Origin of the sequence: Candidatus Skiveiella danica, from assembly GCF_022705245.1 — a bacterium.
GTDB lineage: Bacteria > Pseudomonadota > Gammaproteobacteria > Burkholderiales > Burkholderiaceae_C > Skiveiella > Skiveiella danica.
Genome location: NZ_JAKJEW010000012.1, coordinates 1 through 57,671, shown reverse-complemented (window position 1 = coordinate 57,671; position 57,671 = coordinate 1). Strand labels below are relative to the sequence as shown.

Here is a 57,671-nt window from a genome sequence, read left to right as displayed (position 1 = left end):
CGTCCTGAATCACCGCGACCGGATGGGCCAGCGGCTCCACGCCGGTCGTGTCGACGGCACGCATGGCCTCCACGATGCCGAAAAAACCATTGATCTGAGTGAGCATGCGCTCACTTTCATCCGGATGCAGTTCAAGTCGGGCCAGATTGGCGATCCGGGCGATGTCATCGGGGGTCAGGGACATGGAAGAAACTTTGGAAACGGGGTGTAAAGGTCAGACCGCGGGCTCAGCCATACGGGTTATTCAGAGGCAATGCGGTATTATCCCGCCTTTGGTGCAACACCCGCGAAACCGACGGCTTTTGCGCGGAAAATCCACTTTCTTGAATCGATTAACAGGGCGATGCCTGGCCGACGCGCCATTCATGCCCGAGAGGACTTGTCATGTTAGGTTCCTTCCGTCGGTACTTCTCGTCCGACCTGGCCATTGACCTTGGCACAGCCAACACGCTGATTGTCGTTCGCGACAAGGGCATCGTGCTCGACGAACCTTCGGTCGTTGCCATCCGCCACGAAGGCGGCCCCCAAGGCAAGAAGACCATCCAGGCGGTTGGGAAGGAAGCCAAGGCCATGCTGGGCAAGGTGCCCGGCAATATTGAGGCGATCCGCCCGATGAAGGATGGCGTGATTGCCGACTTCACCGTCACCGAGCAGATGCTCAAGCAGTTCATCAAGATGGTGCTGCCGCGTGGCGTGTTCCGGCCCAGCCCGCGCATCATCATTTGCGTGCCTTGCGGCTCGACCCAGGTGGAACGCCGTGCGATCCGTGAATCGGCGCTGGGTGCTGGCGCCTCCGAGGTCTATCTGATCGAGGAACCGATGGCGGCCGCGATCGGCGCCGGCCTTCCGGTCAGCGAAGCCAGCGGCTCCATGGTGGTGGACATCGGTGGCGGCACCACCGAAGTCGGCGTCATCTCGCTGGGCGGCATGGTCTACAAGGGCAGCGTGCGCGTCGGTGGCGACCGCTTTGACGACGCCATCATCAACTACATCCGCCGCAACTACGGCATGCTGATCGGCGAGCCCACCGCCGAGGCGATCAAGAAGAGCATCGGCTCCGCGTTCCCGGGCTCCGAAGTCAAGGAAATGGAAGTCAAGGGGCGCAACCTGTCGGAGGGCGTTCCGCGCAGCTTCACGATTTCCAGCAACGAGATCCTGGAAGCCCTGACCGACCCACTGAACCAGATCGTCTCAGCCGTCAAGACGGCCCTGGAGCACACTCCCCCCGAACTGGGCGCCGACATCGCCGATCGCGGCATGATGCTGACCGGCGGTGGCGCCCTGCTGCGCGACCTCGACCGCCTGCTGGCCGAAGAAACCGGCCTGCCCGTGCTGGTGGCAGAAGAGCCGCTGACCTGCGTCGTGCGCGGCTGCGGCATGGCGCTGGAGCGCATGGACCGCCTGGGCAGCATCTTTACCAGCGAGTAGGCACCGGGCGACCGCGCAACCCGCCGACGGCCACCCGTGGGCGGGCCGGGATGCCCTGTAGCAGCCGCCCCCGGCAAACCTGCCCCGCGCTGCGGTCGAAACTGGGACAATCCGCCAGCACCATGCCTTTGGGAACCCTCGATCGAACCCCGCCCCCCTTTTTCAAACAGGGGCCGTCGGCGTTGTCCAAGCTGGTCTTCTTCAGTGCGCTGGCGCTGTTCCTGATGGTGGCCGATGCGAGGCTGAAGCTGTCCCAACCCCTGCGCGCGGTCGCTGCCACCGCCCTCTATCCCCTGCAGTGGCTTGTGATGCAGCCGGTCTATCTGGCACAGAACGCCAGCGCCTACGTCGGCACGGTCAAGTCGGCCCAGCAGACCGAGAGCCAGGCCCGCCAGAAGCTCGCCATGCAGGCCCTGCGATCCAATCAGGTGGAGCACCTCAGTCTGGAGAACAACCGGTTGCGCAAACTGCTCGCCCTGCGCGAGCAACTGACGGTCCGATCACAGCCCGCGGAAGTCCTGTATGACGCGGCCGATCCTTACACCCGGAAAATCATCGTCGACCAGGGACTTGCGCAGGGCGTAGAAGCCGGCTCGCCGGTGGTAGACGAATCGGGCGTGGTGGGCCAGGTCACCCGCGTCTACCCGCTGGTCAGTGAGGTGACCCTCGTGATCGACCGCGATCAGGCCATTCCTGTCCTGAACACGCGCACGGGCGCCCGAAGCGTCGCCTTTGGCGACCCTGCCACGCCGGGAGGGTCACTCGAATTGCGCTTCATGCCCGCCAACGCCGACGTGCTGGAGGGCGACGTTCTGACAACGAGTGGAGTGGACGGGGTCTATCCGCCCGGCCTGCCGGTGGCACGGGTGGCCAAGGTCGAGCGCCGCGCCGAATCTGCCTTCGCACGCATCCACTGTACGCCGATGGCGCTCGCTGCCGGCACGCGACACGTGATGATTCTCAAGCCGATGAGCGGTTTGATCCCTGCACCGCCCCCCGAAGAAAAGGCGACGCCAGTTGCCCGACGAAAGGGACGCTCATGATCATGCGGCCCGGCCAGCAATTGCTGCTTCCAGCCAGTCCGGTTTTCATCTGGTGCAGCCTGCTGGTTGCGCTGCTGCTGAACATCGCACCGAACATGGCCGGCATGGGCCGCGTCGCCTGGCTTCCCGATTTCCTGGCGCTGACGCTGGTCTTCTGGGGTGTGCACCAGCCACGCCGCGTGGGCGTGGGAGCGGCTTTCGTCTTCGGTCTTCTGATGGACGTCCACCAGTCGGCCCTGCTCGGCCAGCATGCGCTGGCCTACACCACGCTCTCATACTTTGCCATCACCGTCCACCGGCGGCTGCTGTGGTTTCCGGTGCCCTCCCAGGCCCTGCAGGTGATGCCGCTGTTCGTGGCGGCCCATGCGATAGAGATCTCGATCCGCATGATCGCCGGCGGCATCTTTCCAGGATGGTCGGTGCTGCTGGCGCCGCTGCTCGAGTCGGCCTTGTGGCCGGTGGCCAGCGTGCTGCTGCTGATGCCCCAGCGGCGTGCGCCGAACCCCGACGAAAACCGCCCCCTGTAGCAACGCCGGGACCCCATGACGGAACTGCGCAACATCCAGGCCGACCTCTCGCGTTTCCGGTTGCGGGTGTTGATCATCGCGATCGTGGTAGTGGTCGCCTTCGGGTTGGTCGCCGCGCGGCTGGTGTACCTTCAGGTGTTCCGGCATGAAGACCTGGCCGAACAAGCCGAAAGCAACCGCACAGCCATTGTCCCGATCGTGCCAAACCGCGGCCTGATCCTGGACCGAAACGGCGTCGTACTGGCGACCAACTACTCCGCCTACACGCTGGAAATCACGCCTTCGCGCGTCGCCGATCTGGAGCAGACCATCGATGCGCTGTCCAAGGTGGTGGAAATCCACCCCAGAGACCGACGGCGCTTCAAGAAGCTGCAGGAGGAATCCAAGAGCTTCGAGTCCCTGCCGATCCGCACTCGCCTGACCGACGAGGAAGTGGCCCGTTTCGCAGCGCAGCGATTCCATTTCCCCGGCGTCGAAATCAAGGCCCGGCTGTTTCGCAACTATCCCTTTGGCGAACTGGCCAGTCACGTCATCGGCTACATCGGCCGCATCAACCAGAGCGAGAAGGAGCGGATCCAGGAGTCCGAAGACGCGGCCAATTACCGCGGCACCGACTACATCGGCAAGCTGGGCGTGGAGCAGAGTTACGAGACCCAGCTGCATGGCATTACCGGCGTCGAGGAGATCGAAACCTCTGCCGGCGGCCGCGCGGTGCGCCGCCTGGCCAGCACGCCGGCCACCCCCGGCAACACCGTCGTGCTGTCCATCGACATCAAGCTGCAGAAACTGGTCGAGGATCTCTTTGGCGAGCGGCGCGGCGCCCTGGTCGCGCTCGACCCCAAGACCGGCGAGGTGCTGGCCTTTGTCAGCAAGCCCACTTTCGATCCCAACCTGTTCGTGGACGGCATCGACCAGGAGAACTGGCAGGAACTCAACGAGTCGCTCGACAAGCCTTTGCTGAACCGTGCCTTGCGGGGCACCTACCCGCCCGGATCAACCTACAAGCCGTTCATGGCGCTCGCGGCGCTGGAGACCGGCAAGCGCACGCCGCAACAGACCATTCAGGACCCCGGCTACTTCATGTTCGGCAACCACCGGTTCCGCGACGACAAGGAGGGCGGCCATGGGACGGTGGACATGTACAAGTCCATCGTGCAGTCCTGCGACACCTACTATTACGTGCTGGCCAACGACATGGGCGTGGACCTGATGCATGACGAGCTGCAGAAGTTCGGTTTCGGCGCCTTCACCGGCATCGACATCCAGGGCGAGGTGCGCGGTCTTCTGCCGTCCACCGAGTGGAAGCGCAAGGCCTACAAGCGCCCCGAGCAGCAGAAGTGGTACGCCGGCGAAACCATTTCGCTGGGCATCGGCCAGGGCTACAACAACTTCACCATGTTGCAGCTGGCGCTGGCCACCGGCGTGATTGCCAATGACGGCATCAAGATGAAACCGCACCTGGTCAAGGAGGTGGTCGACGTCGTCACCCGAACGTCCCGCGAGACCCTGCGCGAAATCAAGGCCGAGGCCATCGCCGACCCGAAGAACATCGCCGTGATCAGGAACGCGCTGGTCGGCGTGAACACCGAGGGCACCGGCGCCACCGCTTTCCGGGGCGCAGGCTATGTGGCCGCCGGCAAGACTGGCACCGCGCAGGTGGTGGCCATCAAGCAGAACGAGAAATACAACGCAGCGCGCATGGCCGAACGCCTGCGTGACCACGCCCTGTACATGGCGTTTGCGCCGGCAGACAAGCCGAAGATCGCGCTGGCCATGGTGGTGGAAAACGCCGGTTTCGGTGGCGCGATGGCCGCACCCATTGCCCGCCGCGTCTTCGACTACTGGCTGCTGGGGCAGTCTCCGACACCAGAAGACATGGCCGCGGTGCAGAAGGGCCAGGCCGGACCACCGCCCGGCGCGCCGCGCCCGCCAGCCTCGGCCGCATCAGCGCCCGCGAGCGCTTCCACGGCAACGCCTCCCATGGCAGCCGCCGCCTCGGCAGTCAAGACCCAGCCAACCCCGTGATATCCGGTGCCCGAAGGCGCCTGAGCCCCCCCATGCGCTGCGGTAGCGAAGCGTCTGCCCGCAGGGGTATGATTTCCGCTCCTTTCATCCCGGAGGCAACGACCATGGCCCTGATGGACTTCATCAAGAAACAGTTCATAGACATCATCCAGTGGACCGAGACCGGCGACGGCACGCTGGCCTGGCGGTTCCCGATGGCGGACATGGAAATCCAGAACGGGGGCTCGCTCACCGTGCGCGAGTCGCAGATGGCGGTGTTCGTCAACGAGGGCAAGGTGGCCGACGTGTTCGGCCCCGGCACCTACAAGCTCACCACCCAGACCTTGCCCGTCCTCACCTACCTCAAGAACTGGGACAAGCTGTTCGAGTCCCCGTTCAAGAGCGACGTCTATTTCTTCAGCACGCGCCAGCAGATCGACCAGAAGTGGGGCACGCCGCAGCCGATCACCGTGCGCGATGCCGACTTCGGCGCCGTGCGCCTGCGCGCCTTCGGCAACTTCGCCTTTCGCATCGCCGACCCGAAACTGTTCCACACCGAGATCTCGGGCACCCGCGACACCTACACGGTGCAGGACCTCGACGGCCAGCTGCGCGGCCTGGTGCTGCAGAACATCAGCAATGCCATCGCCGCCAGCGGCATCCCGTTCCTGGACCTGGCGGCCAACCAGCTCAAGTTCGCCGAGGCGCTGTCCACGCAACTGGCCCCGGAGTTCGGCAAGATCGGGCTGAAGCTCGAAGGCATGACGGTGCAGAACGTCTCGCTGCCCGAAGAGCTGCAAAAGATCCTCGACCAGAAGATCGGCATGGGCATGGTCGGCAACGACATGGGCAAGTTCATGCAGTACCAGACCGCACAGGCGATTCCGAAGTTTGCCGAAGGCGGCGGTGGTGGTGGCAGCGGCATTGCCGGCGACGCCATGGGACTGGGCGCCGGCGTGGCGCTGGGCCAGGTGCTGGCGCAGAACCTGGCCGCCGGACTGCAGGGCAACACCGCGGGCGCGGCTGCGGCGACCGCTGCTGCGGCCCAGGAGGCCGGCGTCAAACCTGAAGATGTGATGGCCACGCTGGAAAAACTCGGTGAACTCAAGGCCAAGGGCATCCTTACGCAGGACGAATTCGACGCCAAGAAGGCCGAGCTGCTCAAGAAGCTGGTCTGAGACGCCAGACTTCATTCCTGATTCAATAGCAAAAAATGACCTTTTGACGCTGGGAAACGGCCGATTTCTTTTGAAACCGGTCTGTCTTCCGCCGCACAGGCGCCGCCTTTCCCCTCATGGCTGAATCCGCCGGCCCAACCCAGCGCCACTACCGCGCGCCCTGCCCCGGGTGCGGCGCGCCGGTGGAGTTCAGAAGCGCGCAATCGACCACCGCGGTCTGCGGCTACTGCCAGAGCACGGTCGTGCGCCAGGGCGAGGTGCTGTCGCGCATCGGCAAGATGGCCGAACTGTTCGACGACCACAGCCTGCTGCAGCTCATGGCCAGCGGCACCGTCGACGGCCAGGGCTTCACCCTCGTCGGGCGCCTCCAATACAAGTACCGCGAAGGCACCTGGACCGAGTGGCAGGCCCTGCTGAACGACGGCAGCACCGGCGCCTTGAGCGAGGACAACGGCGCCTACGTGTTCTCGCGCGCGGTGGCGACCGGGCGTGACATCCCGGCTGCGGACCAGTTCCGCGTGGGCGCCACCACCGCCATCAACGGGCAGAAGTACAGCGTCGCAAGCAACGAGCAGGTCGCGCTGATAGCTGCCCAGGGCGAACTGCCCCGCCTGCCACCGCTGGGCCAGTCCTTCGCCATGGTGGAGCTGCGCGGCCAGGGCGCAGCACAGGTGCTCAGCATCGACTATGGTCCGACGCTGGCCGGCGAATCGCCGGCCCTGTCGCTGGGCCGCCCGGTCACGTTGGACGAACTGCAGATGACCGGCCTGAAGGACGGGTCAGCCAAGGACGAGAAAGGCCGGCAGTTCAACTGCCCGAACTGCGGCGCCACCGTCGAGGTGGCCCTGGCTCAAAGCAAGAGCATCACCTGCAAGTCCTGCAACAGCCTGATCGACCTGAGTGCGGGCATCGGCGGTGAATTGCGCCACGCGGAGCAGGACGAGCCGGTCCGCCCGCTGATCCCGCTGGGCACCGTGGGCCAGCTCGAAGGCCTGGCCTGGCAGGTGGTGGGCTTCCAGCACCGCATGGGCCAGGAGCCCGGCGACGACGAGCAGTTCGGCTGGGAGGAGTACCTGCTCTACAACGCCAGGCGCGGCTTCAGTTTCCTGGTGGACGCCACCGATGGCTGGAGCCTGGTCAAGCCGGTGACCGGCGCGCCGGCGCTGGCCAGCAACGGGCAAAGCGCAAGTTATCAGGGCACCACCTTCAAACAGCAGTACGCCTACAAGGCCGAGACCACCTATGTCGCCGGCGAGTTCTACTGGCAGGTGCAGCGCGGCCAGAAGACCGACAACCGCGATTTCGCCTCCGGCAAGCAGCTGCTCTCGATGGAGCAGTCACGCAACGAGATCACCTGGTCCGCCGGCGCGAAGATCGACAGCGACACGGTGGCCAAGGCCTTCAGGCTCGAAGACCAAAAGGACCTGCTCAAGCGCAGCGACGCCGCGCCCTTCACGGCGGCGCGCAGCATCGGCATCATCCCCATCATCGTGATTCTGATCGTGATCCTGATCGTGCTGTCGCTGCTCAGCCGCTGCAGCCGCTGCGACCCGCGCGTGGAGAACTGCTCCTCCACCACGGCACGAAGTTCCGGCGGATCCTGGGGTGGCAGCTCCAGCGGCGGGGGACACAAATGAACGTTTTTACTGGAGGTCATCATGGGAATTGAGTGGCTGAAACCGGCGGCCTTCATCGGCTCCATCGTGTACGCGCTGATTGGCGTGATCATCTTCTGGTTGTGCTTTGTCGTCATCGACAAGATCACGCCCTACAACCTGTGGGAAGAGATCGTCGTCAAGCAGAACCGGGCGCTGGCGCTCGTCGTGGCGGCGATGTGCCTGGGCATCTCGCTCATCGTTGCGGCCGCGATCCACGGGTGAGACGCGCGAACCACAAGGCTTCCTCGCTTTATGGGCCGGTGCCGGACGGGACCTTGGCGGAACCCTGTGGTGCCACGCCGACCTGAACAGCCCCACCCGCCCGGGCGCGCTCGCCGCCGCCGCCCGACAGCCTTGCCGACCGCCGACCCTGTTCGAGACGGTCCCAGGCCCCGGATCGCTCGTCGGCCAGAGCGCCATGGCAGCGCCACTGCCCCGAAAACGGGCGCGGCGGACAGAATTCGTTTGATGCGCCTGCAAACCACTTGAATGTTTACGCAAGCCATTTTTTCTCACGTTTTATGAAATAGTTTCTCTATAAATTTTTATAAGACTATGATTGCGGACGTCTTATACAAATACAAATCGCCATGACAGGATCACCTCAGCGCGCAGGCCGCTACGTTCAGCAAACCACCGGGTACAAGGCTTTCATTCCTGAAGCCCTGCCACCCCAGCCGGACATTGAATTCGATGGCGAATTGCGCACACTGCTGTCGCAAGCTGACCGGGACATCGCCCGGCTGGACGCCATTGCAGCCCTTCTGCCCAATCCTGATCTCTTCGTAGCCATTTACGTGCGCCACGAGGCCGTGCTGTCATCCCAGATAGAAGGCACGCAAAGCACGCTGGAAGACGTGCTGGCCTTCGAGGCGCAGGGCACCAGCAATGACACTCCGAAAGACGTGGAAGAGGTCATCAACTACGTTCGCGCCATGAACCACGGGCTGCGTCGCCTGAATGAGCTGCCCTTGAGCCTGCGACTGGTGCGCGAAATTCATGGCGAGCTGATGCACAACGTGCGGGGTGGGGAAAAAACACCTGGCGAATTCCGCACCTCCCAGAACTGGATTGGCCCGGCAGGCAGCACACTGACCAACGCGTCTTTCGTGCCGCCACCGCCCCACGAATTGATGAACGCCCTGGGCGCGCTCGAAAAATTCCTGCACGAAGGAAAAACCAACACGCCACTGCTGGTTCGATGCGGTCTGGCCCATGCCCAGTTCGAAACCATCCACCCGTTTCTCGATGGCAATGGCCGCGTCGGGCGCCTGCTGATCACGCTGATCCTGTGCGAGGAACAGGCCTTGTCGCGCCCGCTGCTGTACCTGTCGGTGTTCCTCAAGGCCCACCGGATCGAGTACTACGACCGCCTTACCGCCATCCGCAACTACGGTCATTGGGAGCAATGGCTCAAGTTCTTTTTGCGCGGCGTGAGCCAGACCGCCCGCGCCGCGACCCGCACCGCCACCGACATCGTGAACCTGCGCGAAGCGCATCGCAGCGCCGTGATGAAAAGCCCCAAGGCCCTCAAGCTGCTCGACAGCCTGTTCCAGCAACCGCTGGTGTCGCCCAACCGCATCGCTGAAATTGTGGGTTGCACCCACCCCACCGCCGTCAAACTGGCACGCGACCTGGAAGGCAGAGGCTGGCTGCAGGAAATCACCGGCTTCGAGCGCAACCGCCTGTATCGCTACCAGCCCTACATGGCGCTTTTCCACCGTGAAACCGTGGAAGCCACCTTTGCCGCCCAGACGCCCTGACAGACACGCCCAACTCCATGCCCACCCTCGACTGGCTCAACCGCGCCGACGCCTTCACCATCGCGGCCCGCGTGCCCTACCGCCTGCTGGAGCCCGTCTCCAGCCACGGCACCGGCGCGGACAACCTGCTGATCCAGGGCGACAACCTCGAAGCGCTGAAAGCCTTGCTGCCGTTCTACCGGGGCCAGGTGAAATGCATCTTCATCGACCCGCCGTACAACACGAAAAGCGCCTTCGAGCACTACGACGACAACCTGGAACACAGCCAGTGGCTCAGCATGATGCTGCCGCGCCTGCAGTTATTGCGCGAGCTGCTGCGCGAGGACGGCTCGATCTGGGTGACGATTGACGACAACGAGGGGCACTACCTCAAGGTGTTGATGGACGAGGTGTTCGGGCGGGGGAACTTTGTGACGAATGTGGTTTGGCAAAAGGCATACACCTCAAATCAAACCGCCAAACACATCTCGGATACCCACGATCACCTGTTTTTGTACGCGCGGAACGAAACGGCCTTGTCCATTGGCAAGCTGCAACGCACCGAAGACCAGATCGCTACTTTTAAAAATCCTGACGCTGACCCCAGAGGACCATGGAAAGCAGAGAACCTTTCGGCGGGTAAGTTTTACTCCGCCGGCCAGTTCCCAATCGTTGGCCCAACCGGGGCGACCTTTTTGCCGCCAACCAATCGCTATTGGCGATGCAACCAAGCCCAATACGAGGCATGGCTAGCAGATGGGCGAATCACTTTTGGATTGAGCGGAACGGGGCGGCCGATGCTCAAAAAGTTTCTCGAAGAAATGACGGGTGGCCTAACTCCGAATACTTGGTGGGAGCACATGGAGTCCGGCAGCAACAAAGAGGCCAGCATTGGCCTCAAGTCGTTGCTGGAAGGCACGCCTGATCTCTTTCAAACGCCCAAGCCTGAGAAGCTGATTCAGCGCGTGCTTCAACTCGCGACCCAACCCGACGACCTCGTCCTCGACAGCTTCCTCGGCTCCGGCACCACGGCCGCTGTCGCGCACAAGATGGGCCGGCGCTGGATCGGCATCGAGATGGGCGAACACGCCGCCACGCACTGCCTGCCCCGGCTGGAGAAGGTGATCGCCGGCGAGCCGGGCGGCATCAGCGCGGCGGTGAACTGGCAAGGCGGCGGCGGTTTTCGCTTCCTGCGCCTGGGCGCGCCGATCTTCGGCGCCGACGGCGCCATCCACCCCGAGGTGCGCTTCGCCACGCTGGCCGCCTTCATCTGGCAGCAGGAAACCGGCACCGCCCGCACCCCCGGCCAGGGCGCTGCCGGCACCCCATGGCTCGGAACCCACTACGACATTGATAGCGCCCCGTGGCCATCCGACGCTGGGAAGGAGCCGATTTCACCTGAAAATTCACCCCCGGACCTGTTTTCCGCCCCGCCAGAGCCCGCGCCGGACGCCACCCTGGTCGCGGGGGCAACTCCCCAGGCTCCGCGCCCCGTCAAGGCGGTCTACCTGCTGTTCAACGGCATCCTGGGCGACCGCCGCCCCGCTGGCGGCAACGTGCTGACCGTCGCCGTGCTCGACGCGCTACTGGCCCAGCACGCCACCACACCGGCGCCCGAGGCGCCGCTGGTCGTCTACGGCGAAGCCTGCCGCCTGGGCCCGGCCCGGCTGGCACTGGCCCACGTGACGTTCCGGCATATTCCGTATGACGTGAAGGCGAGGTGAGGCCATGACAACGCCCAACACAAATGCGCTGCCGCCGTCAGGGCTCAGCCCCACGAACACCGCGTTTTACTTTGTCGATGAATCCGGCGATGGCGTGCTGTTCAACGCCAAGGGGCAGGTCATGGTGGGTCAGCCCGGTGGCGCGATGGGCCACTTCATCATGGGTTTGCTGCAAGTGGAAGATCCGACGACGCTGGCGGTGGAACTGGAGCAACTGCGCGCAGAGCTCGCCGCGGACCCATATTTCAGGGATGTGCCCTCGTTCCAGCCGGGGCGCGGCAAGACGGCGGTGGCGTTTCACGCCAAGGACGATTTGCCCGAGGTCCGCCGGGAGGTGTTCAAGCTGTTGCTGCGCCACCCGGTGAAGTTCTACGCGGTGGTGCGCGACATGCAGGCGGTGCTGGCCTACGTGCGCGAACGCAATGCGCGCGGCGGAAACTACCGCTACCACCCCAACGAGTTGTACGACAACACCGTCGCGCGGCTGTTCAAGAATCGCCTGCACCAATATGAAAGCTGCCACGTCTGCTATGCCGTTCGGGGCAGTTCGGATCGGACCAGGGCTTTCGCCTCGGCGCTGGAACTGGCCCGCGAGCGGTTCGCCCGGCAATGGGACAAACAGGTCGCCACCGCCATCCAGGTCACGCCGGCTCGGTCGGCGCAGCAGGCCTGTCTGCAAGCGGTGGACTACCTTCTGTGGGCCTTGCAGCGGCATTACACCCGTCAGGAGAGCCGCTTTCTGGACATGATGTGGGGCAAGGTCAGTCTCATCCACGCGGTGGACGAAACCGACAAGGCGCCTTACGGGGTGTATTACTCAAAAACAAAGCCGCTCACGGGAGCGGCTTTGAAAAACGAGGTGGGAATATAGGATCGCCTGACTGGGTTGCCCCGTGGTTCCAGCTCTCACACGGCATGGAGCCGAATTTTGTTCCCACGGGGCGATTGTAAATTGTGTTTACCGATCTGGCATCCCCGCCCAACCCGCATCACGTCAAGGCGCAATGAAGAAAAAATGAGGAAAGAATGGCAACACTGAAATTGAAGACACCGCCAACCCAAGCTGGCGAGCGATACGGACGCTGGCCGCGCCAATGAGCGCTGAAGAAGCAGGATGAATCCGCCAATCAGGAAGAAAAACTTAATTTAAATCAACAGTTTGCATTGGCGTAGTCGTTTCAACTCAACCAATGCTTGCGCCAATTAGCCCCGCTCCCCATGCCCCAGATCACCCTCAAGTCCTACCAGCAGGCCGCACTGAATGCGCTGGGGGCGTTTGCCCGCGCGGCGCAGATGAAGGGGCCGGCGCTGGCGTTTGGCGAGCAGGCGGGGCGGCCCTACAACCCGGACCCGTTTGGCGCGGTGCCCTGCGTGTGCCTGCGCATCCCCACGGGCGGGGGCAAGACGGTGTTGGCGGCGCACGCGGTGCCGCTGCTGGCGCGCGCATGGCGGGCCACGGACGCGCCGGTGGCGGTGTGGCTGGTGCCCAGCGACACCATCCGCAGCCAGACGCTCAAGGCGCTGCAGACGGCGGGCCACCCGTACCGCGCAGCGCTGGAAGCCCATTACGGCCCTGGCGTGAAGGTCTGCGCGCTGGAAGACGTGGCGCAGATCGCGCCGCCGGACTGGGGGCGCCAGGCGGTGGTCGTGGTGGCGACGATCCAGAGTTTCCGCATCGAGGAAACCGGGCAGCGCAACGTCTACAGCTTCTCGGAGGCGTTCGAGCCGCACTTCCGGGGCACGGACGCACAACGCCTGGCGGTGCTGCAGCCCCTGCCCGACGCGGTGGTGGCGGCTGAAGAGGCGGCGCAGGACGGTAAAGGCGTGCTCAAGGGTTTTGTCGGCCAGCCGCGCTGGAGTCTGGCGAACTGGCTGGCGCTGCACGAGCCGATCATGATCGTGGACGAGGCGCACAACACCAAGACCGACAAGAGCTTCACCGCGCTGAAGAGGCTGAACCCGTCGTTCATTCTGGAGCTGACGGCCACCCCGATTCCCGCCAGGACCAACGTGCTGTACCACGTCAGCGCGCAGGAGCTGGCTGCGGAAAGCATGATCAAGCTGCCAATTGCCCTGGCCGAGCATCCGCAAGGCTGGCCGCAGGCCGTCTTTGCAGCGGTGCAAACCCAACGCGCACTGGAAGCCGAGGCGCTGAAGGACGAGGCCGAGGGAGGCTATGGCGACAAGGGCTACGTGCGCCCCATCGTGCTGTTCCAGGCGCAAAACGCGGATGACGAGATGCCGCCCGAGGCGCTGCGCCGCCATCTGATCGACGAACTGCACATTGCGCCAGAACAGATCGTGGTGGCCACGGGTGAAGTGCGCGGTCTGGACGGGCTCGACCTGAGCCGCCGCGATAGCCCGGTGCGCTTCGTCATCACCGTGCAGGCGCTGCGCGAGGGCTGGGACTGCCCGTTTGCCTACGTGCTGTGTTCGCTGCAAAAGCTCTCCAGCGCCACGGCAGTGGAGCAGCTGCTGGGCCGCGTGCTGCGCATGCCCTACGCCACGCGGCGCGGACGCGAAGCGCTCAATCGCGCATATGCCCATGTCTGCGAGGCGCAGTTTTCCAGCGCGGCGCGCGCGCTGGCCGACCGGCTGATCAACCACATGGGCTTCGAGGCGCTGGATGTGGCTTCGATGATCGCGCCAGCCGGCAATCTGCCACTTTTTGAAGAAAATCTGCCACATCCCAGCGTGGAATGGTCAGAGATAGCTACCACTTTCATAGCAATCTCGCCGACACCCGAGCTGCAGGGCGCTGCGGGTGTGAGCGTGGTGGAAGTGGGTGGCGCCCCGCAGGTGGTGGTGACCGGGCACATCAGCGCGGAACTTGAGGGCCTGATGCTGGTCCAGGTGCGCGGTGCCAAAAAGCTGGAGCAGGTGCGTGAAAAAGTAGCGGAACACAACGCGCTGGTGGCCGCGCAGCAAGCCCCCGCCTCGCGTGGCGAGCCCTTCGCGCCGGTGCCGACGCTGGGCTACCGCACGCAGGCGCAGGCGCCGCTGTGGCCGCTGGAGCGTGAGGCTGTGCTGGAGACCGTGGAGCTGGACCTGATGACACCGCAGGCCATTCAGTTGCCGGGCTTCCAGGTGGTCGCGCAGTCCAACACTTTCGAGATTTACCTGAAGGACGCGCATGTCAGGCTGCGCCCGGCCGATGCAAGCCAGATCGCCATGGACTATGGCGCCAGCACCATCACACCCGACGACCTGGTGCGCTGGCTGGACCAGTCGCTCTTCCAGAAACTGCCCGACCTGACGCAGACCGAGCGGCGGGCCTATCTGACGGCCGTGGTGAATTACTTGCTGCACGAGCGCGGCGTGCCGCTGGTGGTGCTGGCCCAGGCGCGGTTCAAGCTGGCGCAGGATATCGAAAACCGGGTGGCCGAGCTGCGCGATCAGGCCGCGCGGCAAAGCTTTCACCAGCTCGTGCTGCAGGCGGACAACGCCCAGGGCTGGCTGGTCGAGCCCGACTGGCAGCATCCGCACTTGTTTGAGGCCGGTCGCTATCCGGCGCCCGTGGCTTCGCGCTACAGCGGGCGCTACCAGTTCCCCAAGCACTACTTCCCGGTGCTGGCCGACCTGAAGGAAGACGGGCAGGAGTTCGCCTGCGCCCAATTGATCGACCGCCACCCCAAAGTGCGGCACTGGGTGCGCAATCTGGACACGGCACCATGTGGCTTTGCGCTACCTACGTCAAAGGGCCGCTTCTTCCCGGACTTCGTCGCCGAGTTGATGGATGGCCGGGTGGCCGTGCTGGAATTCAAGGGCGCGCACTTACTGAACGACCCCTACGAAATCGAAAAACGCCTGGTCGGCGAGCGGTGGGGCCAGACCAGCAACGGACGTGCCGTTTTTGCCTGGCTGACGCAAACCCGCGATGGCCTGACCACCGCCGCGCAACTGGACAGGGCGCTGGCATGAGCGCTGCGCCCGTATCAGCCGCCTTGCCCAATTCCCCGCCACGCCCGGTCGAGATCGCGCTGCTGGCCAGCGTGTTCATCATTGCCGCCTGCGGCTTGCTGTACGAGCTGGCCGCGGGCGCGATCGCCAGCTACGTGCTGGGCGATTCGGTGCTGCAGTTCTCCACCATCATCGGGGCCTACCTGTTCGCCATGGGCGTGGGCTCCTGGCTGTCGCGCTTTTTCGAGCGGCAACTGCCGGCGCATTTCCTGCGCATCGAGTTGCTGGTGGCGCTGGCCGGGGGGGCGCTGCCGGCTATGCTGTTTCTGGCCAACGCCTACACGCCGGGCGCGTTCCGTTTCCTGCTGTACGCGCTGGTGTTCCTGGTCGGGATGCTGGTGGGGCTGGAGATTCCGCTGGTCATGCGCATCCTCAAACGCAACGTGGCACTGAAGGACCTGGTGTCGCAGGTGCTGACCTTCGACTACCTGGGCGCGCTGGCCGTATCGGTGGCGTTCCCGCTGGTGCTGGTACCCCATCTCGGGATGATCCGCACCGGATTGCTGTTCGGGCTGATGAACGCCACGGTGGCGCTGTGGGCGCTGTGGCTGTTCCGACACGAACTGCGCCACTTCGGCGCGCATGCGCTGGCCTGCGGCCTGACGCTGGCCGTGCTGCTGGGGGGCTTTGCCGCCGCCGGCACCCTCACCACCCTGACCGAGGACAAGTTCTACAACGACCGCATCGTCTTCACCGCAGCCTCGCCCTACCAGCGCATCGTGGTGACGAACGCGCCCGGCGAGGGCCGCGCCGGGCACCGGCTGTTCCTCAACGGCAACCTGCAGTTCGCCGAGCGCGATGAATACCGCTACCACGAGGCGCTGGTGCACCCCGCGATGGCGTCGTTCACTTCGGGGGGTGGCGCCCCGCGCAAGGTGGCGGTGCTGGGGGGCGGCGACGGCATGGCGGTGCGTGAAATCCTCAAGTACCCCGGCGTGCAAAGCATCACCCTGGTCGAGCTGGACCCGGCCATGACCACGCTGTTCACGCAGAACCCCACGCTGGCCGGGCTCAACGGCCATGCGCTGTCGTCACCGAAGGTCAAGGTCATCAACACCGACGCCTTCAAGTGGCTGGAAGAAACCCGGGACAGTTTTGACGTGATCGTGGTCGATTTTCCCGACCCGACCAACTTCAACATCGGCAAGCTTTACACCAACTCCTTCTACGCCCTGCTCGACCAACGGCTGTCGGCCAGCGGCTATGCGGTGATTCAGACCACCTCGCCGCTGGTGGCGCGCCAGAGCTTCTGGACCGTGGTGCAGACCATCGAGTCGGTCGGCCTGCGGGCCACGCCCTACCACACGCACGTGCCCAGCTTCGGCGAATGGGGCTTCGTGATCGCCAGTCGCCGGCCGTACCGGCTGCCCACGGCCTTGCCCGAGGACCTGCGCTTCATGAACCTGCAAAGCCTGCCGCTGCTGTTCGACTTTCCGCAGGACATGGCGCGGGTGCCGGCCGAGGTGAACCGGCTATCGAACCAGGTGCTGGTGCACAGCTATGAGGCCGAATGGGGTCGGGTGACGCATTGATGTCGGCTGCGGCCTTCCATGAACCGACACCCGTGCGCGTCTGGCCGCCGGCTCCGCGACAGGCCGGGTCTGCCGGCCGCGGCCGCAACCCGATGCCATGAAACGCCGGCAGTTCCTGGCCACCGGCTCGCTGGCCCTGGCGGGCTGCAAACCGGCGTCGCGCGAGATTGACGGCGGCTTCACCGGTGTCGGGTTTGAGCGCGGCCATCGGCTGCGCCCCGCTTCAGCGGGCGCGCCGGGGGCCGCTCAGGCGTCCCCCGGCGAGGGCCTGCCGACAGGTTCGCCCGCTGCCACCCGCCGCGTCCATACGCTGATCGCCGGCGGCGGCGTGGCCGGCCTGGCCGCGGCGCGGGCGCTGCGCCAGCGCGGCATCGACGATTTCGTGGTGCTGGAGCTCGAAGACAGCGCCGGCGGCAACAGCCGTGGCGGGCAAGTCAACGGCATCGCCTGCCCGCTGGGCGCGCACTACCTGCCCGTGCCCGGCGACGAAGCCCACGAGGTGCAGGATCTGCTGGAAGAGTTCGGCTTGCGCCGGCGTCTGGCCGGGCGCTGGCAATACGACGAGCGCCACCTGTGCCACAGCCCGCAGGAGCGGCTGTTCTTCAACGGGGAATGGCAGGAGGGCCTGCTGCCGGTGCAGGGTGTGGGCGCCGCCACGCTGGGCCAATACCGACGCTTTGCCGAACGGGTTCGCGCCGCCCAGCTGGCCACGCCGTATGCGATGCCGGCCTTCAGGGCACCGGCCTCCGCCGCGCACCTGGCGCTGAACGCCATCCCCTTCCAGGCCTGGCTGGACCGCGAGGGCCTGAACGACCCCCACCTGCGCTGGTACCTGGACTACTCCTGCCGCGACGACTACGGCGCGGGCCTGGCCAGCGTCTCGGCCTGGGCCGGCATCCACTACTTCGCCAGCCGCCACGGCTTCCATGCGCCGGGTGACGACGCGGGCGAGCGCGAAGGCGTGCTGACCTGGCCCGAAGGCAATGCCTGGCTCACGCGCAGGATGGCGGCGCCGCTGGTCGAAGGGGCCGGCGGGCGCCTGCGCGCCGGCCGCGTGGTGCAGCGCATCGAGGCCGGCAGGCAGGGCGTCACCGTGGACGCCTGGGACGCCGCGACTGATACCGTCGAGCGATGGCAGGCCATCAATTGCATCGTCGCGCTGCCGGTGTTCGTGGCAGCGCGCGTGGTGGTGAACCCGCCGGACTTCCTGCGCGAGGCGGCGGCGCGCACCCGCTATTCGCCCTGGCTGGTGGCCAACCTGCACATCGAGCGTGCGCTGCACGACCGCCCCGGCGCCCCACCGAGCTGGGACAACGTGCTGTACGGCAGCGCCAGCCTGGGCTACGTGGACGCGATGCACCAGAACCTGCAGCGCGTGCCCGGCGCCACCGTGCTGACGTACTACCTGGCTCTGGGCGACGCGCCCGACAACCGCCTTCGGTTGCTGCAGCAGCCGTGGAGCCACTGGCGCGACACCATCGTGGCCGAGCTGTCCGTGCCGCATCCCGACCTGCGTGAGAAGCTCCGGCGCATGGACATCACCCGCTACGGCCACGCCATGGCGGTTCCGGTGCCTGGAACGCTCCGGAACGGCCATTTTCAGGTTCGAAACCGGCTTTCCCCAGCGTCCGCCGGACACGAGCAGCTGCAAGAATATGAGCGCCTGACGCCTTCCGAAGGCCGCCTGCATTTCGCCCACAGCGACTGGTCGGGCTATTCGGTGTTCGAGGAAGCCTTCACACGCGGACATGCGGCGGCGGTATCTCTGCGGGCCTGAGAGGCCGGCGCCGTGTCCTCCGGCTGGGCGATTCACACGGCCGCGCCAGCGTGGACAATGGCGGTCCTGCGCCCAGTTCACCCTCTGCCATGAAACAAAGCACGCTTGCCTTCCCGACGATTCAACGCCTGACCACCATGGCCGCGCTGGTGCTTGGCGCGCTGTTTCTCGGGGGTTGCGCGACCGAAGGGGCTGGCCCCGTCCAGGCACCGTCCAACGCGCCCGCCGCGTTCGAGCTCACCATCGCCCACATCAACGACCACCATTCCCAGCTCGACGCCTTCGCCGCCACCGAGCTGGTGCTCGACGGCGTTCCGACGCAGGTGGAACTCGGCGGCTTTGCGCGCCAGACTTCACTGTTCAAGTCGGTCGCGGGCACGCCCAACCTGCTCAAGCTGCACGCCGGCGACGCGATGACCGGCTCGCTGTACTACACCTTCTTCAAGGGCAAGGCCGACGCGCGGATGATGAACACCATCTGCTTCGACGCCTTCATCCCCGGCAACCACGAGTTCGACGATGGCGATGCCACGTTGAAGGCCTTTCTGGACGAGCTGGCGCAGGGCCCCTGCCAGACCCCCACGCTGTCGGCCAACATCGTGCCCCAGCCTGGCACCCCGCTGGCGCCGGCCGGCGGCAGGCCCTACCTGCAGCCGTCCATCGTGAAAGACATCGGCGGCGTGCGCGTGGGCCTCGTGGGCATCACCATTGCCGGCAAGACGCGGGCCTCCTCGCGCCCCCTGGCCAGCACCCAGTTCTTCGATGAAACCCGCTCGGCGCAGGCGGCCATTGACGCCCTCACCGCGCAGGGCGTGCGCCACATCGTGCTGATGACGCACCACGGTTATGACGCCGACCTCGCCCTGGCCGCGCAACTGACCGGGGTGGACGTCATCATCGGCGGCGACTCGCACACCCTGCTGGGTGACTTCAAGGCGCTGGGCCTGCCCAGCGGCGGGCGCTACCCCACCGTGGCGCGCAACGCCGCCGGCGAGCGGGTCTGCATCGGCCAGGCCTGGGAGTACGGCAAGGCCTTCGGCCTGATGAACGTCCGGTTCGACGCCCAGGGCCGCGTCAGCCAGTGCAGCGGGCAGGCCTCGCTGGTGATCGGCGAGCCGTTCAAACGCAAGGACGCCGCGGGCGCCTGGCAGCCGCTGCCCGCGGCCGAGGCCGCGGCGTTGCAGGCCCGGCTGGCGGCCAACCCCGCGGTGCGGGTGCTTGCGCCCGATCCAGCCGCCGCGCAAACGCTGGCCGGCTTTGCCAGCCAGGTGGCCACCGAGAAGGCCCGCACCATCGGCACCGCCAGCGAGCCCCTGTGCCTGGTGCGCGTGCCCGGCGAGCGGGCCGACCCGCGCGCCGGCGCCGGGTGCGAGGCCGCCAGCAGCCTGGCGCGCGGCAGCGACGTGGCGCAGGTGGTGGCCGAGGCCTTTCTGCGGGGTAGCCGGCGCGCGGACTTCGCGCTGCAGAACGCCGGAGGCGTGCGGGTGCCGGTGCCGGCCGGCACGCTGAGCATGAACACCGCCTTCACCGTGCTGCCCTACACCAACGTGCTGGTCGAGCTGGACCTGACCGGCGCCGAGGTGCTGGCCGCGCTGGAAGACGGCGTGGCCAACCACCTGGACCTCGGGCAGTCCAACGGCTCGCACCCCTACGCAGCGGGCTTGCGCTGGGATCTCGACATGAGCCAGCCCAAGGGCCGGCGTTTCAGCAACGTGCAGGTGCGCAGCAAGACCACCGGCGCCTGGACCACGCTGGGCCCGGCAAAGACCTACGTGATGGTGACCAACGACTTCGTCGCGGCCGGGCGCGACGGCTACGCCACACTGGGCCCGGTCTATGCCGCCGGCCGGTATGTGAACACCTACCTGCTCTACACCCAGACCGTTGTGGACTACCTCACGGCCACCGGCCCGCTGGCGCGGCCGTCACGGGCCGACTACTCGCACCAGAAAGTGATCACCCGGGGGGGCGTGGCGCTGCCGTGACCGATTATTGGGATGATTCTGGCCATTCCCCAGCGCGGAATGGTCACAATCAGCTATCTTTATAGAAGCACCTGAACCGTTTTGCCGGTGCCGCCGACGCGCCCTTCTCAGGCGCTGGCGGTCATGAAGGCCTTCTGGTAGCGCTCCAGGCTGTTGAGCGAGCCGCAGACAAACAAGGTGTCGTCCGCTCGCACCTCAAAGCCTTCGCCAAACTCCACCAGCACGCCGCCGCCGCGCTCCACGGCCACCACCTTGGAGCCGGTGCGCTCCAGCGCCTCGCAGTGCCAGGGGTGTTCACCCACCAGCGCACCCGCGTTCACGCGGATGAACTTCACCCGGTTTTCGACGTGCGTCGTCTGCTCGCCCAGCAGGTGGTAGGCCAGGATCTGCCCCGCCACCTGCCCGACCGAAATCGCAAAGTCCGCGCCCGAGCGGTACAGGCGCTCGGTGTTGGGCGTGCGCAGCACGCGCACGATCAGGGGCACGCCGGGCGCGTAGTCGCGCACCACGGCCGTCGCAAAGACCGATTCACTGTCGTCGCTGAGCGCCAGCACCACCGCGCTGGCCTCGCGCACGCGGGCTTTGTCCAGACTGGCGCGCTCCAGCACGCTGCCGACCACATCCACCCCAGGCCCGGCCAGGCGGTCGATCACGGTGCAGGCCTCCCCGGCGTCGAGCAGCATTTCGACGACCTTCTGCCCGACCGCGCCATAGCCGGCCAGCACGATCGGGCCAGCGCGGCGGATCGGCATGGCCATGCGCTCGACGTCGGCAAGACCCTCATGCACCCCCACCACCACCAGGATGGCGCCGGGCTGCACCTGGGTGTCCGGTCCCTTGGCGGTGGTGAAGAGGCCGCCGAACCATTGGCCGATCACCGCCACGCCATGGCGCTCGCGCAGACGCAGGTCACCCAGCCGCTTGCCGGCCAGCGCACTGTCGGCGCGCACCCGGAACTCCGCCATGCCGACCCGGGCGCCGAGCAGGTGCATGCCTTCAGCGGGCGGGCTGATGCGGTGGCTGGCACGCGACGCCAGCGCGGCGCCCAGCACATGGGCCGGCGTGAACACCTCGGTGGCGCCGATCTGGACCATGGGCGCCCGGTACAAGGGATCATTGGCCAAGGCAAACAGCGGGCCGGTGAAGCCATATTCGCGCGCCAGCAGCGTGCAGGTTGCGTTGGCATGGTCGTTCGAGTTGGTCACCACCGCGCGCGCCTGCGCTGCGGGCGCCAGCACGGAGGGATCTGCGGCCAGGTTGCCCAGCACCACGTTGAAGCCACGGTCACGCAGGCTGCGCGCCTGATTCATGTCCTCTTCCAGAATGACAAACGGGCTGTTCGCGTTTTCGAACTCCACCACCAGCGACTCGATGGCGGGTCCGTAGTGGTAGAACAGCACCCGTCCGTCCATCGGCGGCAGCACCTGCGGCAGGCGAACCTCGAACTTGTCCTCGAAATAGGGCAGCATGAGGACCGGGAAAATCAAAAAGACCAGGCACTGGCCGATGAACGGCGTGATGATCACGAACATCGCCATCACCGGATGGTTCCAGCGGTTGTCGGCGCCGTAACCCGTGTTCGTCATGGTTTCCGAGGCCCACTGCAGTGCTTGCAGCAAGGTGCGCGGGCTGCCCTCCAGATGGTCCATTCCCAGCATGTAGAGGGTGCCCAGGATCAGCACGGTCAGGGGCAGCAGCGCCAGCAGTGCCAGCAGCCGGCGGTCCGGGCTCCATGTCTTGTATTGCATGCGGAGGTACTTGTCGATTCAGGCGTCTTTTCGGCGAGCAGCCCGAGGCTTGTCTCAGGTTGCCACGCGCACCGGCGGATGGGCACTACGCGGCACCGTCGCTTGCAACCGGTCGGCGTGCACCCCACGCAGGTAATCTTTCAGCGCTCGGGCCGGAAACGTATTGATCGCGATCAACAGGTCAGCACCCGCCCGCCAACGCGGCACGCCCTCATAGAGGCCGCCCAGCGTGGCGATCATGGCCGTCAGTGAGCGCGACAGGTGCAGATATTCGCCGCGCAGCACCAGGCCGAGCTGCTGGGTGTTCGACGCGAGTTGCAGCAGGGTATTGGCGCGCTTGAGCCAGCCCTCGGGCCCTTCGCGATACAGCGTCCAGGCAAAGGTATACGACAGCGGGCGAATCTGCTTCTTTTGCAGCGTGCGCGCCAGCGCCTCGCGGATCTCGCCGCGGCGTGCCTGCGCGGCCTCGGGTTCGGTGCTGATGGCAATCAGCGCATCGGTCAGCAGGTCGACGTCGGCCACCAGAGCGCCCTTCAGGTAGTCGAGCGCCGGCATGACCTTGCCTGCCAGCTGCACCGTGTTGCCCCAGTCGATCAGGTGCAGCCGGCCTGCGCGGTCCACCATGACGTTGCCCGGGTGCAGGTCGCCGTGCAGCTCCTGGTAGACGAACAGCTGGCTCAGGATGGTGAACAAGAACTTGCGGGCCAGTTCGCGCCGGTAGGCCAGTGGATCGGCCGGGCGGAAGTGCTGCACCGCGCGCGAAATGTTCACCGCGCCTTCCACGTATTCCATCTCGATGACGCGCGGCGTCGCCCGGTACACCTCGGGCACGCGCCAGACGGTGCTGGAGCGGGCGCGGCGCGAAAAGGCCGCCTGCACCTCGGCCTCGCGCTCGAACTGCAGCTCGCCGCGAAAGCCCTCGACGAAGCCGTCGATCTGCTCGGTCATGGCTTTCAGGAAGGGCGTGAGCTTGCCGTGCGGCGCCCAGTACTGGCTGGACACCAGCATCAGGCCGATGGAGGTCTTGCCCATCAGGAATTCACGGTCGAGGTTGTGGCGCCCGATCTTGATGATCACCGGCACCAGATGCTCCACGCCATTGACCGTGAATGGCTTCTTGGCCAGGTAGACCGAGCCAATCGAGCCCGACTTGATGGGCCGCTCGGCATCGAAGCCGAAATAGATGTCCTCGGGCGGGCGCCCGAAGCTCTCGATCAGTGCGGCGCGCGCCTCCTGCGCCGACATGGGCGGCACGTCTTCCTGGAAGACGGCCAGCTCACGCGCGATTTCCTCGGGCAGGAAATTGGCCGTGGCGGCCGCCACTTGGGCCATCTTGATAAAGAAGGGGCCGAACTCGCGCACCATCTTGGCGACGATCTGCGCCTGCGCGCGGTAGTCCTTGGGATCGGCCTGAAAAAAAGGCTTGATGTAGCGCAGCGCCTTGATCTGGCGGCGGATGATCTTCAGGTCGCCACGCACCACCTGCACGCGGCGCAACAGCGCGTCCATGCGGTTCTGGTTGCTGTAGTAAATGTCTTTCAGCTCGTTGATCACCTCGACCAGCAGCGGCTCGTAGGTCTTGAGGATCAGCCGGGTGATGTCCAGCCCCAGATCAGCCAGGCCGCGCAGCTCGGGGTCGGACATCAGCTCGTGGAAGAAGGTCCAGAACTCGTCGACGATGGCCTGCGGCACCGGAATCGGCGAGCGGGCCACCGATTCGCGAACCACATAGTGAATGAGGCTTTCGGTGGACCCTTCGTTCGGCAGGAAATTGCGCGACCGCAGGTAGGCCGTGACGGTGCGCGTCTTCTCGGTCAGTGGGTGGGCATAAAGCGCTTCGAAGATGCGGTCGACGTCGCGGCTGAACTCGGCCTCGTCGATGTGGGCTTCACCGCCGAACTTGCTGATCAGCGGGCCAAAGGCGGAGATGACGCGGGCGGTGGATTCGGGCAGGCCGGCCGCCTGGCGGGCGAGGTCGCGCGCGCCGCGCAGCAGGCGCAGGCCGCCGGTGCGAACATCCCCCGGCGCCGCCGGCTGACGGCGCGCCGCCCCTCGGGCAGGCACTTTGGGTGCAACCGCCGCGGCGCCGCCGGGTGGGCGGGCGCGGGCACGGGGTTTGCGAGGCGTTGTTGGCTTGGGCACAACGGAAAATTATAGGTGGGCACCCCACAGGACCGCCCGCAGGGGCCCTTCAGCGCAGATGCTTGATCCGCCGGGCATGGAACGCTTCGGCAATCGACAGGCCGCGCTGGCCCGGCACCAGCGTGCCGTACTGGCCGGCCTCGATCGTGCCGCCCTGCTTCACCGCCAGGTAGAACCCGCAGCACCCGGCCAGCATCATGTCGCGCGCAGCCTGGGGGTAGCCCATCACGGCGTTGAACTTGTAGCAGGGCTCGCGCGGCGCCGTCACGCGCAGCACGCAGCCGGGGAAATGCAGCTCGTCGCCCACCCAGACCTGCGCCTCCAGCAAGCCCTGCAGCGAGAGGTTCTCGCCGACAAAGCCACTGGGCAGCACCTCGTCCCAGAGGCTGACACTGTGCTCCAGCCGCTTGGCCTGCCAGAAGGCCAGGTGCTCGGCAGGATAGGCATAGACCGCCTTGTCCAGCCCGCCGTGCACGCTGAGGTCGGCCTGTTCGTCGCCGGCCAGGCCGAGGCGGGCCACCGCGACCGGCCCCGCCACCGGCTGCTTGCCGATGGCCGAGAGCACCCGGCGACCGCTGGCCAGCAAGGGGCGCGCGAGGCCCAGGTTCACGCTGATCAGGCGCGCCGCCACGGGGTCCGCTGGGGTCATGCCAAAGGCTCCCGCTCAGACCGGGTCAGGGGCGCGCCTTCAGAAGGGCGTCGATCTGCTCGTCCTTGGCGGTCCAGATGTCGGCCAGCCAGCGGTGCAGCATGCCGCGGAACTCGGCATCGCCCTCGTAATCACCGACACAGAACTCGGCCGGGATCGGCAACTGCCGCGCCCGAAGGATCACGCGCGGCGTGGTGCCGCACAGGAAGTGCCAGAAGGTCGGCACACCGCCCGGATAAACGATGGTGACGTCGATCAGCGAGTGGAACTGTTCGCCCATGGCATTCAGCGCCAGGGCCAGCGCGCCGGCCTTGGGCTTGAGCAGGTGGCGGTAGGGCGAGGACTGGGCCTGGTGCTTGGCGCGGGTGAAGCGCGTGCCCTCGGCAAAGTTCATGACGCTGGTGGGCACGAGGGCGAACTTGGCGCAGGCCTTGCGCGTGGTCTCGCGGTCCTGCTGGCGCAGCTCGGGGTTCTTGCGCAGCGCGGCGCGCGAATGGCGTTTCATGAACGGGAAATCGAGCGCCCACCAGGCCAGGCCGATCACCGGCACATAGATGAGTTCTTGCTTGAGGAAGAACTTCAACAGCGGAATCTGCCGGTTCATCACGTGCTGCAGCACGAAGATGTCCACCCAGGACTGGTGGTTGCAGTTGACCAGGTACCAGCCGCGGTAGGGCAGCTTGGCCACGCCCTCGACATCCCATTCGGTGCGCTGGGTCAGGCGCATCCAGCCGCTGTTGCAGGCGATCCAGGCGGTGGCGATGGCATTGAGCACCGGGTCGATCGCCTTGCGGACCGCCGCGAAGGGCAGCACCAGCTTGACCAGCGCCAGCGCCAGCAGCAGCGCGCACCAGAACAACGTGTTGATCACCAGCAGCAGCAAGGCAATGATGCCGCGCACGACGGGAGGCAGGAATCCGAGCATGGTCTGTACCAGAGAGGGAAAGGGAGTCAGCACCCGATTGTGCCTAGGCTTTGACCGTGTGGTGGCCTCTTCGCGCGGCGGCTGCGGCGCCGTCTGATGCCGCATTGCAGCAAAAGGCCGGTTGCTACAATGAATTTTCGCCAGGATGCGGCCCACCCAACCGGTGCTGCCGCCCATCCCCTCCGCCCTTCTGCTCCCCCTGGAAACCATCCCCATGCAACCCACCGTCAAACCCCAGAACCCCAATTTTTCCTCCGGCCCCTGCGCCAAGCGCCCCGGCTACGACGTGGCCGCCCTGCAGCTTGACGTGCTGGGCCGCTCGCACCGATCGGCGCTGGGCAAGAAGGCGCTGGGCCTGGCTTGTACAGAAACCGCGCGCCTGCTGGGCCTGCCCGAGGGTTACCGGGTGGCCGTGGTGCCGGCCTCCGACACCGGCGCGGTGGAAATGGCCATGTGGTCGCTGCTGGGCCCGCGCGGCGTGGACGTGCTGGCCTGGGAGTCGTTCGGCTCCGGCTGGGTGACCGACATCGTCAAGCAGCTCAAGCTGCCCAACGTGACCAAGCGCGAAGCCGGCTACGGCGACATCGTGGACCTGTCCACCGTCAACTTCGACAACGACGTGGTCTTCACCTGGAACGGCACGACCTCGGGCGTGAAAGTGCCCACCGGCGACTGGATCCCCGCGGACCGCGCCGGCCTGACGATCTGCGACGCCACCTCGGCCGTGTTCGCCATGGAGCTGCCTTGGGACAAGCTCGACGTGATCACCTACTCGTGGCAGAAGGTGCTGGGCGGCGAAGGCGCGCACGGCATGCTGATCCTGAGTCCGCGCGCGGTGCAGCGCCTGGAGAGCTACAGCCCGCCCTGGCCCCTGCCCAAGATCTTCCGCATGACCTCCGGCGGCAAGCTGACCGAGGGCCTGTTCAAGGGCGAGACCATCAACACGCCGTCGATGCTGTGCGTGTCCGACTACCTGGACGCGCTGGCCTGGGTCGAGCGCATCGGCGGCGTCAAAGCCACCATGGCCCGCAGCGAGGCCAACCTCAAGGTGATCGCCGACTTCGTCGCCGCCAACGACTGGATCTCCTTCCTCGCCAAGGACCCGGCGACGCGTTCCAACACCAGCGTCTGCCTGACGCTGAAGCTCGAGGAGGCGAAGGTCAAGCAGGTCGTGAAGCTGCTGGAAGCCGAAGGCGTGGCCTATGACATCGGCGCCTACAAGGACGCACCGGCCGGCATCCGCATCTGGTGCGGCGCCACGGTCGAATCGAGCGATCTGCAGGCCCTGATGCCCTGGCTGAGCTGGGCCTACCAGACCGTCAGCGCCTGAGACCGAGAGCCCCGCCATGTACAAAGTCAGAACCTACAACCAGATCTCGGTCAAGGGCCTGGACCGGTTTCCACGCCAGTCCTATGAAGTCGGCAGCGACATCGGCCACCCCGATGCCTTCCTGCTGCGCAGCCAGAAGCTTCAGGGCGTGCCGGTGCCCGAGTCGCTGCTGGCGGTGGCGCGTGCCGGCGCGGGCGTCAACAACGTGCCGATTGCCGAGTACAGCAAGCTGGGCATCGTGGTCTTCAACACGCCGGGCGCCAACGCCAATGCGGTCAAGGAACTGGTCATGGCCGGCATGCTGCTGGCCACGCGCGGCATCCTGCCCGGCATGGCCTACGTGCAGTCGCTCACCCACCTGACCGACGCGGCCGAGATGTCCGCCCTGCTGGAAAAGGAAAAGGCGCGCTTTGCCGGCGGCGAGATCAAGGGCAAGACGCTGGGCATCGTCGGCCTGGGCGCGATCGGCTCGATGGTGGCCGAGATGGCGCTGGCCATGGGCATGAAGGTGGTGGGCTTCGACCCGGCCCTGTCCATCGACGCGGCCTGGAGGCTGTCCAACGAGGTCACGCGCATGGAGAACCTGCCGGCGCTGCTGGCGCGCTCCGACTATGTCTCGCTGCACGTGCCGGCGATGGACGCCACGCGCCACCTGATCAACGCCGATGCGCTGGCCGGCATCAAGCCCGGCGCGGTGCTGCTGAACTTCGCGCGCGAGACCATCGTCGATTCAGCCGCCGTGCAGCGTTGCCTGGACGCCGGCCGGCTCGGCCGCTACGTCTGCGACTTCCCCGAGCCCGCGATGCTGGGCCACGCCAAGGTGATCGCCATGCCGCACATCGGCGCCAGCACCGAGGAGTCCGAGGAAAACTGCGCGGTGATGGCTGCCAACCAGCTCATGGACTATCTGGAGAACGGCAACATCACCAACTCGGTGAACTTCCCCGCCGTGCGCATGGAGCGCACCCCGGGCACGACGCGCATCAGCTTCTCGAACGACAACGTTTCCGGCGTGCTGGGCCACGTGCTGTCGGTGCTGGCCGAGCACAAGGTCAACGTGGTGGACATGATGAACAAGAGCCGCGGCGAACTGGCCTTCAACATCATCGACGTGGAAAGCCGGCCCGATGACGCGGTGGCCGCCGCCATCCAGGCCGTGGAGCACGTGATCCGGGTGCGGGTGATCTGACCCGCGCGCCCGACCTGCCCAAGAAAACTCCGAACGACATTGCTGTGCGCCGCGGCGCCACCCCCATCACGCCATAACCCATGACCGAGCCGAGCCCCCGCCCCGACCTGCCCGACCACCTGTCGATCGATCCGTCCAGTCCCTTCTTCGTCGCCGCGGTCTTCGAGCACGACGTGGGCATCCGCTTCAACGACAAGGAGCGACTCGACGTCGAGGAATACTGCATCAGCGAGGGCTGGGTCAAGGTGCCAGCGGGCAAGACGCTGGACCGGCGCGGCAAGCCCCTGCTGATCAAGCTCAAGGGCCGGGTCGAGGCGTTCTATCGCTGAAGGGCCGGGCGGTGGCTCCTGGCGAAGGCGTCAAGGGCACGTGCGCCCTTCCCGCCTTTCGATCCAGTCTTCGATCAGGCGCCTCACCTCATGGGGACGCTCGGTGACCGGCCAGTGATGGCAGTGAATGGCCTCGATGTGGCAGTCGCTCAACTCGCCCAGCCGTCGATCGACAGCAGCCTCGTTCTGATAGCCCGCGATGGTGGATCGCAGCACGAGCACGGGCGCGCCCACCCGGTGCAGCGCGGGTAGCGGGCGGAACAGCTCCACCAGGTCCTGCAGGTAGTTGGCGTGCGGAATGTGGCGCAAGTCTTCCCGCGCCGAGCTGTAGCGGCGCACGAAGGCTTCAAGCTGGCCGGGGTCGCTGAGCGCGACGCGCGCTTGCCGGTCGAGCTGTTCCAGATCGAGCGGCTTCAGTCTGCGCCGGTACAGACCGATGCGATTGAGGGTGCGAATAAGCGTGGCTGCGCGCGCGAACAGTGGGCCATTTCTCGCGTAATGCGCCTTGTCCGGCACCAGGGCCTCCCGGAAAACCGGGTCAATCAGCACGAGCCCGGCCACCCGGTCCGGGCGAGCGGCCGCAAACGCCAAGGCGAGCGTCGCGCCCAGGCTGTGCCCGACCAGATAGGCGCGGGTGGCGTGCTCCTCGGTGAGCAGTTGCGCCAGATCGTCGTTCCAGACGCTCAGGTCGAATCGGCGTCGCGTCATCGATTCGCCATGACCGCGCAAATCCACACGAATCAGGTCATGGTGCTCGCCCAGCGTGGTCTCGCGCGTGAGTTCGGCCCACCGTGTCATGTTGCTCGCAAGCCCGTGCAGGAACACGACGGGCGCGGCCGGCGACGGGCTGCTCGCCCGACGAACCCGGTAGATGACGTCTGCGCCGGGTCGGCGAACCGCCCTTCTCTCCTGCGGCGTGGGTGGGGCATCAGACGGATCAAAGCGGGACATGGGGCGAGGATTCAACTCTGAAGGCCTGCGTGGTTCGGGTCAAGGCTTGGTGGCGCGGCCCCCTGCCACGCCCCAGGCACGTACCGTCCTTCAAACCGGAAATTTCAAGTTTTTCAGGGGGTTCCCAGCGTCAAACGGTCGATGTTCGCTACGAATAAGTGAGTCTCCCTCACCCCCGCATCAGCGCCTCGATCTCGTCCGCCTTCACCGGCACGCCGCGCGTGATCAGCTCGCAGCCGGTCTCGGTGACGAAGGCGTCGTCTTCGATGCGGATGCCGATGTTCCAGAACTCTTTCGGGATCCTGTCGCTGGGGCGCACGTACAGGCCCGGCTCGATGGTCAGGGCCATGCCGGGCCGCAGGATGCGGCTGGGGCGATCGGTGATGGTTTCGCCGCTCAGCGGGTCCTTGCGTTCATGGGTCTGGCCGACCTCGGCGGGCTCGACGTAGCTGCCGCAGTCGTGCACGTCCATGCCCAGCCAGTGGCCGGTGCGGTGCATGTAGTGGGCGAAGTAGTGGCGGTGGTGAATGGCATCGTCCAGCGTGCCATGCTGGTCGCGGTCGAGCAGGCCCAGGTCGAACATGCCCTGGGTCAGCACCTTGACAGTGGCCTCATGCGGGTCGGTGAAGCGCGCGCCCGGCTTGGTGGCGGCAATCGCCGCGTCCTGGCTGGCCAGCACCAGGTCGTACAGGGCGCGCTGCGCGCCGGAGAAGCGGCCGTTGGCCGGAAAGGTGCGGGTGATGTCGCTGGCATACCCATCCAGCTCGCAGCCAGCGTCGATCAGCACCAGCTCGCCGTTGCGGATGGGCGCGGTGTCGGCGCGGTAGTGCAGCACGCAGGCGTTGGCGCCGGCGGCGACGATGGAGCTGTACGCCGGGTACTGCGAGCCGTGCTGGCGGAACTCGTGCAGCAGCTCGGCGTCGAGGTGGTACTCGCGCACGTCCTGGCCGGCGCGCAGCATGGCCGCGCAACGCTGCATGGCGCGGATGTGGGCCCCCGCGCTGATCTGTGCGGCGCGCCGCATGATGGCCTGCTCGTGCGCATCCTTGATCAGGCGCATCTCGTCGAGGAGGGCGCACAGGTCGTGCTGGGCCTGCGGGCACAGCGCGCCATAGCGCACCCGCGCCCGCACCGCGTTGAGCCAGCCGTCCACGCGGGTCTCCAGCCCTTGGTGCGTGGCGAACGGGTACCAGACAGCAGAGCGGTTCTCCAGCAGTTTGGGCAGGCGCGCATCGAGCTCGGCGACGGAGGACGCCGCGTCCACACCCAGGTGCGCGGGCGCTTCGTCAGGGCCCAGGCGGATGCCGTCCCAGATCTCGCGCTCCAGGTCCTTGGGCTGGCAGAACAGCGTGGTGTGGCCGTCGGCGGTGATGACCAGCCAGGCATTCGGCTCGGAAAAGCCGCTCAGGTAATAGAAGTAGCTGTCGTGGCGGAACAGGAACTCGCTGTCGCGGTTGCGTGATCGCTCGGGCGCGGTGGGAATCACGGCGATGCCGCCGGCGCCCAGCTGGGCGGCGACGCGGGCGCGGCGGGCGGCGTAAAGGGAGGTGCTCATCGGTTCGGTCCGGTTGGGGAATCAGGTGGCGTTGAGTTCGGCCAGGCGCTCGGGCGTGCCGACATCGGTCCAGGGCCCGGTGTACAGCTCTGCACTGACCTCGCCGGCGTCCATCGCGGCACGCAGCAGCGGCGCCAGCGGCGCGACCACCCCGTCCGGATTGCCGGCGGGGATGGGGCACCAGAGCGCCTCAAACAGCGCGCGCCGGTACAGGGCGAAGGTGCTGAACGTGTATTTTTCGTCGGCCTGGTTCAGGGCCTGACCGTCGGCCGAGAGCCCGAAGTCGCCCCGGGGATTGTGCGGCGGGTTGGGAACCAGCCAGAGGTGGGCCAGCTTGCCGCTGGCGGCAAAGCGGTCCACAGCGGCCTGGGTATAGGCAAAGCCCGGCGCGTACACATCACCGGCCAGCACCCAGAACACCTCGTCCAGCAGCGGCAGCGCGCGCACGATGCCGCCGGCCGTCTCCAGCGCGCGGCCGAAGTCGCGCCCTTCGTGCGAATAGCGCAGGTCCAGACTACTCAAATTTGATAGCGACTCGTGACCATTTGACGCTGGGTTATGGCCAAAATAGTCTGAAATCTGCTCACCCAGCCACGCGGTGTTGACCACCAGGCGGTGAAAACCGCCCCGCGCCAGCGCTTCCATCGGCCATTGCATCAGCGCCTTGCCGCGCACCTGAAGCAGCGGCTTGGGCGTGACATCTGTGAGGGGCCGCATGCGCTGGCCGCGGCCGGCGGCGAGGATCATGGCGGCACTCATGGTTCGAGGGAAACCCGTGCTCGGGTCTGGCGAGGATGCATCGACGGATTATCGGCGGGCAGAAAAAAAGCCACCGCAAGCGGTGGCTTTCGCACCGGGGCGCCGGCCCCGAGTGGCCTTTTACTGGAGGTTGATCGTGAAAGCGCCGGCCGCGCAGCTGGCCGAGAAGGCGTACTGCAGGTTGGCTGCGCCCACGATGCCTTGCTGGCCACCCAGCGCCTGCGACAGCGAGCTGTTGCCGCTGGTGCAGGACCCGGCGGCAATCCCCGTCACGCAGTAGTTCACATTCAGCGGCACGGTAAACCCATTGGCCGTGACGGTGCCCTGAACGTTCACGCCGCAGGTGCCCGAGCCCCCGCCCGCTCCGGTGCCGGCCAGGTTGAAGCCGGTGGCGGTGAAATTGACACGGACAGGCGAACCCACGGCGATCAGTGCGTTGTTGTAGAGGGTGTTGAACGCGGTCAGGTCACCCGCATTGGCAAACGCGGCGTTGGTGATCGTGGCCAGGGTGCGGTTGTTGTCGGCCATGTACCGCGACAGCGCGCGCAGCGAATCGCCATAGGCGTTGGTGGTGCCGGTGACCTGCGGCAGCGTGGTGGCGAGGTTCACGCCGGACAGGCCGAACTGGGTGGCCAGCGTCTGGGCCTGCGTGGTGAAGGCCGCGTGGCTGACCGGCGCGCCGCTGCCAAAGGCATAGGTGTAAGCCATCGTCGTCAGCGGCGTGGCGATACCGGTGACAGTGCCGCCATTGGCGGCAACGACCACGCGCAGCGGCGTGTCCAGGACGCGGCTCTGGTTGGTGGCTTCGTCGGTATAGGTGCCGCCACTGACCTCGATGATCAGGTCACCGGTGCAGGTGGTCTCCAGGCTGTAGGTGCCCTGTGCATTGGTGGTGGCGGTGCCGCAGGCGGTGCCATCCGGCTTCTTGGCCCTCACTGTGGCGCCGTTGACCGGCCCCTTCACCGCGGAGCCGGAAACCGTGGTGGTCGTGGCGACGGGCGCGATCGGCGTCGCGGCGTCATCCGAGCCGCCACAGGCGGCAAGCAAGGCGGCTGCGGGAACGGCCAGCAAGGCCGCGTGAATGATGGTGCGCATGATTGAACCTCGAAATGAAGGGAGACGGCGCCAGTGTGCCGGCGCCCAGCCGCTTCAGCCATCCCCCAATCAGGGGGGTGAGTAAAGGGCGACCGAAGGAGGCTCAGACCGCCGCGGGCAGGCAGCGTACTGCCCCGCGCTGCAAGGCCTTGCGCTCGATGTGTGCCGGCAGAAACAAGGCGACCAGCGCATCCAGCAAGGCTTGCGCCTTGGCCGAGTGATCGCCGCCGAAATTGCAGACATACACATCCAGCGTCACCGCACGCTGCTCGGGCCAGGTGTGAACGCAGAGGTGGCTTTCGGCCAGCAGCACCGTGGCCGTCACGCCGCCAGGGCCATGGCCGGTGGCCGGGAAGGTATGAAACAGCTCGGCGACGGCCTGCAGGCCGGCTGCATCCACCGCATCGATGCACGCGCGGCCCAGCGCCTGCGCGTCGAGCAGCCAGCGGCTGTCGCAGTGACAACCGTGCAGATCAGCGGTGAGGTGCAGGCCTTGCATGGCCGCGACTTTACGGCACTTTCCAGGCACCGCATTCGCGCTGGCGGGCTGCCGGAGCCGGTCCCGGTAAAATTCGGGGTTTCCCCTGATCAATCTTCCGGAGCTGCCCGACATGGCAAACACCCAACAGATGGCCAACGCAATCCGCGCGCTGGCCATGGACGCTGTCCAACAAGCCAACTCCGGGCATCCCGGCGCCCCCATGGGCATGGCCGACATGGCCGTGGCCTTGTGGGGCCAGCACCTGAAGCACAACCCCCGCAATCCGGCCTGGTTCAACCGCGACCGCTTCGTGCTCTCCAACGGCCACGGCTCGATGCTGCTGTATGCCGTGCTGCACCTCACGGGCTACAAGCTGCCGATGAGCGAACTCAGGAACTTCCGCCAGCTGCACAGCAAGACCGCCGGCCACCCCGAGACCGGCATCACGCCCGGCGTGGAAACCACCACCGGCCCGCTGGGCCAGGGCATCACCAACGCGGTGGGCATGGCGCTGGCCGAAAAACTGCTGGCGAAGGAATTCAACCGCGACGGCCACCCGGTGGTGGACCACCACACCTACGTGTTCATGGGCGACGGCTGCCTGATGGAAGGCATCAGCCACGAGGCCTGCGCACTGGCCGGCGCCTGGAAGCTGAACAAGCTGATCGCGCTGTACGACGACAACGGCATCTCCATCGATGGCCAGGTCGCGCCCTGGTTCATCGACAACACCGCCCTGCGTTTTGCCGCCTATGGCTGGAACGTCATCGGCCCGGTGGACGGCCATGACGCGGCCGCCGTGGCCCAGGCCATTGCCGACGCCAAGAACAGCGCCGACAAGCCCACGCTCATCCTCTGCAAGACGAGTATCGGCAAAGGCAGCCCGAACCGCGCCGACACCGCCAAGGCGCACGGCGAGCCGCTGGGTGCCGAAGAAATCAAACTCACGCGCGAAGCCATCGGCTGGACGTCAGCGCCCTTCGTGATCCCGAAAGCCGTCTACGCCGACTGGGACGCCAAAGTGCAGGGCCAGGCCGCAGAGGCCGCCTGGAACGCAAGCTTCGCCGCCTACAAGGCCGCCTACCCCGAGCTGGCCAAGGAGCTGACCCGTCGCATGAAGGGCGAGCTGCCCAAGCACTTCGCCCAGACGGCCGTGGATGCCACCATCACCGCCCACAGCAAGGCCGAGACCGTGGCCTCGCGCAAGGCCTCGCAGATCGCGCTGGAAGCCTTCACCGCGGCCATGCCCGAGTTGCTGGGCGGCTCCGCCGACCTGACCGGCTCCAACCTGACCAACACCAAGGCCACCCCCGCGTTGCGCGTGGACCTGGCGGGCGAGGTGGTCGTGACACCTGAAGGCAAGATCGGCCGCCACATCAACTACGGCGTGCGCGAATTCGGCATGGCCGCCATCATGAACGGCGTGGCGCTACACGGCGGCTACATCCCCTACGGCGGCACCTTCCTGACCTTCAGCGACTACAGCCGCAATGCGATCCGCATGGCCGCGCTGATGAAGCTGCGCGTGATCCACGTCTTCACGCACGACTCCATCGGCCTGGGCGAAGACGGCCCCACGCACCAGTCCATCGAGCACGCCACCAGCCTGCGCCTGATCCCGAATCTGGACGTCTGGCGCCCGGCCGACACCGCCGAGACGGCGGTGGCCTGGGCCGTGGCCCTGCAGAACAAGAACAAGCCGACCGCCCTGCTGCTGTCGCGCCAGAACCTGGCCTACGCGCCCAAGACCGATCTCGGCGAGATCAGCCGCGGCGCCTACATCCTGGCCGAGCCGGCACGCGTCGGCCTGAAGAAGAAGGTGCAGGCCGTGATCATCGCCACCGGCTCCGAGGTGCAGCTGGCCCTGCAGGCGCAGGCGCTGCTGGCCGAGCGCAAGATCGCGGTGCGCGTGGTCTCCATGCCCAGCACCACGGCCTTCGACCGCCAGACGCCGGAATACAAGGCTGAGGTCCTGCCCAAGGGCCTGCCGCGCATCGCGGTGGAAATGGGCGTGACCGACGGCTGGTGGAAATACGGCTGCGCAGCCGTGGTCGGCATCGACACCTTTGGCGAATCGGCGCCGGCGCCGGTGTTGTTCAAGCATTTCGGCTTCACCCCCGAGAACGTGGCCGACACCGTGCAGGCCGCGCTGACCAGGAAGTGACAGGCACGCGCCGCACCACGGGACAGACGACATTCGGTTTTAACTCAGGAGAAAACTCATGACCATCAAGATTGGCATCAACGGCTTCGGCCGCATCGGACGCAACGTGCTACGCAGCGCGATCCAGAACTTCGCGGACATCGAGGTCGTGGCCATCAACGACCTGCTGGAGCCCGACTATCTGGCCTACATGCTGCAATACGACAGCGTCCACGGCCGCTTCAAGGGCACCGTCAGCGTCGAAGGCAACACCCTGATCGTCAACGGCAAGAAGATCCGCCTGACGCAGGAAAAAGACCCCGCCAACCTGAAGTGGAACGAGGTCGGCGCCGACATCGTGATCGAATCCACCGGCATCTTCCTGGACAAGGCCGGCGGCGAAAAGCACCTGGCCGCCGGCGCGAAGAAAGTGATCTTCTCGGCTCCTTCCAAGGACGACACCCCCATGTTCGTCTATGGCGTGAACGACAACACCTATGCCGGCCAGGCCATCATCTCCAACGCCAGCTGCACCACGAACTGTCTGGCCCCCGTGGCCAAAGTGCTGCACGACAAGTGGGGCATCAAGCGCGGCCTGATGACCACGGTGCATGCCGCCACCGCCACGCAGAAGACGGTGGACGGACCTTCCAACAAAGACTGGCGCGGCGGCCGCGGCATCCTGGAGAACATCATTCCTTCCAGCACGGGTGCTGCCAAGGCGGTGGGCGTGGTCATTCCGTCGCTGAACAAGAAGCTCACCGGCATGTCTTTCCGAGTGCCGACCAGCGATGTGTCCGTGGTCGACCTGACCTGCGAACTGAACAGCGAAGCGACGCTGAAGGACATCTGCGCGGAGATGAAGGCCCAGAGCGAAGGCGCGCTCAAGGGCGTGCTGGGTTACACCGAAGACAAGGTGGTGGCCACCGACTTCCGCGGAGAGACCTGCACCAGCGTGTTCGATGCCGACGCCAGCATCGCGCTGGACGGCACCTTCGTGAAGGTCGTGGCCTGGTACGACAACGAGTGGGGCTACTCCAACAAATGCCTGGAGATGGTGCGCGTGGTCGCCAAGTAAGGCCTGCCACCACCCAAAGAAAACGCGCCCTTGGGCGCGTTTTTCATTGTGCGGCAAATTTCAGGAGAGGTGCTTGCCGGCGATCCCCGCCAGTTCGAACATCGTGACCTGCGGCTTGCCGAACACCGCCAGAAGCTTGGCGTCGGCGTTGATGGCGCGCTTGTTGGCGGCGTCCTGCAGGCCGTTGGCCTTGATGTAGTCCCACAGCTTCTTGATGACCTGGGTGCGCGCCACCGCCTCAGGCCCGATCACCGCGGCCATGGCTTCGCTGGGTTGAAGGCCGGCTGCAGTGCTCTCGGCGCGCTTGCGCGGTGTTTTGGCCGCCGGTTCGGCGGCCGCCGCCTTTGTCGCCGCCTTCTTCCCGGGTTTGGCTGCTGATTTCAAGGTTCTTGTGGCACTTCCCCGCGTCGCGCGGTCACCAGTTGCTCCTGTTTTAGGAGCCGCTGTCTTGCGTGGCGGGAACTTCGACGCGCGAATCCGAAGCCCACCTTACCCGCCGTTCTTATGTTGATCAGGCACAACCCCTTTTGCCCATCGGTTCATACCTTCTCAAAGAACACATGGGTTGCGAACGATTGGCCCTCGACAGCATACCGACCCTCGCTGATTTCTTCGCCCTGCGAGGACGGGTCTTCCTTGAAGTTGAACCAGGTAGTGGCGGTCTGGGCTGCACGGGTGCCGGGCCTCGGCGAACTCCAATAGCCAAAGCCCTGATCCAACCAGACTTTCAGCTTGTGACCGTCCGCCAGTCCTATCTCCAGCGTGCGCGCATGCGCTGCCGCGGGCTTGGGCAGGTTTCGGACGGCCGCGTTCATGCCCCGATAGCTGAAGGCGGCCTTGATCGCAGCGTCGCGCAGATTCGTATCCAGCCAGTTGTGGAACACCTGGCTTGGGAGTGGAAACGTTCGACCTTCGGTGGGCAAGCCCGCAGTGACAATCTCGATCAACGGGTTATCCCAGCGGCTTTGGTGCCGACCCTTGATTGCCCCGATGAAGCTGACAAGCAGTGACACGGGCAAAGGAGCATTGAGGTATCGATCACGGTAAATCACCGTTTTGATATCACCATCACCTTCCAGTAGCGGGCCGTGAATGCCTGCCGCAAGCTTATCGAGCAGTTTCGGTCCAAAGGCCTCGGCCAGGCCGTCAAGTTCTGTACGCATCTCGATCCTGCCCGCTTTGGGCGAGGTCTCTGTAGGCGTCTGACCCTTGGTTTCCAGTGCATCGCCCAGGGTTTCTGGTTCAGCGATCCTCCCCCGAACGAGGACCGCAGATCCCGCTTGACCCCATGTGCTGCCAGGCAGTCCAATGGCTTCGTCGCGAGAACCCCAGACAAAGCATCCTCCCGCCGTAACCACCTCGGCCAGCACTTTGCGGGTGCCGCCGATGTGTGCCTGGACATTGGCATTTGTCACTTCGGAGAGTTGGCCGAGCGCATAGAGCTGTTCGGGCGAAAGGATTTCGACTGCAGATAACGGCAAGACCAGCTTGACGGCACCACGCTCGGACCAGCGCAGGAGCAATCGCTTGAAGGTGGCAGCAGCAAAATCCCAGTCCCGCGGGTCGCCCTGCAGGAAGATTCGCAATTCCGTGGCGCCGCCTTTGGCCCACTCCCGGGTGATGGCTTCGGCCAGCGTATGGGTCTCGGCGTGTGAATTGCCGGAGCCAAAAAACTCGTCGCCTGGCTGCAATTGCATTCGCTGCATCCACTCTTCCGAGAGGAATTTGATGGCAGTGAATCGGTCCAATTCATGGCGGCGGAAACGGTTGTCGTAATCCATCAGGCAGTGCTGACAGGCGCCTTGGCAGTTGGCATGGCAGTCGAGTTGATCGCGAGCCTTCTGAAAAAGTTCGGGCAAGTGGTCCGCCACCGATGAGCAGTAACCTGCCGCAGCGTGGTCGTACAGAACGATCACAAAGCCTTCTTCCCGCATGGGGTGACGTATGGGCTTGACCTCGCAGCCGATCTCGCCGCTTTCGACGCCCAGAGAGGCTGCCACAGCCCAGCGCAGGGCCACCGCAATCGAATAGGCCGCAACCTTGTCTGCGATTGGCAACCCGTCGAGTCCGTTGAGCTGCAGTTCGATTACATCGGTCACTTCCTCGAGGCCGAGGTGTAGCTTGGGCTTGATCGAAAACGGGTTGTGACTGCCCTTGCAGATAGCGGTTTCCCCTCCTTGTGCCCCACGCAGGCGCTTGTGAGGCTCTCTGAACTTTGCCGGCAGATGGCCCAAGCCGTCTTTTGCCTTGTCATCGGCATACAACGGCATGGGCTCGGCTCGGCCACATTCGAGGCAGATGGCGTACCCATTGCGGTTGACGCCACCCGAATGGTTGAACACGCGGCCGGTCGAACTGCTGCGGAAGCTCCCGAGCGCCTGATTAGCCAACGGCAACCATGGGCCTTCGGCATTGATCCAGGGCTGCGAAACCGGGACGAAAGATTGCTCGCTGACGTCTGTGTGAGTGGGCGCGTACAAGTCGACTGCAAAACCCGCTGGCTCAAGGTACGTGAAACGCTGGTCGTCATGCAGCAATTCGCCGCAGGCATCGCAGTGCTCATGGCCTTCCCGCGTTACTTCCGTGCCGCTCGCGCCGCAATGGCTGCAGCGCCATGCTTGGCGGATGCTTTGGATTTGTTTGATGTCAATCGACGCCGGTGCATGCCAGTTGAGTGTGACGCCCGCCGAGCGGTAAACCTGGCCATCGATCACCACGTCGGCACCCGGCGCGTATTCCCTTAGCGCCGTCACGGCGTCGCGGCTCGGCAGGTCTCGCCGGCGCATCTTGTTGTCCTCTCGTCCCTGGTCCTTGCCGTACCTCTGCTTGTCAAGGGCCTCCTTGTTTAGCATTTCAAAGGATGTGACATTGGTCGGGAAACCATATCCAGGGAGAAATCCTCCGCTGGCCAATTCACGCAACAGGTACTCGTCGGTCAGGCGCTTGGCCTGGATACTCAGTGCACGAAACGCTGGTTCCTTCTGCTGCTTCTTTTCATCGAAGGTACTCAGCTGGGTCTTCACGGCGAAATACTCGCCATACCAGCCATCGAGCATGGCTTTCATCATCTTGGCAGCCTCGATAGCCAAAGTAGACAACGACACGCTGCCATCAAAACAGGTGCCCTTGAGCAGCATGCGAAGGCCATTGGCGAGCGCCTCATCGGTCTGGGGGTCGAAGCATTCCGCCTTGGCCATGAAGGCATCCGCCAGCGAGGAATCCTTCGGCAATGCCCACCATTCCATATTGAGCTTGTTGAGGTCGCCCTGGCCACCGGCTTTCTCAATCTGTTTCCAGAGGAAGTCCGCAAGCAACATCGCGTTAAGGTGCCGCTGGACGATCACGGGGCTCTCCAGTTTGATGGCCGGCGCCGGAAGCTTGGTCGTGAAAGGCCACAGCGGGTCGCCAAACACCATCTGGTCGTGTGGGTTGTTCTTGCACACAGTCAACGCGATCGAACGAGTTTCGCTGCGTCGGCCCGCCCGGCCGGCACGCTGCAGGTAGTTGGCTGGGTGGGGCGGCACGTTGTTCATGGCCACTACGCTAATGCCACCAATATCCACGCCCATCTCCATGGTCGTCGAGCAGCTCAACAGGTTGATCTTTCCCTGCTTGAACTGGTCCTCGTAATCCTGCAAGGTGGAACCGGGCTGCTGCGCTGAGTGCTCGGCCGTACGGTAGTAGCGCACACCCTCAACGACCCTGTCATTTACGTTGGACCACAAACCAAGTTCCCGCAAAGAAAGTACGCCGAGATCTGTAGAAAGCCAGCGACGAGCCGCCTCGATGCCCAAACTGGGAGGTGTGAAATCGGCAGCAACCTCGGGCCACTTCGGCACAAAGACTTTCTGGCACTCTATGGTCGAAGCCTTGCGGTTGTGACTCGGAAGATACGGTGTTAAACCGCGCAAGTTGACGTCCAGCACACGCCGCGTAACGGGGCACATCCAAGCATCGCCGATCAGGCCAAAGGCGAGATCTGTCAGCTCCAAATAGCGCCCGTCCGTCGCCTTTTGCAGCAGACCCAGGCGAACCAGATCGTCCCAGACCGCACGCAACACGGCGTCAATGATGTCGCGCCCCTCTGCAGTGGCTGGATCCTTGTGAAATGCCGCGGCCAACAAGCGAACCATGCGACTCTGTACCCCGACTTTGTGGGTTTGCGGCCAGCGCCTGAAAACCCCGTTTGGCTTGTCTTTGCTATCGGGTGGAAGGAACCTGGCGCTCACCGTCTTCTTGCCCACCCAGCGCTTCCAGGTGTCCTTGAACTCAAGGCAAGACATCTCACGCACGACAAAGTCGAGCGTGAGCTTGAGGATCTGCCGCCATTCCTCCAAACTCACCTTCAGATGCGCTGAGACCTGCGACGGAACTGCCGCCAGGTTGTCGAGTTTGGGGTACTGAACTGAGACCAGCCCGAGCGTCTCCAAACTATTGGCCCGCTTGGGTCGGCGAGAAAACTCGCGAAAAAGGAACAGTCTGGACAGCTCAAGAGCGCCGGTGTCGCCAGCAAATTGCTCCGGAGAGATATCACGGTAGTGGTTGAGCGCCCACCGCCTGATGTCCGCCTCGTGGGTCGACAGGTGCACGGCCAAGTCTTCGAACGAGACAGGCTTCAGCGTGAATTTCGCCAGCTCCAGCTTCTTGGCCGCCAGGCGGCTTTCGATCCTTGGGCTCTTGGTTTCTTCAAAGTCCGCCTCGTATTCAATGATTTCCTGAAGCAGATCGCGATATTCGGGGCATGCACCGATGTCCGCTCTGCCCGCCAGGAAGTGGTAGACGGCCGAACGCAGGCTGTTTCGCTCCGCATCTCGCTGCAGGGACGCTGCCATCCTTGCCGTGCCTTGGCGGCTGTCCGTGAAAGTGATCATGCGCCGGCCACGCAGCGGTTTGCTCTGCGGATCTTCGCCGTCCGGACAGAACTCCAACAAGGTGGGGATTACCTGCATCAACAAGAACGGCGCACCAAGGCGCGCCGCGCGAAACATCAGCCGCCCCTTGCCATGGTGGCCACCACATTCGGGGCAGGTCAGTTGCCCTTCGCTCATCTCGCGCACGCGCAACCTGACCAGCGGCTTGTCAGATGAGCCGTCAAAAATCAGACTGCCTCGCTCGACGGTCGCCTCCGCGGTGTCTTTCAAATGTCGGTTGGCGATCAACACCAGAGGAGAGTCGATCTCATCGACCAGCGGCGAGGCAAGCTCCACCGCCGCATCCAGCTCCGACTCTACGTATGGATCCTCGGGCGTGGCTTCGAGCTGGAACTCGTCGGTTTGGTCCTCAGTGGCCTGACTCAACAACCATCGGTTCTGGTTGCGGTCCATCACAAGCCGGCCCCACAGATAGGTCTCGTTGCAATCGTTGCAGGATCGCAGCTCGTAGACGGGGGAGCCACACTCGCAAGTCTCACGCTGCTCGGTGTACACCGCACCAAAAGCCCAATCGGGCGAGTCCAGCATGGTGCCTTGCCGGCAGGTGCAGCCGGGATCGCAGCATGCCCACAAGCCGGCCAGCACGTTGTGGAACGCGTGCAACCGGAGGGGCAGGAAAGGCGAAGTATCCTTACCCTGAGACTGGCGCGATCGGGTGAGCAAGTCGAGCCACCGCAGAGCGGCTTGCTTGGTATTGGGCGCGTGGTGTTGTCTTGGCCCCTCGATCACTTCGCAGATAGCGCGCAGCGGCCGGGCCGGACTGCCACGCAGCGCCGGTACGAACAGGCTGCGGATTTCTTTTGCTATGGTGTTGGCGCAAACGGCGTCAAAGCGGGAGGCCTCTTCATGCGGCGCGATAGCCTCTAGAACGTCCAACGAGGCGTCGGTGAATGCAACATTGCCGGCAGGTAGGCCAGGTACAGAACGCTGACCTGACACCACATGCACGCGCCCAGGCTCCACACCGGCCAACCCTGCCAGGAACTCCCTCAGCTTCTGGCCTGCTTCGCCTGAAGGGTCGCCAATGGTGGCGGACGTCGCCACAAAGCGAACGTCCGACGAATCGACGCCGAAGCCGTACAGCACGCGGCGCAGCAACAGCGATAACTCCGCTGCCTGCGATCCGATGTAGCTGTGGGCTTCGTCCAGCACAATCCACCTAAGCTTCCCACGGGATCTTTGCAGGATTGGGGCATCCTGCGAGCGCACCAACATGTATTCCAGCATCGTGGCATTGGTCACCAGAATGGGGGGGGGTGATGCTCGCAACGCTTGACGGTCCAAGACCTGGTTTGGCGTTTTGGACGTAATGTGCTTCGGGCCGGGCTTTTCGGGAGTCTGGCCGTTGTACAGGCAGAAGCGGATATCGCCCTCGAAGGGCCCGGTCCAGGCATGCAATCGCTCTTGCTGACTCTGGATCAGTGCGTTGAGGGGATAAAGGAACAACGCCCTCACCCCCTCGACCGGCCCGCGCAGGGTTTCGGCCTCCCGTGCCAGTTGATCCAGGATGGGGACCATGAAGCATTCGGTCTTGCCCGACCCGGTGCCGCTGGTCACGATGACCGACTGCGGCTGAGGCCTGGCCAGCAGTTCCCAAGCTTCGAGTTGATGCCGGTAAGGCATGTCGTTGCGCGGGAATCGGTAGTTGGCGCCCATGCTGCCCGCGGGTCGATCAAGCGCATCCACCAGCTTAGGCGAAAGCAGAGAGGGTGACAGCGACTCCAGGGTCTGACCAGCACTCTCCCAGCCGAAGGTGGCCTCGAACACCGGCTCGCCCACAAAGCAACCTGGCTCACCAAGATCGACCGAAAATCTCTCGCTCAGGTATTGGCGCAGGGCTGGATTGGAAAATCCCAGGCGGCTCACAGTGGCGCGCGCTGCGCGCGTGGCCAACTCGGGCAAGAGAGACGAAAAATACGATGTCGGTAATGGATCGTTTTTCATGAGGCTTTTTGGTGTTCGAGTGCACTGCTCGATGTGATGTTTTCGAGCTGGATGAAGCCATCGATGCTCATAAGAACTTTGCAGGCGTGGCGATAAGCCTGCTCAAACCATACAGGGTCGAAGTCACGGACTTGCTTGAGGATCAGACGCTCCCTGGGATCACTCCACCATTTCCGGCTGGTCGAGGTGGCCGACCATAGGGCACACAACACCGGCAGGTTGGCAACCGCGAACTTGTGATCTTCCGGTTTGTTCCAGAATAACCTGGCGAAAAAGGGGATCAGTTTCCTCTTGTTTTCCGGTGTGCAAGCTGTGTCGAAGGCAGGCAAGACCTTGTGCTGCACAAAGTTGCGGCCCGGCCACATTTCACGCTCGGCATTGACGAGGAAAAGTTGTGAATTGACCAGGGAATCACCGCCATCCCACAGCTTCTTTATGAGATTAAAAGTGGTCAGTTTCGATGGACCAGCCACTTCCAGAAGCAGGGCAGAAACCGTGCCCGTGGCAGCAAACACGACAGCATCGAGCAAGGGTTCCAGGCTCGGTATCTCATGGGCCAGCAGCTTGAAGCGACCCTCGATGTCGTCGTTGAAATACTTTCGGCAACGCTCGGACGCCAAGTCCTGTGCCGACCAGAAGCGCCAGAACGCCCTTGAGACCTGGCTCAGATCAGCGACAGTCGTGAGCTCCGGCATCCAACCGGTCTCGATCCTGAATCGCCTCACGGCCTCGGCCAGTTCAGCGTCGGGCAACTCCGAGCGCAGTAGAAAAGCCAAGATAGCCTTGGGCTGCTTTGCCAACATGCGCCAGGCGTCGAGTGCCGTCAGTGGCAGGTGGTGGAAGGTCTGCCAAAGACTGTCAAGCAAGGGCCACGAGGCATGCTTGTGGTCAACGCTCATATCGGCCAAGACCGTATGCAGGCAATGCCGGCGCTCGTCCGCTTGCGATTGCGACATCGCGCTGGCCAAGGTGGGAACGACGACCTGGGCTCGCGCCTCTCCGGATCTGGTGTCATCGGCTACGGGGTCAGTGTCAACTGCGACATCGACCCAGATCAGGGGCCTGAACAAAAGGGCTGAATCCTCCGCCGGATAGATCAGCCAGGGTGCCAGGTCAGGATCGAGGCCGCTCGCTGACCAAGCACCCGTATGAGCCCCCTCGGATTCGATGGACGAAAGCTCTAGAGTGGTTGCATCTTGCACGGTCAGGGGGCTTGCCAGTACACGGGCCTTGGCGAGGTCGTCCGGCGCGAGCATAGCCAAGGATGACACCGATGCCCGCACGGTTGTGGAGTCGGCCTCCAATATCATGGTGTAGCGGCCCACCTGGATTTCGGTTTCGCATTTCCCCGCCACCACCAATCCAACCCTGACCGTAGCGTCCAAATCGTCGAACAAGCCTAGCAATGACTCGATGTGTCGCTGGTACTCCAATAGACGCACTTCAGCCCGTCCACTAATGTGATCAATCGAGATCGGGTATCGACTCGAAACTTCCCGGAGGCTCTCGCCTAGAGCGAGTTGCAACTCATAGCGCTCGGGCTTTGCAGGGTTGGTATCGAAAACCTGCAAACGCATCCCGATCAGCTCGCGCAGGGTAACTTGTTCGCTGGGCTGCATGACTCCGCCGCCCGCGCGGATGAAGCGCCCGCCAGTCACCGGATAGGCAAGAACAAGAGGAAGGTCGGTCAAGGCGCCGGGCCAGCGGATGCCTACTCGGAACTCGGACGGCGGATCGCCCGCAGATGACAACTCGATGCCTGTCGTTGCCGCACCCGCTTTCGATATCGTCGCGCAGACGCCAACATATGGCTCCACGATCACGTCGACCGCCCCCCAGTTGACGAACCGAACCGTGCCTGTGCCGAGGGCGTCGCCGGAAATGTACTCGATGCGGGCCTCCGACGGCAGGACGAAGATCCGTCGCCTTGCCATAAGCTCGCCTTCCGAGAAAATCCTCACCTCGATCGGTCCCCTAGCCTCCTTGGGCGCCATGACTTGCAGGTTGCCAGGGCGGCGCCACTCCTGGTCGGAGACGGGCACCTGGGTCAGGCGGTCTTCTCGATACCAGAACAGGCGCGGTGCCTGGCGATCGCGAAAAACCGCCCGTCCCTTGGCCTCGGGCAAGCGCAAGCCCCTCCATTCATAGATCTGTTCGGCAGGCGCCACCTGTCTGAGTCGGACACGGTAGATCAGGTCATCCTGCGTCAATCGTGCATCGGCACGCAGCCGAAAGACTGCGCGCTCGTTCGAACCAGACACCACCAGCTTGCCAAGTTCTTCCGCCGGCGTCGAAACCTCGGTCTCTATCGTCCAGCCCCTCGCCAGAGCAACCCAGACGCTATCGTCTGGCAGCCGCCCACCACCGGCAGCGACGAAATGCAGGTGGCCAGAATCACTCTCGGTGAAAAGCCAGGGGTCTTCATCCGGCAACGCGCTCCCGCCAGCTAGGGTGACGCGCTCGCCGATATCCCCCAGTTGCGCACGCAGGACCAACAGGTGCTCGGTACATGCGGCCTTGCCCTTGATGACCAATTTGCGACCAGTCAGGCTCGCCAAGGGTTCGTCGGCACCCAGGATCATTCGGCCTTCGGCAAAGGGCTGCCGGCTCTCTGTTTCCAGGTCGATCGCGAAGTAGCGCGGAAGGTGTTCGGTGTCGGTGAAGCCAAACAAGACCGCGAGGTCTTGCCCGGCAGCCTTATTGGGGTAGAAGAGGTTTGACTCAATGGCGTAAGTTTCGCGGACAGTGTCTTTTACAAGGCGCCGCTCAGCCTGGAAAAGCCCCTGAGCCGCCCCAGACTTCTGCGCTGCAGCCTCACGCACCAGTCCGGCCAGCAGCGTCTGCGCCGCTTCGCTATCGAGCGCTACTGGAAAACGGCGCCGCCAGTCCAGCAGTACGGTGTCCAGGTGCGCGATGGGGTCTTCCATTCCTTCCAGCTGGTAATCTTCCCTGAGTTGAAGAACGGTCTCGACGAAGTGCGCTAGCAGTTCGGAAATCTCGGGCCTCCTGTAGGCGGCCGGAAGATAGATTTGTCGCTCGGCCACTGCCTCTATTAGTTGGGGCAGCCCCCATCGATAGCGTGCCCCAAGCTTGAGCACCTGGCTCAAGACGGTTGCCAATGGTCCGGCACCCTGGGCAAGCAGGCGCATCGGTATGCCGCCGTTGACCGCAATGGAGCCTATGAATCGCTTCCCGCTGGTCAAGGGACTTAACTGCCAGAAAGAAAGCCCCCGTGCCACGAATGCGGAGCGCAGTTGTGGCTCGAAGGCATCCGGGTCGGCGCCAAGCTTCTTGACGATAGGTGACCAGTCCCAGACTCCCCCCTCGTATTCATGCTTCCACCATTCGGCTGCGAATAGCACGAAGGCGGCGGGTGGCGCCATCAAGGGCGTACGACCCAGGCTGCGGATGGCCAAAGCCTCAAGGCCGCCGCTATTGGCAATGGTTTCGGAAAGAACCATACCCAGTGATGCGTACTCGTCCTGACTCAGGTCGTATGCAAACAGGGGGCGGGCGTCGGCACGGTCGAGACCGCGCCGCTTGAGAAGTTCGATGATCCAGTGCCCAAGAGTGCCAATAGTCATGATTGTTCAAACTCTTACGATCGCATGGCGGGATGGCCGGACGCTCACGGATCTGTGCGCAAACGATGCCATTCACTCAACGGTGCAATTCCTAGTGTTCACAAAGGAAAACCTCTCGATCGTTGTACCGATCCTTTTTCTTAGTACGCTCCTTCATCAAGGCCAGCCGATTCTTCTTGGCTTGAGCAAGGGTCATCCTGCCTTGCTGCTTCGGCACATTGGCCGTTGATACGATGGGCTTATCAGGATTCACAAGCCAAAACACAAGTATTCGTCGAGTCGCGTCCGTACCATCGCTGGAATCCATCTTGCTGACTTTGTGAATGTGCGAATTGGGCCAAACCATTGCTCTACCCGCAGGCGTCTTGACTGTCCCAAGGGGTCGCACATCACCCCCATCCATTTGCTCAGTGGGGCGAGCTGCATTTTGCACTGTAGAGTAAATTAGATCGGTAGCCTCTTCGGCAAAAAGATAGCGCTTGAATGCGATATCGGCCCCCATAAAATTCGCATCCCGCTTGACAATGCAAAGACCAGTCGCCAGCACATTTTCGTGCGACATACCTTCGACGTGCCAAACACCTTCGAATTCTTCCTCTTTGTTAACTCGATACTCCACCAATTTCGTTACCACCTGCAGCTTGCGATTTCGAAGAGGAATGTTTTTAAGATCGCCACTCTCATTGTCATCAGCAAAATTGTTCTTTAAGCTAGCACATATCGACTCAAACATTGGCACAAATCGTCCGAATATTTCTGCGATCAGTTCGTAAATTCTAGGATATTTCGATTCATCAAGGTTGTTAATATATGAGTTGATCGACACCTTGCCTTGATCGTCCACCGTGAACTCAGCAGGAAGCCATTGATATTCCGAGTCTTCATAGATCCTGCCCCAGAAATCTGTATATTCTTCACGCTGCTTCTCGACAAGTTCAGGGCTGTAATTCGACAACGGTGACTTGGATATGTTCGAGACACCGTTCACAAAGCAATACAGCGAGGGATGCACTAAGTCGCGCACCACCGTGCCTGAGCCCGGATGAAAATCTTCCGGCTCTGCAGCGCACATGATGTCGATCTTTTCATTGAGTGCATCCAATGTGTCTTTCGGAATAATATTGTCCGACCAAGCTAGATTCTCCACCTCGTCGCCGCCAAGAATAAACTGTTTAAATTTCTCGATCTCAATCCTATCTCTCAGGCAGTCGCCATCCAAAAGACTCTTTACACGTATATGCGCATCATATTTTTTCTTCCCAGTACGAATGAGTTTGACGTCGATGCCATCGAAGTGAAACTCATGTGTGTCGCCATCATCGTTAGCTAACCTTGAAAAATCGCCACCTGGAAAGCGTTTCTCCAAGCCTTTGATCACAGAAGCGGTGATCGCGCATGGCTCATGAATTTGGATGATGCAGGTGCGCGAGTCGGTGGTTGAGAGGGTTCTCTCCCACAGTCTTCCCCATAGATTAAAGTGCCTGTTAAGAAGCTGCTCGTCCTCTTCATTAAAAGTATAGAACGACTCGTTACGGTCAAGAATATTTTTGGTCAACCTGTCATGCTCAAGAATTTCCACCACAGTGCCCATGCTGAATGCACAGCCAAAAACGGGCTGCGGAATGTCGACCGTGTCACCAACCTCAAGAACATAGTCATAGGACTCGCGCGTCAAACTGCCGACTGATTTTGCAAAATCAGTGATCTCTTTATAATGAATAAAATTGCCAGATTGTTTGGCGCCGTTGGACGACTCAAATGGCGCGAATGCATGCACGAAAGACTCTAGACTGCCGCCCTGGGTGGTTCTGTCTGATGAGTTGTTTATGGAATCTCTGCCAAGAGAATTGGAAGCAGATTGCAGAAGCGAACTCGGATCGAAGACCTCCACGTAGCCCTTGCCGGTCTTTTCGGAGATGATTTTTTCAACATGCTTAATGGCAGCAGCAGTGTCTGCAAACACCTTTTCCTGTGTCTGCCCGTTAGTTCCCGTCTTCCCGTACCTGACAGTCACGGTGCTGCCCGCCTGTGTGACCTCCCAGAATTTCGCGGATTTGTCGTCTTTGTAGTCAAAGAATTTAGTAAACGTGCTGCTCATGTTCGCTCCGCGTGATTGTGTTTCTTAGTGAGAAGGAATGGTTGGATTTCAAATGAGATTACGAATTGACTTGTAGTTTCCCTCTGGTTCGCGAGAAAACTGATTTGCTGTGAACCATGAAAAAATGTAAACAACAAACCAAAGTAACCGCTAACATTTAAGGGGTTATCCCCAGGATGACTACCATCACCAGACGCATAAACCCAACCCGTACCAGTGAAAAATAGCAGAAAAGCGCCTCCAATACCTTTCCATTTATTCAGCTTTATATTAATTAAATATCCAATAAACTGTTTAATAGCGCTGCCACTGATAGCGGGCCTCTCATTTCGCAGAATGTATTTTTAGCAACATGGCGGCGGCATCAATTCAATAAAGGAACGAGATTTTCACTTCCATTTTTGATAGCGACGTCTTTTGCAGTGAGCCCCTGATCGTTTTTAAGGGTGCGGTCAGCACCTGGCTGGTTCGGTCAATCGAGTCAAGGACTGGACTTGCAAGGATTGGGTCAACAGCGTAGTAAATCCCGGCTTAAGGCTTGCTCAGTGGAGGTGTCCGTGCGTGCCATTCTCATGGCCGTGCGCGATTTCCTCGGCGGTGACGAGCTGCACGCCATTCGTGTGCAGTGCAAAGCACAGGGCCTTGCCCGCTAGCGGATAGTTGCCGTCGGGGTGCACCACAGGGACCTTGATCTTGACCACGTCGTAGACCTGCTAGGGGCTGGCCTGGAGCAACTTGCCCTGCATGCCAGCACCTTGAAGTCCAGAGTCACGATGGTGTCTTTGGAAATGATGATGGTGGGCGTGTCGCGTGAAGGCGCGTGTGCGGGTTCAGCTCAGGTGCTTGCCCGCGATGCCGGCCAGTTCGAACATCGTCACCTGCGGCTTGCCAAACACCGCGAGCAGTTTGGCGTCGGCGTTGATGGCGCGCTTGTTGGCGGCGTCCTGCAGGCCGTTGGCCTTGATGTAGTCCCACAGCTTCTTGATGACCTGGGTGCGCGCCACCGCCTCAGGCCCGATCACCGCGGCCAGGGCTTCGCTGGGCTTGAGGCCGGCGGCGGTGCTTGCAGCCCGTTTGCGCGGGGTTTTGGCCGCCGGCTTGGCGGCTGCCGCCTTTGTCGCCACCTTCTTCACGGGCTTGGCTGCTGATTTCAAGGTTTTTGCGGCCTTTCCCAGCGTACCACGGTCATTTGTAGCTCCTGTTTTAGGAGACACTGTCTTGCGTGGCGGGAACTTGGAGGGCGCGAATTCGAACTTCACCTTTCCTTCATTGGGATCCCATGCCCAGAAAGCCTTGAACGGGCGACGCGTCTTGTTTGAAATAAACTGTTCAAGCAGGTCGGTCTTGCCAGTGGCTAGCAGCTTGCTCATCTGCGCACGTTCGATAGGCTGCTGCAGGATGATCTTGCCACTCTTGAAGTCGCAGCTCGGCGTGGGCTGCGCGGCGGTTGGCACGGCTTTTTCGCAGACGTAACTCCTGCGGTGCTCGTGCACGGGGGCGCCGCACTTGGGGCATTTCCCCAGCGGCTCGCTCCCGCTGAAATCCACCAGTTCTCCAGTCTCCTCGTCCTTGCCAAAGTCGAATTCGAGCTTCCAGTTCTTTTCTTCGTCGCTGTACTTGAGCACGAGCTCGGCCGCAAAAGGCCAACCGGTCTGTTTGTTGCGGAAACCATCGAGCGGGCCGATCCGCTTGTTGGTCAGGAATTGCTCCACCTCGGCGGACTCGAAGGTGCGAGCGCCCGGGGTCTTGCCGAACGAAAAGCCGCAACCGTCGCTGGCCCCATCGGCGCCGGTGCAGGTGTAGCGCCGGTAGTTCTCCTTCACCACACCGCCGCAGTTGGGGCAGGGGGTGGACAGCGTGGCGTAGTCGCCGGGCACGGTGTCGCGGTCGTATTCCTTGGCCTTCTTGACGATGTGCTCGGTCATGGCCGCAATCTCGCGCATGAAGGCGTCGCGGCTGAGCTGGCCGTGCTCCATCTGCGCCAGCTTGTATTCCCACTCGCCGGTCAGCTCGGGCTTGGAGAGCTCTTCCACGCCCAGGCCGCGCAGCAGCGTCATGAGCTGGAAGGCCTTGGCGGTCGGAATGAGTTCGCGGCCTTCGCGCAGGATGTATTTCTCGTTCAGCAGGCCTTCGATGATGGCCGCGCGCGTGGCCGGCGTGCCCAGGCCTTTTTCCTGCATGGCCTCGCGCAGCTCGTCGTCGTCCACCAGCTTGCCGGCGCCTTCCATGGCGCCCAGCAGCGTGGCTTCGGAGTAGCGGGCGGGCGGGCGGGTCTTGAGGCCCTTGGGCTCCACGACCTCGGCACGCACCATCTCGCCGGGCTTCACCGGCACCAGGCTCTGGCCCTTGTCGCCTTCCTTGGCATCCGCCACTTCATCAGCCGCTTCCTTGCCGTAAATGGCCAGCCAGCCCGGGCGCACCAGCACCTTGCCCTCGGTCTTGAAGCTGTGACCGACGGCCTGCGAAATGCGGGTGGTGACCAGGTATTCGGCGCTCGGGAAGAAGACCGCCATGAAGCGCCGCACCACCAAGTCGTACAGTTTCTGTTCGGCCTCGGACAGGCCTGACGGGGCCTGCAGCGTAGGGATGATGGCGAAGTGGTCGCTCACCTTGCTGTTGTCGAAGATGCGTTTGCTGGGCTTGATGTAGCCCTCGTCCAGCGCGGTGCGGGCAAACGGCGCCAGGTGCCGCAGGCCGCTGTCGGCCAGCATGCCGAAGGTCTGCTTGACCACCGGCAGGTAGTCCTCGGGCAGGGCGCGTGAGTCGGTCCGGGGGTAGGTCAGGGCCTTGTGGCGCTCGTACAGGCTCTGGGCCAGCGCCAGCGTCGTCTTGGCGCTGAAGCCGAACTTGCCGTTGGCCTCGCGCTGCAGGCTGGTCAGGTCAAACAACAATGGCGAAGCCTGCGTGGTCGGCTTGCTCTCCTCGGTGACCGTGGCGGCCTTGCCGCGCACGGCCTGCGCGATGGCCAGCGCTTCGCGCTCGGACCAGACGCGGTCGGCCCGCTTCTCGCCGTCTTCCGGGTCTTTCTTCCAGGCCGGATCGAACCACTTGGCTGGATATTCGCCGGCTTCGGCCAGGAAGGTGGCATGGACTTCCCAGTAGTCGCGGCTGATGAACTTGCGGATCTGCTCCTCGCGCTCGACCATCACGGCCAAGGTCGGCGTCTGCACGCGGCCCACGGTGGTCAGGAAAAAGCCGCCGTCACGCGAGTTGAAGGCCGTCATCGCTCGCGTGCCGTTGATGCCGACCAGCCAGTCGGCCTCCGAGCGGCTGCGTGCGGCGTCGGCCAGGCCCTGCATCTGTTTGTCCGAGCGCAGGCTGTCGAAGCCGTCCCGGATGGCCTGCGGGGTCATGGACTGCAGCCACAGCCGCTTGACCGGCTTGCCCAGGGGCTTGGCCCCACCCGCGTACTGCTCGATCAGGCGGAAGATCAGTTCGCCCTCGCGTCCCGCGTCGCAGGCGTTCACCAGCGCGCCCACGTCCTTGCGCTTGGCCTGGCGGACCACGGCGTTCAGGCGCGTCTTGGTCTTGTCCACCGGCTTGAGGTCGAAGTACGGCGGAATCACCGGCAGGTGGGCAAAGCTCCACTTGCCGCGCTTGACGTCGAACGCCTCCGGCGCCTGGATTTCGACCAGATGGCCCACGGCGCTGGTGACCACGTACTGGTCGTTCTCGAAATGTTCGTCGTGCTTTTCGAACTTGCCAGACACGGGCGTCAGCGCGCGGACGATGTCCTGCGCCACGCTGGGTTTCTCGGCAATGACCAATGTTTTCATCTAATTACAATCCCTTTTCTCGCGTGCGCACGCGCACACCCATACGTAGGCGCGCACGCGCCCATACGGATTCACCATACCAAATTTTCAGACCGTGTCCAAAAAGCCCGCCACCGCCCCGTCGTCCCGCCGCATCCAGACCCGGCGCTCCGGCGTGCATGGCAAGGGGGTGTTTGCGGTCCAGGACATCGCCGCCGGCGAGACCCTGATCGAATACGTGGGCGAGATCATCAGCTGGGACGAGGCGCAGGAGCGCCACCCGCACGACCCGAAAGACCCGAACCACACCTTCTACTTCCATGTCGACGAGGACCGCGTCATCGATGCTCTGCGGGGCGGCAACTCGTCGCGGTGGATCAACCACAGCTGCGAACCCAACTGCGAAGCCGATGAGGTGGACGGGCGCATCTTCATCAAGGCGCTGCGCGACATCGCAGCCGGCGAGGAGCTCAACTACGACTACGGCCTGGTCATCGACGAGCGCTACACACCCAAGCTGAAGGCCGAATACCCCTGCTGGTGCGGCAGTGCCCACTGCCGTGGCACCTTGCTCGCCCCCAAGCGGCGCCTGGCGCCCCTGCGGAAATCGCCTCCGGCGAAGACCAAGCCCGGGCGCTGAGCGGAATGGGGCTGTGAACCCGATGCGCTGGCCGGCCGAAGCCATCTGGGAGGCCATTGCGCCCCTGCTGCCCGGCTTCACCGTCGAAATCCTGCCTGAGATCGATTCCACCAACACGGAACTCATGCGCCGGGCCCGCGCCGGCCAGGCGGAGCCGGTGCTGCTGGTGGCCGAGACGCAGACCGCAGGCCGCGGCCGGCTCGGGCGCGGGTGGCACAGCGCCCCGGGCGCCTCGCTGACCTTCTCGCTGGGCTTGCCGCTGGCGCCGGCCGACTGGTCCGGCCTATCGCTGGCGGTGGGCGTCAGCCTGGCCGGCAGCCTGCACCCGGCCATCGGGCTGAAGTGGCCGAACGACCTCTGGTGGGAGCAGCGCAAACTGGCCGGGATCCTGATCGAGACCGCTGCCATCGGCAGCCAGCGCCACGCCGTCATCGGCATCGGCGTGAACATCGCGGCGCCCCCCACACAGGAGGGCCTGGCGACACCGGCTGCGGCGTTGCAAGAGCTGCTGCCCGGCATTGACGCCCCGGGGGCTCTGTTGAAGATCGCCGAGCCCCTCGTGCGCGCCTTGGTGGCCTTTGAGGCGACCGGCTTTTCGCCTTTTGCGGCGCGCTTTCAAGTACGCGACGTGCTGGAGGGTCGCGAGGTCGTGCTCAGCGACGGCCAGCAGGGCACGGCCCGGGGCGTCGACGAGACCGGCGCGCTGCTGGTGCATACTGCCGCTGGCCTGCAGCGCGTCACCAGTTCCGAGGTCAGCGTGCGGCCCCGCCCTCCCCTTAAAACCTGAATCCGCGATGCTACGCCTGATCGTCCTGCTCCTGCTGCTGGCCAACGGGCTGTACTTCGCCTGGTCGCACGGCCTTCTGCAGGCCTACGGACTGGCACCCGTCCAGCAGACAGAGCCACAGCGCCTGACACAGCAGTTGCATCCCGAGCGCCTGCGCCTGCTAGGCGCTGATGAAGTCAAGCGTCTGGAAGCAGCGACAACGCAGACCAGCCTGCCACCGCGGCCTACCGAATGCCTGCAAGCCGGCGTTTACGACGAACGCCAGGCCACGGCCCTGCGCCAGGCACTGGATACCGCGCTGCCGCAGGGCAGTTGGGAGTTCGAGAACGGCGTGGAGCCCGAGCGCTGGATCGTCTACATGGGCAAGTACCCCGACAACGACACCCTGAACAAGAAGCTGGCCGAGTTGCGCAGCCTCAACATCCGTTTCGAGCCATTGAGCAACCCGGCCCTGTCGCCAGGGCTTTCGCTGGCGGCCTATCCGTCCGAGGCGGCGGCGAAAGATGGCCTCGCCCAGTTTGCCAGCCGCGGCGTGCGAACCGCCCGGGTGGTGCAGGAGCGCGCCGAACTGCGCGGCCAGTGGCTGCGGCTGCCGCAGGCCGACGCCAGTCTCAAGCAACGCCTGGACAACCTCAAGGCGGCCCTGGCCGGCAAGGCGCTGCGCCCCTGCCAGAAACCCTCCACCCCAGCAGCAACCCCCTCATGACCTTGAAACTCTATTTCGCACCCGGCGCCTGCTCCTTCGTCCCGCATGTGCTGCTAGAAGCCAGCGGCGCCGCCTTCGAACCTGTGATGGTCAAACTGCACAAGGGCGAACAGCAAAGCCCTGAGTACCGGGCGATCAACCCGCGCGCTCAGGTTCCGGTGCTGGTGGACGGCGCAGAGGTGATCACGCAGATCCTGGCCATCATCGGATACCTGAACGACCGTTTTCCCCAGTTGGGCTTCCTGCCGGCTGAACCGCTGGCGCGCGCCCGCGCCATGGAGACGCTGGCATGGATGAACAATACCGTGCACCCGGCCTTCACCCACATCTTCATGCCCCAGAAGTTTTCGGACAATCCGGCCGTGCATGAAGATCTGCGGCGCTACAACGCCGGGCTGTACCGCGGCATGATGGGCGAACTGCAGGCTCTGGTGCAGCGCGCGAAAGCGGCAGGCCAAGACTGGCTCGGAGGCGCGAATTTCGGGCCAATGGACGCCTATGCGCTGACCCTCACGCGCTGGGGCAGCATCGCCGGCATCGATCCTGCGGATTTTCCGGATCTGTGGGCTTTCGTGCAGCGTGTGGCCGCCCACCCAGCCGCCGCCCGCGTTATCGAACGCGAGCGCCTGCAACTCAATCTCTTCAAGCCGGCCTGATTCAGCTCGACTCGAAACGGTCGTCGCCCACGACGAAGCGCACACTGAAGCAGGCTCCGGGCGGTTGCTGCCCTGGGCGGGCTTCTTCGATGGTCACCGTTGCTGCGTGCTGCTGCGCAATCTCCATCACGATCGGCAACCCCAGCCCGGATCCATCGACGTTGGTGCCCAGCACCCGGTAAAAAGGCTGGAAAACCAGCTCGCGCTCGGACTCGGGGATACCGGGCCCGTTGTCCTCCACCTGAAGCACCAGGACCTGGCCAAAAGGATCGGTCAGCAGGCGCGCCGTGATGATGCCGGGTCGGACGTCCGTCGAAGGGGTGTAGTTGATGGCGTTGTCCACCAGATTGCGCACCAGTTCCTTGAGCAGTGTGGGATTGCCGCTGAGCATCACGTCGGCAGCGCCGGGTGCTGCACCCTCGTAGCCAAGATCGATGTGCTTTTCCATGGCGCGCGGGACCGAGTCCTGCACCACCTCCATGATCAGCCGTGCCATGTCGCAGGGCAGGCGGCTCAGCGCCGCGCCGCCCGCCTCCGCGCGGGCCAGCGCCAGCAATTGGTTGACGGTGTGCGTGGCCCGCACGCTGGAGCGCCCGATCTGCTTGAGTGAATGCTTCAGGTCTTCCTCGCTGGAGCCTTGGCGCAGCGCCAGGTCGGCCTGCATGCGCAGACCCGCCAGCGGCGTCTTGAGCTGGTGTGCCGCGTCAGCGAGAAACCGCTTCTGCGTGCCAATGGAGTCTTTCAGCCGGGTCAGCAGGTCGTTGACGGAGGACACCAGCGGCGCCACCTCCAGCGGCACCGTTTTTTCGTCAAGCGGACTCAGATCGTCCGGCCGACGCGCCCGGATGCGCTCTTCCAGCTGGCTCAGGGGCTTGATGCCGCGCACCAGGGCCATCCAGACCAACAGCACGGCCAGTGGCAAGGTGACGAACTGGGGCAGCATCACGCCCTTGATGATTTCAGTGGCGAGCACTTTGCGCTTCTCTCGTGTTTCGGCCACCTGAACCAGCGCGGGTTGCCCGCCAGGCACATTCAGCTTGATCCAGATTGACGCGACACGCACTTCGAGCCCGCGCAATTCGTCGTCGCGCAAGCGGACTTCACCCAGCACGCCCGGCTTGTCCTCCTCCCCTGGCAGCGGAATGTCACGCTCGCCGCTCAGGTACTCACCGCGCGGACCCAGTACCTGGTAGTAGACGAGGTCGGAGTCATCTGCGCGCAGGATTTCGCTGGCCGGCTGGGGCATGTTGAACAGCACGCGGTTGTTGTTGACGCTGAGCAACTGGGCCAGCGCCTGGACGTTGTAGACCAGCGCGCGATCGAACGGTTTGTCGGCGATGCCCTGCGCCACCAGCCAGGTCAACGCCAGACTGATCGGCCACAGCAGCAGCAGCGGCGTCAGCATCCAGTCGAGGATCTCGCCAAAGAGCGAGCGCTGTTCCCGCTGGAACAGCTTGAGCGACCATTTTTCGGGCTTCACGGGCGACCGGTCACCGGGGACCGACCTGCCGGCGATCGCCTGACGCAGCTGTCATCTTGAAGGCGCGCCCGCGCGGCGGGCCGTGCCGTGAAAGCGGCGACGCAGGCCTGGCACATGACGTCAGCCTGGAATTTTTTCCAGGCAGTAGCCCAGCCCGC

40 protein-coding genes (1 of these 40 running past the window's edge) are annotated in these 57,671 nt (G+C 64.2%); 23 read left to right on the top strand and 17 right to left on the bottom strand.

Annotation, left to right across the window (positions count from 1 at the left end; translation table 11 throughout):
• Positions 1-184, bottom strand: the 5' portion of a protein-coding gene (gene gatC, locus ACMUOY_RS08805) for an Asp-tRNA(Asn)/Glu-tRNA(Gln) amidotransferase subunit GatC (protein ID WP_413892334.1). It extends 116 nt beyond the left edge of the window; 184 of the gene's 300 nt are visible here — the first part of the coding sequence; the start codon lies at positions 182-184; the stop codon falls past the left edge of the window.
• A gap of 200 nt (positions 185-384) precedes the next feature.
• Here gatC and ACMUOY_RS08800 point away from each other — a divergent pair, with 200 nt between their 5' ends.
• From ACMUOY_RS08800 to ACMUOY_RS08735, 14 genes are all read left to right on the top strand, one after another.
• Complete coding sequence (locus ACMUOY_RS08800) at positions 385-1,428, top strand: rod shape-determining protein (RefSeq protein WP_413892333.1); 1,044 nt, start codon at positions 385-387, stop codon at positions 1,426-1,428.
• 122 nt (positions 1,429-1,550) lie between these two features.
• Complete coding sequence (gene mreC, locus ACMUOY_RS08795; protein WP_413892332.1) at positions 1,551-2,471, top strand: rod shape-determining protein MreC; 921 nt, start codon at positions 1,551-1,553, stop codon at positions 2,469-2,471.
• Positions 2,468-2,998, top strand: coding sequence for a rod shape-determining protein MreD (gene mreD / locus ACMUOY_RS08790; RefSeq protein ID WP_413892331.1), 531 nt, complete (start codon positions 2,468-2,470; stop codon positions 2,996-2,998). The genes mreC and mreD overlap by 4 nt, the downstream gene beginning before the upstream one ends.
• Positions 2,999-3,013: 15 nt before the next feature.
• Positions 3,014-5,023 carry a penicillin-binding protein 2 gene (gene mrdA, locus ACMUOY_RS08785; RefSeq protein ID WP_413892330.1) on the top strand — a complete coding sequence of 670 codons (2,010 nt, stop codon included), beginning with the start codon at positions 3,014-3,016 and terminating at the stop codon, positions 5,021-5,023.
• A 104-nt stretch (positions 5,024-5,127) separates the two neighbouring features.
• Positions 5,128-6,180 carry an SPFH domain-containing protein gene (locus tag ACMUOY_RS08780; protein WP_413892329.1) on the top strand — a complete coding sequence of 351 codons (1,053 nt, stop codon included), beginning with the start codon at positions 5,128-5,130 and terminating at the stop codon, positions 6,178-6,180.
• 116 nt (positions 6,181-6,296) lie between these two features.
• Positions 6,297-7,817, top strand: a complete 1,521-nt coding sequence (locus ACMUOY_RS08775; RefSeq protein ID WP_413892328.1) for a DUF4178 domain-containing protein — start codon at positions 6,297-6,299, stop codon at positions 7,815-7,817.
• Between the two features lie 21 nt (positions 7,818-7,838).
• Entirely contained in the window at positions 7,839-8,060 is a 222-nt protein-coding gene (locus tag ACMUOY_RS08770; protein ID WP_413892327.1) for a DUF350 domain-containing protein, read from the top strand.
• A gap of 368 nt (positions 8,061-8,428) precedes the next feature.
• Complete coding sequence (locus tag ACMUOY_RS08765) at positions 8,429-9,601, top strand: Fic family protein (protein ID WP_413892326.1); 1,173 nt, start codon at positions 8,429-8,431, stop codon at positions 9,599-9,601.
• A gap of 17 nt (positions 9,602-9,618) precedes the next feature.
• Positions 9,619-11,304: a site-specific DNA-methyltransferase gene (locus ACMUOY_RS08760; RefSeq protein ID WP_413892325.1), complete on the top strand. Its 1,686-nt coding sequence runs from the start codon at positions 9,619-9,621 to the stop codon at positions 11,302-11,304.
• 4 nt (positions 11,305-11,308) lie between these two features.
• Positions 11,309-12,175, top strand: coding sequence for a DUF3800 domain-containing protein (locus ACMUOY_RS08755; RefSeq protein WP_413892324.1), 867 nt, complete (start codon positions 11,309-11,311; stop codon positions 12,173-12,175).
• 347 nt (positions 12,176-12,522) lie between these two features.
• Complete coding sequence (locus ACMUOY_RS08750; protein ID WP_413892323.1) at positions 12,523-15,225, top strand: DEAD/DEAH box helicase; 2,703 nt, start codon at positions 12,523-12,525, stop codon at positions 15,223-15,225.
• Positions 15,222-16,796, top strand: coding sequence for a spermidine synthase (locus ACMUOY_RS08745; protein ID WP_413892322.1), 1,575 nt, complete (start codon positions 15,222-15,224; stop codon positions 16,794-16,796). The genes ACMUOY_RS08750 and ACMUOY_RS08745 overlap by 4 nt, the downstream gene beginning before the upstream one ends.
• A 97-nt stretch (positions 16,797-16,893) precedes the next feature.
• Positions 16,894-18,573, top strand: coding sequence for an FAD-dependent oxidoreductase (locus ACMUOY_RS08740; RefSeq protein WP_413892321.1), 1,680 nt, complete (start codon positions 16,894-16,896; stop codon positions 18,571-18,573).
• Positions 18,574-18,662: 89 nt separating this feature from the next.
• Entirely contained in the window at positions 18,663-20,558 is a 1,896-nt protein-coding gene (locus tag ACMUOY_RS08735) for a bifunctional metallophosphatase/5'-nucleotidase (protein WP_413892320.1), read from the top strand.
• A 107-nt stretch (positions 20,559-20,665) separates the two neighbouring features.
• Here the strand turns inward: ACMUOY_RS08735 and ACMUOY_RS08730 are convergent, their stop codons facing one another.
• The 4 genes from ACMUOY_RS08730 to ACMUOY_RS08715 are packed head-to-tail and all read right to left on the bottom strand — an operon-like array spanning position 20,666 to position 26,022.
• The gene (locus ACMUOY_RS08730; RefSeq protein WP_413892319.1) at positions 20,666-22,306 is read right to left on the bottom strand and encodes a potassium channel family protein; all 1,641 of its coding nucleotides are present in this window, start codon (positions 22,304-22,306) and stop codon (positions 20,666-20,668) included.
• A gap of 54 nt (positions 22,307-22,360) precedes the next feature.
• Entirely contained in the window at positions 22,361-24,448 is a 2,088-nt protein-coding gene (locus ACMUOY_RS08725; RefSeq protein ID WP_413892318.1) for an AarF/UbiB family protein, read from the bottom strand.
• Positions 24,449-24,497: 49 nt separating this feature from the next.
• Complete coding sequence (locus ACMUOY_RS08720) at positions 24,498-25,097, bottom strand: MOSC domain-containing protein (RefSeq protein ID WP_413892317.1); 600 nt, start codon at positions 25,095-25,097, stop codon at positions 24,498-24,500.
• A 25-nt stretch (positions 25,098-25,122) separates the two neighbouring features.
• A complete protein-coding gene (locus tag ACMUOY_RS08715) occupies positions 25,123-26,022 on the bottom strand; it encodes an acyltransferase (protein WP_413892316.1) in 900 nt (299 codons plus the stop codon).
• 214 nt (positions 26,023-26,236) lie between these two features.
• Here ACMUOY_RS08715 and ACMUOY_RS08710 point away from each other — a divergent pair, with 214 nt between their 5' ends.
• From ACMUOY_RS08710 to ACMUOY_RS08700, 3 genes are all read left to right on the top strand, one after another.
• Entirely contained in the window at positions 26,237-27,352 is a 1,116-nt protein-coding gene (locus ACMUOY_RS08710) for a phosphoserine transaminase (protein WP_413892315.1), read from the top strand.
• A 16-nt stretch (positions 27,353-27,368) separates the two neighbouring features.
• Positions 27,369-28,541: a phosphoglycerate dehydrogenase gene (locus ACMUOY_RS08705; RefSeq protein WP_413892314.1), complete on the top strand. Its 1,173-nt coding sequence runs from the start codon at positions 27,369-27,371 to the stop codon at positions 28,539-28,541.
• 80 nt (positions 28,542-28,621) lie between these two features.
• Positions 28,622-28,870, top strand: a complete 249-nt coding sequence (locus tag ACMUOY_RS08700) for a DUF3297 family protein (protein ID WP_413892313.1) — start codon at positions 28,622-28,624, stop codon at positions 28,868-28,870.
• Between the two features lie 30 nt (positions 28,871-28,900).
• On the opposite strand, the gene ACMUOY_RS08695 is transcribed toward ACMUOY_RS08700, so the two are convergent.
• From ACMUOY_RS08695 to speD, 5 genes are all read right to left on the bottom strand, one after another.
• Positions 28,901-29,821 carry an alpha/beta fold hydrolase gene (locus ACMUOY_RS08695; RefSeq protein ID WP_413892312.1) on the bottom strand — a complete coding sequence of 307 codons (921 nt, stop codon included), beginning with the start codon at positions 29,819-29,821 and terminating at the stop codon, positions 28,901-28,903.
• Positions 29,822-29,990: 169 nt separating this feature from the next.
• Positions 29,991-31,376 carry an aminopeptidase P N-terminal domain-containing protein gene (locus ACMUOY_RS08690; protein WP_413892311.1) on the bottom strand — a complete coding sequence of 462 codons (1,386 nt, stop codon included), beginning with the start codon at positions 31,374-31,376 and terminating at the stop codon, positions 29,991-29,993.
• A gap of 21 nt (positions 31,377-31,397) precedes the next feature.
• Positions 31,398-32,123: a nucleotidyltransferase family protein gene (locus tag ACMUOY_RS08685; protein WP_413892393.1), complete on the bottom strand. Its 726-nt coding sequence runs from the start codon at positions 32,121-32,123 to the stop codon at positions 31,398-31,400.
• Positions 32,124-32,255: 132 nt separating this feature from the next.
• A complete protein-coding gene (locus ACMUOY_RS08680; protein ID WP_413892310.1) occupies positions 32,256-33,230 on the bottom strand; it encodes a hypothetical protein in 975 nt (324 codons plus the stop codon).
• Between the two features lie 103 nt (positions 33,231-33,333).
• Positions 33,334-33,729, bottom strand: coding sequence for an adenosylmethionine decarboxylase (speD, locus tag ACMUOY_RS08675; protein ID WP_413892309.1), 396 nt, complete (start codon positions 33,727-33,729; stop codon positions 33,334-33,336).
• 112 nt (positions 33,730-33,841) lie between these two features.
• On the opposite strand from speD, the gene tkt reads away from it, so the two are divergent.
• Positions 33,842-35,875, top strand: coding sequence for a transketolase (gene tkt / locus ACMUOY_RS08670; protein ID WP_413892308.1), 2,034 nt, complete (start codon positions 33,842-33,844; stop codon positions 35,873-35,875).
• A 58-nt stretch (positions 35,876-35,933) separates the two neighbouring features.
• Positions 35,934-36,932, top strand: a complete 999-nt coding sequence (gene gap / locus ACMUOY_RS08665; protein WP_413892307.1) for a type I glyceraldehyde-3-phosphate dehydrogenase — start codon at positions 35,934-35,936, stop codon at positions 36,930-36,932.
• Between the two features lie 60 nt (positions 36,933-36,992).
• On the opposite strand, the gene ACMUOY_RS08660 is transcribed toward gap, so the two are convergent.
• The 6 genes from ACMUOY_RS08660 to ACMUOY_RS08635 form a co-directional block, all read right to left on the bottom strand.
• A complete protein-coding gene (locus ACMUOY_RS08660) occupies positions 36,993-37,316 on the bottom strand; it encodes an SWIB/MDM2 domain-containing protein (RefSeq protein WP_413892306.1) in 324 nt (107 codons plus the stop codon).
• A gap of 155 nt (positions 37,317-37,471) precedes the next feature.
• The gene (locus ACMUOY_RS08655) at positions 37,472-43,807 is read right to left on the bottom strand and encodes a DEAD/DEAH box helicase (RefSeq protein WP_413892305.1); all 6,336 of its coding nucleotides are present in this window, start codon (positions 43,805-43,807) and stop codon (positions 37,472-37,474) included.
• The gene (locus ACMUOY_RS08650; protein WP_413892304.1) at positions 43,804-47,391 is read right to left on the bottom strand and encodes an STY4851/ECs_5259 family protein; all 3,588 of its coding nucleotides are present in this window, start codon (positions 47,389-47,391) and stop codon (positions 43,804-43,806) included. The genes ACMUOY_RS08655 and ACMUOY_RS08650 overlap by 4 nt, the downstream gene beginning before the upstream one ends.
• A gap of 91 nt (positions 47,392-47,482) precedes the next feature.
• Positions 47,483-49,489: a DUF4246 family protein gene (locus ACMUOY_RS08645; RefSeq protein WP_413892303.1), complete on the bottom strand. Its 2,007-nt coding sequence runs from the start codon at positions 49,487-49,489 to the stop codon at positions 47,483-47,485.
• A gap of 542 nt (positions 49,490-50,031) precedes the next feature.
• The gene (locus tag ACMUOY_RS08640) at positions 50,032-50,190 is read right to left on the bottom strand and encodes a hypothetical protein (protein ID WP_413892302.1); all 159 of its coding nucleotides are present in this window, start codon (positions 50,188-50,190) and stop codon (positions 50,032-50,034) included.
• Positions 50,191-50,319: 129 nt separating this feature from the next.
• Positions 50,320-53,265: a DNA topoisomerase III gene (locus ACMUOY_RS08635; protein WP_413892301.1), complete on the bottom strand. Its 2,946-nt coding sequence runs from the start codon at positions 53,263-53,265 to the stop codon at positions 50,320-50,322.
• 94 nt (positions 53,266-53,359) lie between these two features.
• On the opposite strand from ACMUOY_RS08635, the gene ACMUOY_RS08630 reads away from it, so the two are divergent.
• Genes ACMUOY_RS08630 through ACMUOY_RS08615 form a run of 4 tightly spaced genes read left to right on the top strand, consistent with a single transcriptional unit; the run spans position 53,360 to position 56,033 of the window.
• Complete coding sequence (locus ACMUOY_RS08630) at positions 53,360-53,884, top strand: SET domain-containing protein (RefSeq protein WP_413892300.1); 525 nt, start codon at positions 53,360-53,362, stop codon at positions 53,882-53,884.
• Positions 53,885-53,906: 22 nt separating this feature from the next.
• The gene (locus ACMUOY_RS08625) at positions 53,907-54,671 is read left to right on the top strand and encodes a biotin--[acetyl-CoA-carboxylase] ligase (protein WP_413892392.1); all 765 of its coding nucleotides are present in this window, start codon (positions 53,907-53,909) and stop codon (positions 54,669-54,671) included.
• A 7-nt stretch (positions 54,672-54,678) separates the two neighbouring features.
• Positions 54,679-55,377 (top strand): SPOR domain-containing protein, encoded by a 699-nt coding sequence (locus ACMUOY_RS08620; RefSeq protein ID WP_413892299.1) that lies wholly within the window; start codon positions 54,679-54,681, stop codon positions 55,375-55,377.
• Complete coding sequence (locus tag ACMUOY_RS08615) at positions 55,374-56,033, top strand: glutathione S-transferase family protein (protein ID WP_413892298.1); 660 nt, start codon at positions 55,374-55,376, stop codon at positions 56,031-56,033. The genes ACMUOY_RS08620 and ACMUOY_RS08615 overlap by 4 nt, the downstream gene beginning before the upstream one ends.
• Before the next feature lies 1 nt (position 56,034).
• Here the strand turns inward: ACMUOY_RS08615 and ACMUOY_RS08610 are convergent, their stop codons facing one another.
• Positions 56,035-57,438, bottom strand: a complete 1,404-nt coding sequence (locus tag ACMUOY_RS08610) for a sensor histidine kinase N-terminal domain-containing protein (RefSeq protein ID WP_413892391.1) — start codon at positions 57,436-57,438, stop codon at positions 56,035-56,037.
• Positions 57,439-57,671: the final 233 nt, after the last annotated feature.

Bases quoted from the DNA above. Each gene is read 5' to 3' on its own strand.
- ACMUOY_RS08800 (WP_413892333.1), top strand. From the start codon at position 385: ATGTTAGGTTCCTTCCGTCGGTACTTCTCGTCCGACCTGGCCATTGAC.
- mreC (WP_413892332.1), top strand. From the start codon at position 1,551: ATGCCTTTGGGAACCCTCGATCGAACCCCGCCCCCCTTTTTCAAACAG.
- mreD (WP_413892331.1), top strand. From the start codon at position 2,468: ATGATCATGCGGCCCGGCCAGCAATTGCTGCTTCCAGCCAGTCCGGTT.
- mrdA (WP_413892330.1), top strand. From the start codon at position 3,014: ATGACGGAACTGCGCAACATCCAGGCCGACCTCTCGCGTTTCCGGTTG.
- ACMUOY_RS08780 (WP_413892329.1), top strand. From the start codon at position 5,128: ATGGCCCTGATGGACTTCATCAAGAAACAGTTCATAGACATCATCCAG.
- ACMUOY_RS08775 (WP_413892328.1), top strand. From the start codon at position 6,297: ATGGCTGAATCCGCCGGCCCAACCCAGCGCCACTACCGCGCGCCCTGC.
- ACMUOY_RS08770 (WP_413892327.1), top strand. From the start codon at position 7,839: ATGGGAATTGAGTGGCTGAAACCGGCGGCCTTCATCGGCTCCATCGTG.
- ACMUOY_RS08765 (WP_413892326.1), top strand. From the start codon at position 8,429: ATGACAGGATCACCTCAGCGCGCAGGCCGCTACGTTCAGCAAACCACC.
- ACMUOY_RS08760 (WP_413892325.1), top strand. From the start codon at position 9,619: ATGCCCACCCTCGACTGGCTCAACCGCGCCGACGCCTTCACCATCGCG.
- ACMUOY_RS08755 (WP_413892324.1), top strand. From the start codon at position 11,309: ATGACAACGCCCAACACAAATGCGCTGCCGCCGTCAGGGCTCAGCCCC.
- ACMUOY_RS08750 (WP_413892323.1), top strand. From the start codon at position 12,523: ATGCCCCAGATCACCCTCAAGTCCTACCAGCAGGCCGCACTGAATGCG.
- ACMUOY_RS08745 (WP_413892322.1), top strand. From the start codon at position 15,222: ATGAGCGCTGCGCCCGTATCAGCCGCCTTGCCCAATTCCCCGCCACGC.
- ACMUOY_RS08740 (WP_413892321.1), top strand. From the start codon at position 16,894: ATGAAACGCCGGCAGTTCCTGGCCACCGGCTCGCTGGCCCTGGCGGGC.
- ACMUOY_RS08735 (WP_413892320.1), top strand. From the start codon at position 18,663: ATGAAACAAAGCACGCTTGCCTTCCCGACGATTCAACGCCTGACCACC.
- ACMUOY_RS08730 (WP_413892319.1), bottom strand. From the start codon at position 22,306: ATGCAATACAAGACATGGAGCCCGGACCGCCGGCTGCTGGCACTGCTG.
- ACMUOY_RS08720 (WP_413892317.1), bottom strand. From the start codon at position 25,097: ATGACCCCAGCGGACCCCGTGGCGGCGCGCCTGATCAGCGTGAACCTG.
- ACMUOY_RS08715 (WP_413892316.1), bottom strand. From the start codon at position 26,022: ATGCTCGGATTCCTGCCTCCCGTCGTGCGCGGCATCATTGCCTTGCTG.
- ACMUOY_RS08710 (WP_413892315.1), top strand. From the start codon at position 26,237: ATGCAACCCACCGTCAAACCCCAGAACCCCAATTTTTCCTCCGGCCCC.
- ACMUOY_RS08705 (WP_413892314.1), top strand. From the start codon at position 27,369: ATGTACAAAGTCAGAACCTACAACCAGATCTCGGTCAAGGGCCTGGAC.
- ACMUOY_RS08700 (WP_413892313.1), top strand. From the start codon at position 28,622: ATGACCGAGCCGAGCCCCCGCCCCGACCTGCCCGACCACCTGTCGATC.
- ACMUOY_RS08695 (WP_413892312.1), bottom strand. From the start codon at position 29,821: ATGTCCCGCTTTGATCCGTCTGATGCCCCACCCACGCCGCAGGAGAGA.
- ACMUOY_RS08690 (WP_413892311.1), bottom strand. From the start codon at position 31,376: ATGAGCACCTCCCTTTACGCCGCCCGCCGCGCCCGCGTCGCCGCCCAG.
- ACMUOY_RS08685 (WP_413892393.1), bottom strand. From the start codon at position 32,123: ATGATCCTCGCCGCCGGCCGCGGCCAGCGCATGCGGCCCCTCACAGAT.
- ACMUOY_RS08680 (WP_413892310.1), bottom strand. From the start codon at position 33,230: ATGCGCACCATCATTCACGCGGCCTTGCTGGCCGTTCCCGCAGCCGCC.
- speD (WP_413892309.1), bottom strand. From the start codon at position 33,729: ATGCAAGGCCTGCACCTCACCGCTGATCTGCACGGTTGTCACTGCGAC.
- tkt (WP_413892308.1), top strand. From the start codon at position 33,842: ATGGCAAACACCCAACAGATGGCCAACGCAATCCGCGCGCTGGCCATG.
- gap (WP_413892307.1), top strand. From the start codon at position 35,934: ATGACCATCAAGATTGGCATCAACGGCTTCGGCCGCATCGGACGCAAC.
- ACMUOY_RS08655 (WP_413892305.1), bottom strand. From the start codon at position 43,807: ATGAAAAACGATCCATTACCGACATCGTATTTTTCGTCTCTCTTGCCC.
- ACMUOY_RS08650 (WP_413892304.1), bottom strand. From the start codon at position 47,391: ATGACTATTGGCACTCTTGGGCACTGGATCATCGAACTTCTCAAGCGG.
- ACMUOY_RS08645 (WP_413892303.1), bottom strand. From the start codon at position 49,489: ATGAGCAGCACGTTTACTAAATTCTTTGACTACAAAGACGACAAATCC.
- ACMUOY_RS08635 (WP_413892301.1), bottom strand. From the start codon at position 53,265: ATGAAAACATTGGTCATTGCCGAGAAACCCAGCGTGGCGCAGGACATC.
- ACMUOY_RS08625 (WP_413892392.1), top strand. From the start codon at position 53,907: ATGCGCTGGCCGGCCGAAGCCATCTGGGAGGCCATTGCGCCCCTGCTG.
- ACMUOY_RS08620 (WP_413892299.1), top strand. From the start codon at position 54,679: ATGCTACGCCTGATCGTCCTGCTCCTGCTGCTGGCCAACGGGCTGTAC.
- ACMUOY_RS08615 (WP_413892298.1), top strand. From the start codon at position 55,374: ATGACCTTGAAACTCTATTTCGCACCCGGCGCCTGCTCCTTCGTCCCG.
- ACMUOY_RS08610 (WP_413892391.1), bottom strand. From the start codon at position 57,438: ATGCTGACGCCGCTGCTGCTGCTGTGGCCGATCAGTCTGGCGTTGACC.